The organism is Exiguobacterium sp. J17977, assembly GCF_018616375.1.
GTDB classification, from domain to species: Bacteria; Bacillota; Bacilli; order Exiguobacteriales; family Exiguobacteriaceae; genus Exiguobacterium; species Exiguobacterium mexicanum.
Genome location: NZ_JAEQBB010000004.1, coordinates 285,273 through 342,943, shown reverse-complemented (window position 1 = coordinate 342,943; position 57,671 = coordinate 285,273). Strand labels below are relative to the sequence as shown.

The 57,671-nt window shown below is 52.5% G+C and carries 56 protein-coding genes (1 of these 56 only partly in view); 44 read left to right on the top strand and 12 right to left on the bottom strand.

What is annotated here, in order from left to right; genetic code table 11:
* Positions 1-66 precede the first annotated feature (66 nt).
* Positions 67-693 carry a GTP pyrophosphokinase gene (locus tag KNO58_RS09770; protein WP_214753464.1) on the top strand — a complete coding sequence of 209 codons (627 nt, stop codon included), beginning with the start codon at positions 67-69 and terminating at the stop codon, positions 691-693.
* 43 nt (positions 694-736) lie between these two features.
* On the opposite strand, the gene rpsD is transcribed toward KNO58_RS09770, so the two are convergent.
* Both rpsD and KNO58_RS09760 read right to left on the bottom strand, forming a co-directional pair.
* Positions 737-1,336 carry a 30S ribosomal protein S4 gene (rpsD, locus tag KNO58_RS09765; protein ID WP_214753462.1) on the bottom strand — a complete coding sequence of 200 codons (600 nt, stop codon included), beginning with the start codon at positions 1,334-1,336 and terminating at the stop codon, positions 737-739.
* A 222-nt stretch (positions 1,337-1,558) separates the two neighbouring features.
* Entirely contained in the window at positions 1,559-2,041 is a 483-nt protein-coding gene (locus KNO58_RS09760) for a GAF domain-containing protein (RefSeq protein WP_214753460.1), read from the bottom strand.
* Positions 2,042-2,277: 236 nt separating this feature from the next.
* Between KNO58_RS09760 and ezrA the strand changes: the two genes are divergently transcribed.
* Together ezrA and KNO58_RS09750 are read left to right on the top strand one after the other, a co-directional pair.
* Positions 2,278-4,008 carry a septation ring formation regulator EzrA gene (ezrA, locus tag KNO58_RS09755; RefSeq protein ID WP_214753458.1) on the top strand — a complete coding sequence of 577 codons (1,731 nt, stop codon included), beginning with the start codon at positions 2,278-2,280 and terminating at the stop codon, positions 4,006-4,008.
* Between the two features lie 74 nt (positions 4,009-4,082).
* Entirely contained in the window at positions 4,083-5,654 is a 1,572-nt protein-coding gene (locus KNO58_RS09750; protein WP_214753456.1) for an amidohydrolase, read from the top strand.
* Positions 5,655-5,697: 43 nt separating this feature from the next.
* On the opposite strand, the gene KNO58_RS09745 is transcribed toward KNO58_RS09750, so the two are convergent.
* Complete coding sequence (locus KNO58_RS09745; protein ID WP_214753454.1) at positions 5,698-6,516, bottom strand: NAD kinase; 819 nt, start codon at positions 6,514-6,516, stop codon at positions 5,698-5,700.
* A 155-nt stretch (positions 6,517-6,671) separates the two neighbouring features.
* Here KNO58_RS09745 and tpx point away from each other — a divergent pair, with 155 nt between their 5' ends.
* The 5 genes from tpx to KNO58_RS09720 all read left to right on the top strand — a co-directional run bounded on the left by tpx (position 6,672) and on the right by KNO58_RS09720 (position 11,690).
* Positions 6,672-7,160, top strand: a complete 489-nt coding sequence (tpx, locus tag KNO58_RS09740; RefSeq protein ID WP_214753452.1) for a thiol peroxidase — start codon at positions 6,672-6,674, stop codon at positions 7,158-7,160.
* 99 nt (positions 7,161-7,259) lie between these two features.
* Positions 7,260-8,147 (top strand): class I SAM-dependent methyltransferase, encoded by an 888-nt coding sequence (locus tag KNO58_RS09735; RefSeq protein WP_214753450.1) that lies wholly within the window; start codon positions 7,260-7,262, stop codon positions 8,145-8,147.
* Between the two features lie 126 nt (positions 8,148-8,273).
* The gene (locus KNO58_RS09730) at positions 8,274-9,485 is read left to right on the top strand and encodes an acetate kinase (RefSeq protein WP_214753449.1); all 1,212 of its coding nucleotides are present in this window, start codon (positions 8,274-8,276) and stop codon (positions 9,483-9,485) included.
* A 432-nt stretch (positions 9,486-9,917) separates the two neighbouring features.
* On the top strand, positions 9,918-10,514 hold the full coding sequence (locus tag KNO58_RS09725; RefSeq protein WP_214753447.1) for a 3D domain-containing protein: 597 nt from the start codon (positions 9,918-9,920) through the stop codon (positions 10,512-10,514).
* A gap of 153 nt (positions 10,515-10,667) precedes the next feature.
* Positions 10,668-11,690, top strand: a complete 1,023-nt coding sequence (locus KNO58_RS09720) for a serine hydrolase domain-containing protein (RefSeq protein WP_214753445.1) — start codon at positions 10,668-10,670, stop codon at positions 11,688-11,690.
* A 48-nt stretch (positions 11,691-11,738) separates the two neighbouring features.
* Here KNO58_RS09720 and KNO58_RS09715 read toward each other — a convergent pair whose 3' ends face one another.
* Positions 11,739-12,176, bottom strand: coding sequence for a universal stress protein (locus KNO58_RS09715; protein ID WP_021065608.1), 438 nt, complete (start codon positions 12,174-12,176; stop codon positions 11,739-11,741).
* A 183-nt stretch (positions 12,177-12,359) separates the two neighbouring features.
* Here KNO58_RS09715 and KNO58_RS09710 point away from each other — a divergent pair, with 183 nt between their 5' ends.
* Both KNO58_RS09710 and KNO58_RS09705 read left to right on the top strand, forming a co-directional pair.
* Entirely contained in the window at positions 12,360-13,085 is a 726-nt protein-coding gene (locus KNO58_RS09710) for an SDR family oxidoreductase (RefSeq protein WP_214753443.1), read from the top strand.
* 13 nt (positions 13,086-13,098) lie between these two features.
* On the top strand, positions 13,099-13,821 hold the full coding sequence (locus KNO58_RS09705; protein ID WP_214753426.1) for a metallophosphoesterase family protein: 723 nt from the start codon (positions 13,099-13,101) through the stop codon (positions 13,819-13,821).
* Between the two features lie 43 nt (positions 13,822-13,864).
* Here the strand turns inward: KNO58_RS09705 and KNO58_RS09700 are convergent, their stop codons facing one another.
* On the bottom strand, positions 13,865-14,962 hold the full coding sequence (locus KNO58_RS09700) for a M24 family metallopeptidase (protein ID WP_214753424.1): 1,098 nt from the start codon (positions 14,960-14,962) through the stop codon (positions 13,865-13,867).
* 161 nt (positions 14,963-15,123) lie between these two features.
* On the opposite strand from KNO58_RS09700, the gene KNO58_RS09695 reads away from it, so the two are divergent.
* The gene (locus KNO58_RS09695; RefSeq protein ID WP_021065612.1) at positions 15,124-16,434 is read left to right on the top strand and encodes a DRTGG domain-containing protein; all 1,311 of its coding nucleotides are present in this window, start codon (positions 15,124-15,126) and stop codon (positions 16,432-16,434) included.
* Between the two features lie 45 nt (positions 16,435-16,479).
* Here the strand turns inward: KNO58_RS09695 and KNO58_RS09690 are convergent, their stop codons facing one another.
* Positions 16,480-16,794, bottom strand: coding sequence for a YtpI family protein (locus tag KNO58_RS09690; protein WP_251026169.1), 315 nt, complete (start codon positions 16,792-16,794; stop codon positions 16,480-16,482).
* 77 nt (positions 16,795-16,871) lie between these two features.
* On the opposite strand from KNO58_RS09690, the gene KNO58_RS09685 reads away from it, so the two are divergent.
* A complete protein-coding gene (locus KNO58_RS09685) occupies positions 16,872-17,837 on the top strand; it encodes a DHH family phosphoesterase (RefSeq protein ID WP_214753422.1) in 966 nt (321 codons plus the stop codon).
* Positions 17,838-17,855: 18 nt separating this feature from the next.
* On the opposite strand, the gene KNO58_RS09680 is transcribed toward KNO58_RS09685, so the two are convergent.
* On the bottom strand, positions 17,856-18,047 hold the full coding sequence (locus KNO58_RS09680; RefSeq protein WP_214753421.1) for a YtzJ family protein: 192 nt from the start codon (positions 18,045-18,047) through the stop codon (positions 17,856-17,858).
* A 103-nt stretch (positions 18,048-18,150) separates the two neighbouring features.
* Here KNO58_RS09680 and dnaE point away from each other — a divergent pair, with 103 nt between their 5' ends.
* The 15 genes from dnaE to coaE all read left to right on the top strand — a co-directional run bounded on the left by dnaE (position 18,151) and on the right by coaE (position 37,777).
* Positions 18,151-21,321, top strand: a complete 3,171-nt coding sequence (gene dnaE, locus KNO58_RS09675; RefSeq protein WP_214753420.1) for a DNA polymerase III subunit alpha — start codon at positions 18,151-18,153, stop codon at positions 21,319-21,321.
* 74 nt (positions 21,322-21,395) lie between these two features.
* Positions 21,396-21,950 carry a FadR/GntR family transcriptional regulator gene (locus tag KNO58_RS09670; protein ID WP_021065617.1) on the top strand — a complete coding sequence of 185 codons (555 nt, stop codon included), beginning with the start codon at positions 21,396-21,398 and terminating at the stop codon, positions 21,948-21,950.
* Positions 21,951-21,964: 14 nt separating this feature from the next.
* On the top strand, positions 21,965-22,819 hold the full coding sequence (accD, locus tag KNO58_RS09665) for an acetyl-CoA carboxylase, carboxyltransferase subunit beta (protein ID WP_214753419.1): 855 nt from the start codon (positions 21,965-21,967) through the stop codon (positions 22,817-22,819).
* Entirely contained in the window at positions 22,812-23,747 is a 936-nt protein-coding gene (locus tag KNO58_RS09660; RefSeq protein WP_214753416.1) for an acetyl-CoA carboxylase carboxyltransferase subunit alpha, read from the top strand. The genes accD and KNO58_RS09660 overlap by 8 nt, the downstream gene beginning before the upstream one ends.
* 160 nt (positions 23,748-23,907) lie before the next feature.
* Positions 23,908-24,876, top strand: coding sequence for a 6-phosphofructokinase (gene pfkA, locus KNO58_RS09655; RefSeq protein ID WP_214753413.1), 969 nt, complete (start codon positions 23,908-23,910; stop codon positions 24,874-24,876).
* 95 nt (positions 24,877-24,971) lie between these two features.
* Positions 24,972-26,714: a pyruvate kinase gene (gene pyk / locus KNO58_RS09650; RefSeq protein WP_021065621.1), complete on the top strand. Its 1,743-nt coding sequence runs from the start codon at positions 24,972-24,974 to the stop codon at positions 26,712-26,714.
* A gap of 67 nt (positions 26,715-26,781) precedes the next feature.
* Positions 26,782-27,246: a DUF441 domain-containing protein gene (locus KNO58_RS09645; RefSeq protein ID WP_021065622.1), complete on the top strand. Its 465-nt coding sequence runs from the start codon at positions 26,782-26,784 to the stop codon at positions 27,244-27,246.
* 183 nt (positions 27,247-27,429) lie between these two features.
* Positions 27,430-28,542 carry a citrate synthase gene (gene citZ, locus KNO58_RS09640; protein WP_214753411.1) on the top strand — a complete coding sequence of 371 codons (1,113 nt, stop codon included), beginning with the start codon at positions 27,430-27,432 and terminating at the stop codon, positions 28,540-28,542.
* Positions 28,543-28,660: 118 nt separating this feature from the next.
* On the top strand, positions 28,661-29,929 hold the full coding sequence (icd, locus tag KNO58_RS09635) for an NADP-dependent isocitrate dehydrogenase (protein ID WP_214753508.1): 1,269 nt from the start codon (positions 28,661-28,663) through the stop codon (positions 29,927-29,929).
* A 30-nt stretch (positions 29,930-29,959) separates the two neighbouring features.
* Positions 29,960-30,895: a malate dehydrogenase gene (mdh, locus tag KNO58_RS09630; protein WP_021065625.1), complete on the top strand. Its 936-nt coding sequence runs from the start codon at positions 29,960-29,962 to the stop codon at positions 30,893-30,895.
* Between the two features lie 185 nt (positions 30,896-31,080).
* Positions 31,081-31,785, top strand: coding sequence for a response regulator transcription factor (locus tag KNO58_RS09625; protein ID WP_214714578.1), 705 nt, complete (start codon positions 31,081-31,083; stop codon positions 31,783-31,785).
* Entirely contained in the window at positions 31,782-33,509 is a 1,728-nt protein-coding gene (gene pnpS / locus KNO58_RS09620) for a two-component system histidine kinase PnpS (protein ID WP_214753409.1), read from the top strand. Before KNO58_RS09625 ends, pnpS begins: the two co-directional genes overlap by 4 nt.
* Positions 33,510-33,716: 207 nt before the next feature.
* Positions 33,717-36,314 carry a DNA polymerase I gene (polA, locus tag KNO58_RS09615; protein ID WP_214753407.1) on the top strand — a complete coding sequence of 866 codons (2,598 nt, stop codon included), beginning with the start codon at positions 33,717-33,719 and terminating at the stop codon, positions 36,312-36,314.
* Between the two features lie 20 nt (positions 36,315-36,334).
* Positions 36,335-37,159 carry a DNA-formamidopyrimidine glycosylase gene (gene mutM, locus KNO58_RS09610; RefSeq protein WP_029595184.1) on the top strand — a complete coding sequence of 275 codons (825 nt, stop codon included), beginning with the start codon at positions 36,335-36,337 and terminating at the stop codon, positions 37,157-37,159.
* A 12-nt stretch (positions 37,160-37,171) separates the two neighbouring features.
* Entirely contained in the window at positions 37,172-37,777 is a 606-nt protein-coding gene (coaE, locus tag KNO58_RS09605; protein WP_214753405.1) for a dephospho-CoA kinase, read from the top strand.
* Between the two features lie 17 nt (positions 37,778-37,794).
* On the opposite strand, the gene KNO58_RS09600 is transcribed toward coaE, so the two are convergent.
* A complete protein-coding gene (locus tag KNO58_RS09600) occupies positions 37,795-38,277 on the bottom strand; it encodes a site-2 protease family protein (RefSeq protein ID WP_029595186.1) in 483 nt (160 codons plus the stop codon).
* Positions 38,278-38,432: 155 nt separating this feature from the next.
* Here KNO58_RS09600 and KNO58_RS09595 point away from each other — a divergent pair, with 155 nt between their 5' ends.
* From KNO58_RS09595 to KNO58_RS09560, 8 genes are all read left to right on the top strand, one after another.
* A complete protein-coding gene (locus KNO58_RS09595) occupies positions 38,433-39,464 on the top strand; it encodes a glyceraldehyde-3-phosphate dehydrogenase (protein WP_214753403.1) in 1,032 nt (343 codons plus the stop codon).
* Between the two features lie 231 nt (positions 39,465-39,695).
* Positions 39,696-40,082 carry an adenosylmethionine decarboxylase gene (gene speD / locus KNO58_RS09590; RefSeq protein WP_029595188.1) on the top strand — a complete coding sequence of 129 codons (387 nt, stop codon included), beginning with the start codon at positions 39,696-39,698 and terminating at the stop codon, positions 40,080-40,082.
* Between the two features lie 111 nt (positions 40,083-40,193).
* Positions 40,194-40,565 (top strand): hypothetical protein, encoded by a 372-nt coding sequence (locus tag KNO58_RS09585; protein ID WP_214753401.1) that lies wholly within the window; start codon positions 40,194-40,196, stop codon positions 40,563-40,565.
* A 12-nt stretch (positions 40,566-40,577) separates the two neighbouring features.
* Entirely contained in the window at positions 40,578-41,045 is a 468-nt protein-coding gene (nrdR, locus tag KNO58_RS09580; protein ID WP_021065634.1) for a transcriptional regulator NrdR, read from the top strand.
* Between the two features lie 42 nt (positions 41,046-41,087).
* Positions 41,088-42,440, top strand: coding sequence for a DnaD domain protein (locus tag KNO58_RS09575; RefSeq protein WP_214753399.1), 1,353 nt, complete (start codon positions 41,088-41,090; stop codon positions 42,438-42,440).
* Between the two features lie 5 nt (positions 42,441-42,445).
* On the top strand, positions 42,446-43,360 hold the full coding sequence (gene dnaI / locus KNO58_RS09570) for a primosomal protein DnaI (RefSeq protein ID WP_029595191.1): 915 nt from the start codon (positions 42,446-42,448) through the stop codon (positions 43,358-43,360).
* 312 nt (positions 43,361-43,672) lie between these two features.
* A complete protein-coding gene (thrS, locus tag KNO58_RS09565; RefSeq protein ID WP_214753397.1) occupies positions 43,673-45,610 on the top strand; it encodes a threonine--tRNA ligase in 1,938 nt (645 codons plus the stop codon).
* Positions 45,611-45,723: 113 nt separating this feature from the next.
* Positions 45,724-46,587 (top strand): DUF1002 domain-containing protein, encoded by an 864-nt coding sequence (locus tag KNO58_RS09560; protein WP_029595193.1) that lies wholly within the window; start codon positions 45,724-45,726, stop codon positions 46,585-46,587.
* Positions 46,588-46,638: 51 nt separating this feature from the next.
* On the opposite strand, the gene KNO58_RS09555 is transcribed toward KNO58_RS09560, so the two are convergent.
* The gene (locus tag KNO58_RS09555) at positions 46,639-46,848 is read right to left on the bottom strand and encodes a hypothetical protein (RefSeq protein WP_214753395.1); all 210 of its coding nucleotides are present in this window, start codon (positions 46,846-46,848) and stop codon (positions 46,639-46,641) included.
* A gap of 338 nt (positions 46,849-47,186) precedes the next feature.
* Here KNO58_RS09555 and infC point away from each other — a divergent pair, with 338 nt between their 5' ends.
* The 9 genes from infC to pheT all read left to right on the top strand — a co-directional run bounded on the left by infC (position 47,187) and on the right by pheT (position 54,741).
* On the top strand, positions 47,187-47,717 hold the full coding sequence (gene infC / locus KNO58_RS09550) for a translation initiation factor IF-3 (RefSeq protein WP_021065640.1): 531 nt from the start codon (positions 47,187-47,189) through the stop codon (positions 47,715-47,717).
* Between the two features lie 30 nt (positions 47,718-47,747).
* Positions 47,748-47,942, top strand: coding sequence for a 50S ribosomal protein L35 (rpmI, locus tag KNO58_RS09545; protein ID WP_021065641.1), 195 nt, complete (start codon positions 47,748-47,750; stop codon positions 47,940-47,942).
* Positions 47,943-47,970: 28 nt separating this feature from the next.
* The gene (gene rplT / locus KNO58_RS09540) at positions 47,971-48,330 is read left to right on the top strand and encodes a 50S ribosomal protein L20 (RefSeq protein ID WP_021065642.1); all 360 of its coding nucleotides are present in this window, start codon (positions 47,971-47,973) and stop codon (positions 48,328-48,330) included.
* An 86-nt stretch (positions 48,331-48,416) separates the two neighbouring features.
* On the top strand, positions 48,417-48,671 hold the full coding sequence (locus KNO58_RS09535) for a hypothetical protein (protein WP_214753393.1): 255 nt from the start codon (positions 48,417-48,419) through the stop codon (positions 48,669-48,671).
* Between the two features lie 23 nt (positions 48,672-48,694).
* Positions 48,695-49,177: a dUTP diphosphatase gene (locus KNO58_RS09530; RefSeq protein WP_214753391.1), complete on the top strand. Its 483-nt coding sequence runs from the start codon at positions 48,695-48,697 to the stop codon at positions 49,175-49,177.
* A gap of 23 nt (positions 49,178-49,200) precedes the next feature.
* On the top strand, positions 49,201-50,280 hold the full coding sequence (locus KNO58_RS09525; RefSeq protein WP_214753389.1) for a M42 family metallopeptidase: 1,080 nt from the start codon (positions 49,201-49,203) through the stop codon (positions 50,278-50,280).
* A 1-nt stretch (position 50,281) separates the two neighbouring features.
* The gene (locus KNO58_RS09520) at positions 50,282-51,028 is read left to right on the top strand and encodes a TrmH family RNA methyltransferase (RefSeq protein WP_214753387.1); all 747 of its coding nucleotides are present in this window, start codon (positions 50,282-50,284) and stop codon (positions 51,026-51,028) included.
* Positions 51,029-51,330: 302 nt separating this feature from the next.
* Entirely contained in the window at positions 51,331-52,353 is a 1,023-nt protein-coding gene (gene pheS, locus KNO58_RS09515; protein ID WP_214753385.1) for a phenylalanine--tRNA ligase subunit alpha, read from the top strand.
* A 12-nt stretch (positions 52,354-52,365) separates the two neighbouring features.
* Positions 52,366-54,741 (top strand): phenylalanine--tRNA ligase subunit beta, encoded by a 2,376-nt coding sequence (gene pheT / locus KNO58_RS09510; protein ID WP_214753382.1) that lies wholly within the window; start codon positions 52,366-52,368, stop codon positions 54,739-54,741.
* 42 nt (positions 54,742-54,783) lie between these two features.
* Here pheT and KNO58_RS09505 read toward each other — a convergent pair whose 3' ends face one another.
* From KNO58_RS09505 to rnhC, 3 genes are all read right to left on the bottom strand, one after another.
* The gene (locus KNO58_RS09505; protein WP_214753380.1) at positions 54,784-55,806 is read right to left on the bottom strand and encodes a PTS sugar transporter subunit IIC; all 1,023 of its coding nucleotides are present in this window, start codon (positions 55,804-55,806) and stop codon (positions 54,784-54,786) included.
* A gap of 328 nt (positions 55,807-56,134) precedes the next feature.
* Entirely contained in the window at positions 56,135-56,947 is an 813-nt protein-coding gene (locus tag KNO58_RS09500) for an alpha/beta fold hydrolase (RefSeq protein ID WP_214753378.1), read from the bottom strand.
* A gap of 72 nt (positions 56,948-57,019) precedes the next feature.
* Positions 57,020-57,671, bottom strand: partial view of a ribonuclease HIII gene (gene rnhC, locus KNO58_RS09495; RefSeq protein ID WP_214753376.1) — the 3' portion only. It continues 260 nt past the right edge of the window; the window shows 652 of its 912 coding nt (coding positions 261-912); its start codon lies off the right edge, out of view; the stop codon is at positions 57,020-57,022.

Genomic DNA, 57,671 nt, shown 5'->3' with positions numbered 1-57,671 from the left:
TTTTTCTGCCTCAACATCGGTTCGGTCTGCTACGATAGCAAGTATAGACGACAAGGAGGCTTTGTTATGGATATCGAAGAATTTTTTGGCGAACAGTTCCATCAATGGCGGGAGCGGTTTCGGTACTATGAGATGGCAATCACCGAACTCGAGAGCGACCTCGGCATCATCGACCTCGATTGGCAGACGCGGCTCGGTTATTCGCCGATTGAACACGTCAAGACGCGGATGAAGACGTTGCCGTCAATCATTCGGAAGATGAATCAAAAAGGGCTTCCCCTCGAAGTGGAAGCGCTGTGGGACAACATATCTGACGTCGCCGGGGTGCGAATCGTCACGAGTTTTCGCGATGACATTTACGCCATCCTTGATCATTTGAAGAAACGCGACGATTTACAGATTGACGAGATTAAGGATTATATCGAACATCCGAAACCGAGCGGCTATCGGAGCTTGCATCTCATCGTCCGGACGAAAGTGTATTTGGCGGAACGCGTCATCTGGGTGCCGGCCGAGATTCAAATTCGTACGCTCGCCATGGATTTTTGGGCGGCGACGGAACATAAGCTTCATTATAAATATCAGCACGTCGTCCCGGAGGCGTCGAAACTCGAGTTGATTGAGGCGGCGAAGATGGCGGACGCCCTTGATACCCAGATGGGCCGGATTCGTGAACAAATCTTAATGAAATAAAAAAATCCCCTTTCCTGTCGAGACAGGGAAGGGGATAAAAGCATTAACGTGAGTAGAACTCGACGATGAGTTGCTCTTTGATTTGGTCGTTCAATTCAGCGCGCTCAGGAAGACGTACGAATGTACCTTCGAGCTTCTCAGCGTCGAATGTGACGTAGTCTTTTGTAGCTGGTGCTACTTCGAGAGCTTCAGCGATCGCTTTGAAGTTTTTAGACTTCTCGCGAACTGAGATGACTTGACCTGGTTTTACACGGTAAGACGCGATGTCTACACGTGAACCGTCAACTTGGATGTGACCGTGGTTGACGAGTTGGCGCGCTCCGCGACGTGTGCGAGCGAGACCCATTCGGTAAACGAGGTTGTCAAGGCGTGACTCGAGCAAGAACATGAAGTTCTCACCGTGGATACCTTGCATTTTCCCAGCATCGTTGAAGATGCGACGGAATTGCTTCTCGTTGATTCCGTACATGTGACGGAGTGCTTGCTTCGCTTGAAGCTGAAGACCGTATTCAGAGATTTTACGACGACCATTTCCGTGTTGACCTGGTGCGTAAGGACGTTTTGCTAATTCTTTACCCGTTTCGCTAAGCGAGATGCCTAAGCGACGCGAGAGTTTCCAAGCTGGACCTGTGTAACGAGCCATGTTTGGACTCCTCCTTGTTGTTCATGTATTTTGCACAAAAGAACAACGGTGTCAAAGACGGGTGACGCCCCTTTCTAGGTTCAAGCACCTTCACTTGATAGCGAAGCTACGAGATGCTCCTCCGACTGAGTCGAGGCCCGAAAGGTGGATACGTCTGTCAATGACTGCTATCGTCATTTCATGCACAAAAATCAGTATACGACGAAACGATTCGCTTGTCAATCAGATGAAGCGAAGTAATGTCTGGCAAAATTGCTCGAGACCTTGACGGTCGACTTCTGAGAAGCGGTCGAACTCGGGGCTGTCGATATCGAGGACACCGATCGTCTTGCCGTCGCGCACGAGCGGGACGACGATTTCCGAGTTGGACGCCGCGTCACAAGCGATATGGCCCGGGAATTGATGGACGTCGGCAATGAGTTGTGTCTCTTGTGTCGAGGCTGCCGTCCCACAGACGCCTTTTCCAAACGCGATATGGACACAAGCCGGAAGGCCTTGGAACGGTCCGAGGATGAGGGCGTCTTCTCCCTCTGTCAAATAGAAGCCGACCCAGTTGATGCGATCGAGGAACTGGTTGAGCAAGGCGCTCGCGTTCGATAGGTTGGCGACACGGTTCGTCTCGCCTTCTAGAAGTGCTGCCAGTTGTTTATTGAGCAGGTCGTAACCAGCGGCCAAGTCGCCAGTGTAAGTCGTTGTTTGAAACATTTGATTCCCTCCTATGAATGAATGCAAGATGAATTAGCATTATGGTACACGCATTTTTTCGGTTTGTCTTCTCAAAAGATTCGCGTGAAAAATAACATTCTCTCCCTAAACCGTTGGAAAACCTATGCAAATCATTGGTTCTATAATATGATTAGTATTATCTATACTCATAAAATACTTCATTTATTCATTTAGATACATAAGTCCACGAAAGCGGCTTGGAGGTTGTGACAGAGATGGATTACGGAATCTACGGAATTTTAATTGGAATCATTGTCATCGCATTAGGGGCCATGCTGGGAAGCATGCTCGTGCGAAGGAATTTTTACCAGAAAATTGATGATTTAGACATGCGCAAACAAAGCGTGCTCAGCGCCAGCGTGCCGGCTGAACTGCAAAAGTTCAAACAGTGGCCGATGGAAGGTGAGACGAAAGAGAAGTTCGAACGATGGCACCAGTCGTGGGACGAACTCGTCAGCGTACATACGGGGCAAATCGATGAGGCACTCTATCATGCCGAAGAAGATTTGGACAAATATCGTTTCCTGAAAGTAAAGTCCGATTTGAACGCGACGGAACAGTTGATTGAAGAGCTCGAGTCGATGGTACACGCCATGCTCGATGAGATGGATGAATTCAATCAGCACCATTCGTCGCTTCTCGATATCGTCAAAAAAGACGAGAAAGAGTTGTATCAATTCCGGAAGACGCTCGTCGCCCAAAACAGTGCGTTCGGCCCGACGTATGAACTCGTCGAGTCTGAAATCGCGGCAGCGGAAGCGAAGCGGACCGAGATGATCACGTTGAAACAAGAAGGACAGGTGTCAGAGGCTTATATCGCTGGTCAAGTCTTGTCTGAGAAAGTGACGAAGATTCGTGAACTCGTCGGCGTCATCCCGCAGTTCGTACGTACGGTGCAAATCGACTTGAAACAACAGCTCAATCAGCTGCGCTCGGGTCATAAAGAGATGCAAATGGACGGCTACGCGCTTGAGCCGCTCGGTTTAATGGAAGAAATCGAGCAAGCGGAAGATCGTCGGGCCGCACTCATGGACCGCATCGAGCAACTCGACTTCGAACATTTCGAGATGGATATGCAACAGCTCAGCTCGGACATCGATCAGCTGTTCGAAGCATTCCGGACCGAGGTCGATGCACGCCAATACGTGAAAAAAGAATTTGCGACCGTGAAAGAACGTGACCGCCAGACGAGTGAAGTCATGGCTCGCCTCCATCAAGAGATGACACGCCTTGTCAGCAACTACGAGATTAACGCCCGTGTCGGCGAAGAGTTTGAACAGCTCGAACGAGAACGCGCCACACTCTCGGCGAACGTACTCGATATCGAACAGGCGCTCGTGGCCCAAATGATTCCTTACAGCATGATCAAATCGAAAGTGCAAGAAGCGAAGCGTTCGCTCGATCAGTTCAGCGCGATGCATGAACGGTTCATCGAGAACACGAACTCTCTTCGTAAAGAAGAGCTCGAAGTCCGCAACAAACTCGAGTCATGGAAGCGCGAACTGTCGGCCCATCGCCGTCTGCTCGCGAAGAGCGCCATGCCGGTCGTTCCGACTGATTTGACAAGCGATATGCGCCAGTTGCAAAAAGGCGTGCAATCGTTAGACGAACAGTTCGAGAAGGCACCGTTCAACATGACATATATCGTCGGCCTCAGCCACGACGTCGAAGAGACGATGGACAACTTCCGAGACCGGGTCAAAGCACTCTTACGCCAAGTCACGTACGCCGAACAACTCTTGCAGTATGCGAACCGCTATCGCCGTCGCGACAACGAGGTGCATATCGCCTTGACGCTCGCCGAGAACAAGTTCTTGCATGGGGAGTATGGGACGGCCGTCGAGATTGGTGAACGTGTCCTCGGACGCTTCGATGAAGGGGCGGCCCGTGAGATTCGCCAACGTGTCGAAAAAGGATTGGAACAGCAAGAGCTATTACGAAAATAATGATGCATGAAGATTGACGTAAACGGGAATTAACGTGTACGTCAATCTTTTTTGAATCGAGGAGGAATTTTGTGATGGGAACGCTTTGGGTTAACGGAAAGATTTATACGATGAATAAAGAGCATGAACAGGCGCGCGCCATGTATGTCGAGCACGGCCGGATTTTGAAGATGGGGGAAGAAGGCCGCCTTCGTCGTACATACGCCGGAAGAATCAAGCAAATTGTGAATCTCGAAGGGAAGAGCGTCTATCCAGCGTTCACCGATTCCCACATCCATTTGATTGGATATGGGGAAGCGCTCGACCGCATCGATGCGACCGAAACGACAGATTTGCAAGCGCTGCTCGAATCGATGAAGCAGAAGGGCGGGAACGATGACTGGATCGTTGCGGAAGGGTTCAATGACCGTCTGCTTGGCGAGATGCCGACGCGTGAGATGATTGATGCCGTCATTCCGGACCGGCCCGTCGTCTTGAAGCGGGTCTGTCGTCACGTCGCCGTCGTCAACTCTAAAGGGTTGGAACGGCTCGGCTTGATTCATCACACCGTCATCGAAGGCGGGAAGCTCGGACGCGATGCGGACGGCAAATTGAATGGGGTGCTATACGACGCGGCGCTCGACCTGCTCCATAAAGAGTTGGGCGGAAATCGCGAGAAGAACGTCGCCTCGCTCCACCGGGCCATCGACTCGCTGTTCGCCCACGGCATCGTCAATGCCCATACGGAAGACTTGTTCTATCATGGTGACCCGCTCGAGACGATTCAAGCATACGAAGACGTATTGGCGGACCTCCCGTTCCATGCGCATCTGCTCGTCCACGAACAAGTCGTCGATCCATTGATTCGTCACGATGCCCTCGCCAAGCGCCCGCGTTTTGATTTCGGGGCGATGAAACTGTTCGTCGACGGATCGTTCGGGGGACGGACGGCATTGTTGTCGGAACCATACACGGATGATCTGGCACAGCGGGGCATCGAGGTCCATCGTCCGGATCATCTCGAAGCCCTCGTCAAAAAGGCGCGGTCTTACGGGATGAACGTGGCAGCCCACGTGATCGGGGATGCGGCGGCCGAACAGTTTATCACGCTGCTCGAGAAATATCCGGCCAAGCGCGGGACGCGAGACCGGATCATTCACGCCTCGCTCTTGAACGACACGCTCTTGAAACGGATTCAAGCGCTACCGGTATTGATCGATGCCCAACCGATTTTCTTGTCGGATGACATGAACTTGCTGTTCGACCGCCTCGGCAACGACCGCGTCGATGACGCCTACCGCTTCAAATCGATGCTCGATACAGGTGCGCTCGTCCTCGGAGGCAGTGACGCCCCGATTTCTACCGTCGATGTGCGCAAAGGGCTGTATGCGGCGGTCACACGCCAGTCATTTGAGGAGTCGGGCGCACTCAACCCGTCGGAACGCCTATCGATGTACGAGGCGCTCCGCAGCTTCACGTATGCGCCGCGTGTGGCCACGGGTACGCATGGTCGCGATGGTTTATTGATTCAGAGCTATAACGCGACGTTCACGGTTTGGGAAGAAGACTTCTTCGACCTACGTGGACGCGACATCCTCGACAATCGACTCGTCATGACGGTCGTCGAGGGGACGCCGGTATACGAGGCCGACGTCGTCAACGCATAAGAAAAGGCTAGCCATCCACGAGGGACGGCTAGCCTTTCATCGTTTAGAAGAATGAACGCTGGACTTTGTGCCAGAACGAGTTGTTTTTCAGTTTGACCGTCTTGACGACCTGGTCGGACAGTTCGATATCGATGCGGTCCGTGTATTTCAAGCTGAGCGCTTCGTTGTCCATGCCGATAATTGGATAGTCGTTCCCGTCCTCGACGATGCGGAGCGAGAGTTTACGCGAGTCGTGCACGATGAAGGACGAGCCGAGCGTACGATAGCGGTTATTGTTCACCGAAGCGATCTCGCTCACTTGCATACATGGGATGAGCGGGTCAACGATGGCGCCGTCGAGTGATTTGTTATATGCTGTCGAACCGGTCGGTGTCGAGACGACCATGCCGTCGCCGCGGAACGTCTCGAAATGGAGGTCGTCGATATACACTTCGATGGCGAGCGATTTGATGATACTCGACTTGATCGAGGCTTCGTTCAAGCAAAGCATCGGAGTCGATTCATTGATGGACGCCGACAAGAGCGGGTATTTCCGCACCTCGAGGCCGGCTTCGATGCGGGCGCTGTTATCCGAGAACAAGCGATCGACTTCGTCGAGCTTATGTATATCGAAGTCGCAGTAAAACTCGTTCAAGCCGCGGCCGAACCCGACGTAGATGGCATCTTGACGGAATCCCGTATAGCGAACGGCCTGCAAGAACGCGCCATCTCCCCCGATGGCGACGATGATGTTGGCGTCTTCCGGACGATTGACGACGTTGAAGCCGTATTTCTCACCGATTTCGGTTAGTTTCTTTACTTCTTTAGTAAAGTCGTTGACGTTACGATGGTACAAATAAACGTTGTTTCTCATCCTAGTCATCCCCTTTGTCAATTGAGTCTCTTTCATTATACAGCGTTTTAGACGCTCGATATAGGGAAAATCACAATCAGGCCGTCTGAGGCAGGATGCTTGTCATCGAGACGGCGCCATCGCTATGATGAAGAAGTATAAATCATGTAAAAGGGGATGAAACGATGCCAACATTTAAAGGCAATACCGTTACACTGCAAGGGAACCCGGTCAAAGTCGGAGATTCGGCACCGGACTTTACAGCGCTCACGACGGCACTTGAAGAGGTGACGCTCGCGTCATACCCAGGTAAGAAATTGATTAGTGTCGTTCCATCAATCGACACAGGTGTCTGTGATACGCAAACGCGTGCCTTCAACGAGAAGGCGTCATCGCTCGGCGGTACCGTCTTGACGGTGTCAAACGACTTACCGTTCGCGCAACGTCGCTGGTGTGCGGCGTCAGGCCTGGATAATGTCGTCATGTTATCGGACCACCGCGACCAATCGTTCGCAAAATCATATGGCGTATTGATGGAAGAACTCCGTCTACTCGCACGCTCGGTGTTCGTCATCGACTCGGCAGGCACGGTCCAGTACGTCCAGTACATGGATGAGATGACAGAGGAAGTCGATTTTGATGCGGCACTCGAGGCGTTTGACGCTGCAAACTGATTCGCTTGGCGAAACGACCACGAATCGCTTACACTAATAGAAGTGAACCGACCGGCTCTCCACAAGAGGGCCGGTTTTGTATGGAAAGGATGATCGAAGATGGAACGATTTGAACAACTGTATCGCGATTGGAAGAAAGAAGCGAAGAAGCTGACGACAGACCTTGACTTGTTGCCGCTCGAGGCATTGATTGAAGTATTTGAGCGTGTCGATGTCGAACAGGAGAAAACGGATGATGTCCGCAAAGCCGTCAGTTTGCTCGTCCTCGAGGAGACGACGACGCTCCCGCCGAACCATCAGCCGACGCCGGACGCCGTCAGCCTGTTTATCGGATATTTGGCGACGAAGCTCGTCAAGGACGGGGCGAACGTGCTCGAGCTCGGCAGCGGGACGGGGACGCTCGTCCACGCCGTGTTGACGCAATTGAAAGACGCCACCGCGCAGGCGGTCGAAGTCGATGAGACGATGCTCCGTCTGTCGTATGCGATCAGCAACTTGCTCGGCAAACCGGTATCGTACTTCCATCAAGACGCACTCGCGCCGCTATTCGTCGAGCCGAGCGACTTGGCGCTCGTCGATTTACCGATCGGTTATTATCCGAACGACGACATGGCGTCAAGCTATGCCTTGAAACGGAACGAAGGCCATTCTTACTCGCACTTCTTGTTGATTGAGCAGGCGATGCGTCACTTGAAACCAGGTGGTCACGGGATATTTGTCATCCCGAACAATTTGTTTGAACAGGATGACGAAGGGAAATTAAAACAGTGGATGGACCGCGAGGCCGTCGTCAAAGGCGTTCTTCAATTGCCGACGACAATGTTCAAAGATGAGCGGTATGCGAAAAGCATCTTGATGTTACAAAAGCTTGGGGAAGGCGTCAAACGCCCGAAACAAGCACTCCTCGTCGAGTTGCCATCGTTCACGGACGTGCGCGCTGTTGCCAATATTGTGAAACAGATTGACGAATGGTTTAAAACAACATAATTTTTATTGGGCAAAAGACTTGAAAAACATATGCCATATCAAGTATCTTCATTATGATACAGTTATCGGTTTTTGAGAGAACAGATAAAGACTCGTGTTTAAATCGAAAGGTAAGAGGTGTATGACATGACAAAAATTATGGCAGTCAACGCAGGTAGTTCGTCATTAAAGTTCCAACTTCTCGAGATGCCATCTGAGAAGATGCTCGCCGTCGGGCTCGTCGAGCGTGTCGGAAAAGAAGATGCGATCTTCACGATTAAATATGGCGAAGGACAAAAGTTCCATATCGTCACGCCGCTTCATTCACATAAAGAAGCGGTCGAGCTCTCGCTCGAAAAATTGATCGACCTTGATATCATCCAGTCGTTCGATGAAATTGCTGGCGTCGGTCACCGTGTCCTTCACGGAAAAGAATTGTACGCGGATTCGGTCGTCATCGACGATGAAGTCATGAAGAACATCGAATCATTCGTCGAACTCGGACCGCTCCACATCCCGCCAAACTTGACGGGGATTCGTGCGTTCCAAACGATTTTACCGAACGTGCCGCAAGTCGCGGTCTTCGACACGGCGTTCCACCAGTCGATGCCGGAAGAGAACTTCTTGTATAGTCTTCCGTACGAGTACTACACGGAGCACGGCGTCCGGAAATACGGTTTCCACGGAACGAGCCACAAGTATGTCACACAACGTGCGTCAGAGCTTCTCGGCCGTCCGCTTGAAGACCTTCGTTTAATCTCGTGCCACCTCGGTAGCGGTGCGTCAATCGCAGCGGTTGCCGGCGGTCGTTCGATCGATACGACGATGGGCTTCACGCCACTCGAAGGGATTACGATGGGAACGCGCTCGGGATCACTTGACCCGGCCCTCATCCCGTTCTTGATGCAGAAGACTGGCAAGTCGGCTGAAGACGTATTGAACGTCATGAACAAAGAGTCGGGTGTTTACGGTCTCTCGGGTATCTCGAGTGACTTGCGTGACATCGAGCAAGCAGCGTCTGAAGGGAACCACCGTGCCGAAATCTCGCTCAAAATCTTCTCGAACCGCATCCACGGCTACATCGGTCAATATGCGGCAGAGATGAACGGTGTCGATGCGATCATCTTCACAGCTGGTGTCGGAGAAAACTCTGACGTCATCCGTGAGCGCATCCTTCGTGGCCTTGAGTTCATGGGCGTCTACTGGGACCCATCACTCAACAACGGAGCACGCGGTAAAGAGTTGTTCATCAACTATCCGCACTCACCGGTCAAAGTCATCATCATCCCGACGAACGAAGAATTGGTCATCGCGCGCGACACGGTCCGCATCGCCAACCTCGTCGAGTCACACGTTTAAGTTGTTACAGCGTCCGTCCCCGATTCATCTGGGATGGGCGTTTTTTAGTGCTTTTGGCTTACGGGCAGAGCCGTTTTTGTGACAATGGACTGAATCGAATGTGCTCGTTTGTAACATTAAGCGTTAGAAACCATCGTTTCAGTAACAATCGAGTCATATTAATCCCTTTAATTGGGAATTAATATGACGAAACATGAAGTTTTTTATGAAAGACGTCATCTTCCCTTAAAAGATGGCGTTTTTGTAATGTAATCGTAACTTTGCTGACACTCAAATGAATTTTAGTTGTAAACGCACGGTCATACGATTCGTCATATAGTTATCTGGACGAAACATTCCGTAATCGATACGACATGTTTCAACTGGAACAGCACCACAGATTCGACAACACGAACTTACAACACACACACCGACTAGGAGAGGACAAACCACATGCTCAAAAAAATTGGAACGGTCTTACTACTGACGGTCATGACACTCGCTATGCTCTTACCCCAACAACAACAAGTTGAGGCGTCTTCAAAAGTATACGTACAAAGCCAAGTCAATGGATTGAATGTCCGCTCGGCAGGGACGCTCAACGGTAAAGTGATTGGGAAAATCAATAAAGGACAACAACTTCAACGCACCGGCTCAAAAGGAGCTTGGATTCGCGTCAACTACAAAGGCAAGGCTGGTTGGATCGCTACAAAGTACTTACGCACCGTGAAAGCGCCGGTCGCGAAGGCTAGTGTGAAAACATATACGATGAACGCATCGGCTTACACACCATATTGCAAAGGATGTTCAGGAGTGACGGCATTAGGCTGGAACGTCCGGGCACAAAAACGTAACGTCGTCGCTGTCGACCCACGCGTCATCCCGCTCGGTAAGAAAGTACAAGTGTACGTCGGCGGGAAGTTGATGGGCACGTACACGGCGGCTGACACAGGCGGCGCCATTAAAGGAAACAAAATCGACATCTTGATGTACTCACAAAGTGCGGCCATCAACTTCGGTCGCAAGACGGTTACTGTCAAAGTATTATAATATGTGAACGAGGGGCTATCGCAGTTGCGATGGCCCTTTTTGATGTGTTGAAACGGATTGCACCGGATGGGAATCGGGGAGTGACGATTTGAGAAGAAGGAAATTGAATGTTAAGCGAGAAAATCGTATGCAGGTTGAAAGGGGGAAGGTGACGTGGAGACGACTTACGAAACGTTGATCTCATATGTTAAGGAGGTACAGCGCCTGAATCAAAGCAGTGCCGCCGCGTTGCTAGTCCTGCAAGACGATCGCATCGTGTTCGAACATTATGAAGGCTTCCATTCGAATCATGATGCAAAAGCGATTGACGTCAATTCGATGTTCAACGTCGCTTCGGCCCGTAAAAGCTATTTGGGACTGGCGATTGCCTATGCATTATTTGAAGGTAAGATTCGGCATCTCGACGATTTGGTCTCTGATTATTTTGAGCGGTATGACGTGGACACGTTTCGAGGGACGACGATTCGGCACTTGGTCACGCACTCGCACGGATTGAACCGGAATGAGACGGGTTTCATATTTCGGGAGTTTGATGCAGGTGAAGGATGGGCGTATCAGGGCGTGAACGTCGAAATCATGACGGAGTTGTTTAAACAGTTGTACGGATATGACTTCACTCAATTATTAAGAGAGCGTGTGTTTCAGCCGATGGGACTCACGCGAACAGAGTGGGCGACTCAAGCGGCATCAAGTCTCGTCAAAGTCGTGGACGACCCTGGTGAGGAAGCGTCGTATAAATTGTATCCTTTTGATGATGGGATGGGCTCGAACCTACATACGACTGCGCGAGAATTCGCGGCCTGGGGTAATCTTCATTTGAACAACGGACGTCATCATGGAGTTCAGATTGTGCCGACAGAAGTGATTCGTCTCGCGACCTCGATTCAAAGCCCTGAATATGCTAACGCGACGTTCCCGACAAACGGATTGTTCTGGTATGTCCAGGGCGAACCGAAAGCGTGGAGCGAACTAGGGGAGGTTGTACCAGCTGGGTCGTATCAAATTCTAGGGAACACCGGGCCGTTGTTATTGGTCATTCCCGCCTATCGAGCCGTCGTCGTCAGGATGTATAACAAGCGCTATAACTATGGTGGCGCCCGATATCTCGATTATCTTCGTGAGTTCGGCAATCTGGCGGCTGAGACGGTTCGGCCGACCGACGACTTGATGTCATAAGCGACTCCACACGAAAGGGCCAACGCATGCACGCTGGCCCTTGATTCGTTATTGGCGGACGATGAGAACGTCACACTTCGAGTAGCGGACGATGCTTTCAGAGACGCTACCGATGAAGAAGCGTTCGACGGCGTTCAATCCGGTCGCTCCACAGATAATAAGATCAATGTCGTGATTCGGTGCAATCTTTTTAGCGATCGTCACTTTCGGAGAACCATACTCGATGACCGTCTCCACTTCTTTGACGCCTCGTTCTTTCGCGCGATTGACGTAATCCTCGAGCAGTTCTTTCGCATACGTCTCGGCACGCTCGGTAATCGTCCGGTCATACGCTTCAACCGTGGCGAATGTCCGTGTATCGATGACGTGACCGATATACAGTTTGCCATCGTTTCGAAGGGCGACGTCGATTGCTGTTTCAAATGCGCGTTCGGCCTCTTTCGAGCCGTCGACGGCAGATAGAATATGTTTGTAGACAATTGCCATGTAAATCCCAACCTTTCGCTTGAAATGTACGTGCGGCTTACATGTATAGTATACCACTTCTGTCTAAATTCACGCCCGGTTCTTTCAGAAATGTGTGAAATTTTCACAACTTTCTGATGGAACAGGTTGAAGTTTGGAAATGGGCAGGCGGAACGGGTAAGATGATACAGAGGAGGGATGACGATGAAACATGTAGTCATCACGGCTGGTGCGAAAGGGATCGGCCGCATTGTGACGGAACGATTATTGGAGGAAGGTTGGCACGTCAGCGTCTTGCAGCGAAAGCCGATCGACTGGGAGCATGAACGGCTACATATGGTTGAGGCCCCGTTGACGGACCGCGAGGCTGTCCTAAATGGATATGAAGAGGCAGTGGCCAAATTCGGAGAGCCGGACGCGCTCATCTTGAATGCCGGGCCATACATCTTTGAACGGAAGTGTCTCGTCGACTTGACGGACGACGAATGGGACGAGGTCATCACAGGCAACTTGTCGGCCTCGTTTTGGTTGATGCGCCGGGCCATCCCGAGCATGCGGACGAAACGGTTCGGCCGCATCATCACGTACGGCTTCCCGGAGAGCGGGACGGCACCGGGTTGGATTCATCGGTCTGCGTTCGCAGCCGCTAAAACAGGGCTCGTCAGTTTGACGAAATCGGTCGCGCTCGAGGAAGCGGCGCACGGCATCACGGCCAATATGATCAATCCGGGTAATATCGTCGGCGCGCAAAAAGAGATGCGAATCGAAGCGGCCGAACCGGACGACCAGACGCCGGTCGGACGGCACGGGACGGGTGAAGACATCGCCCGCATGATTCTGTTCCTGCTCGCGCGCGACTCCGACATGGTCACAGGTGCTGTGATTGATGTGACCGGCGGTGTTAACGTCGTCCATCAATATCGAAAATAAGGGAGGGAACCACATGAAATTGGCCATGTTGACCGATATCCACGGGAACGTCCACGCACTCGATGCCGTGCTGGCCGAGCTCGACCGCCAGCAGGTCGACGAGATTTGGAGTTTGGGCGATATGATTGCGATGGGGCCTGACTCGAACGAAGTGATGGCACGTCTGCTCGACCGCGGCGTGCGCATGATCACCGGCAATCACGATGAGGCGGTTCTCTCCCTGTTGGCCGGGAACGGGCACCCCGAAAGCTATGCCCACACGAGACCACACCATGAGTGGGTGGCACGCACGCTAAAACCCGCCTATGCGGATGAGCTGTTCAAGTTGCCCCGCACAATCGAACGCGATGTCGAGGGTACGCGGGTGTTCGGTATCCATTATCATATCCCGACCGAGAGACGAGGCGTGCCGATCACCGAGGAACCGTTCCATGATATCGTCGAGGCGACGCTATCGAACATGCAGGCGCTGTACGGGGCGTATGAGGCGGACGTCATCTGTTTCGGGCATCATCATCCGGAGCACGTGTTCAAAGATGAGGCGAAACACTATTTCAACCCCGGTGCGCTCGGTGTTGCTCGCGACGACTTGGCCCGTTACGGCATCCTCGAGTGGGATGAGACAGGGTTATCCATCCATCCGCGGTCGGTCCGTTATGATAAGCGGGCGTTTCTTGAAACGATGGAACGGAATGATGTGCCACAACGTGACGTCATGTTCCGACTCTTTTATTGACCATGACAAAGACCAGCCGCGCGCGGCTGGTCTTTTTGTTGACTCAATTGATTTCTTGGAGCGTCTTCGGATAACTCGTCAACAAGATGGGACCGCTCTCGGTCATGACGATGTCGTCCTCGATGCGGACGCCGCCGACGCCAGGAAGATAAATGCCTGGTTCAACGGTGAACGTCATCCCGACTTGGGCCGTCATATCGTTGTTGGCAGCCATCGATGGGAATTCGTGCACTTCGATGCCGATTCCGTGTCCGACGCGATGCGTGAAGTATTCGCCGTAGCCGGCCGATGTGATGACTTGGCGGGCCGCGATATCGATCGAGCCGAGCGTCGTACCGACGTTTGCCATCTCGATGGCGGCTTCTTCGGCCTTGAGGACAGTTTCGTAAATCTCACGTTGTTTCGTACTCGCTTCGCCGTAAACGACGGTGCGTGTGATATCCGAGGCGTATCCTTGCCAGATGACGCCGAGGTCGAACAAGGCGAAATCGCCTTTCTTCAAGCGGTTGTTGCCGGGCACGCCATGCGGATCGGCACTGTTCTCGCCGAATAAGACGAGCGTGTCGAACGACATCTCGCGGACACCTTGTTTCTTCATCGCATATTCGATTTCGGCGATGACCTCGAGCTCGGTCACGCCTTCGCGCAAGGCGCGAATCCCGGCTTCAATCGCCATATCGGCGAGTTCGGCGGCGCGTTTCATCAAGCGGACCTCGTCCGGTGACTTAATCATGCGGAGCGCCTGTAGCTCGTCGGTCAAGTCGACGATCGACAGACCGGCAAAGCCGGCGCGAAGCTGTTCAACACGGTTATACGTCAAGTGCTCGCCTTCAATCCCGATACGCTCGGGAATAATCTGTTGGTCGAGGAACAGTTTGACGACTTTGTCCCATGGGTTTTCGTGGTCCATGTATGTGACGATATCACCATTCCAGTCGCTCGCCTCGACGATTCCTTTTTCAAGTGCCGGACAGACGAGAGCGGTCGTGCCGTTTTTCAAGACGAGAATGGCGATGAGCCGTTCATGCGCCTCGGCATATACTCCCGAAAAGTAAAAGACCGATGCTTTCGACGTGACGAAAGCGGCGTCTAATCCTTTAGTGGCCAAAGATTGTGCAATATGGTTGGTTCGTTGATTCAACTCGTTTCCCTTCCTTCTCGTTCGTTGGCGTTCTGTCTCATTATACCGTTTTCCAAAACGGAAAGGAAATGTCACAATTTCAGTAGTACAGTTTGAAGAAGAACGACTGATACAGTATACTGAGGATGACAGAAAATGTATTGAGGAAAGGGACTCGTGACATGACAACAAAACATGAACAGATCATAGCACATATCGAGTCGCTCGATGTCGGATCTAAAATTTCGGTCCGCCAAATCGCGAAAGAATTGGCGGTATCAGAGGGAACCGCGTATCGAGCCATCAAAGAAGCGGAGAATTTAGGCTTCGTCTCGACGATTGAACGGGTCGGCACCATTCGCATCAAGCGTAAACATAAAGAGAATATCGAGAAGCTGACGTTCGCGGAAGTCGTCAACATCGTCGACGGGCAAGTGCTCGGTGGCCGAGACGGGCTCCATAAGACGCTCTCGAAGTTCGTCATCGGGGCGATGAAGCTTGAGGCGATGATGCGGTATATCGACGTCGACTCACTCGTCATCATCGGGAACCGGGAAAAGGCGCATGAACTCGTGCTCCAGTCCGGCGGCGCCGTATTAATCACGGGCGGATTCGACACGACCGATGAAGTGAAACGGATGGCCGATAAGTATCACATGCCGGTCATCTCGACGTCGTATGACAGTTTCACCGTCGCGACGATGATTAACCGGGCCATCTATGACCGTTTGATTAAAAAAGAGATTCTACTCGTCTCGGATATCGTCATCCCGCTACACGACACGTTCTATTTGAAAGTGGACGATACGGTCAAACGGTGGCATGAACTGAACGAGCGGACGAAACATAACCGCTATCCCGTCATCGACGAGCAGATGAAAGTCGTCGGCGTCATCACGGCGAAAGACTTGCTCGACCGGCCGCATGACACCGAGATCGAGAAAGTGATGACGAAGAGCCCGATCACGGTCGGCGTTCAGACGAGTGTCACCAATGCGGCCCACCAAATGGTGTGGGAAGGCATCGAGATGCTGCCGGTCGTCGACAACTATGGCCGTCTGCTCGGCATCATCAGCCGCCAAGACGTGTTGAAGGCGCTCCAGCTTGCCAACCGTCAACCGCAAGTCGGTGAGACGTTCGACAACATGATCACGAACCAGTTGAAAGAAGACCCGGCTTCGAACGGGACGGCATTCACCGTCGAGGTTGCGCCACAGATGACGAGCCATATGGGGACGGCGTCGTCAGGGGTGTTGACGACGTTGCTCGTCGAAGGGGCGACCCGCAGTCTACGCCATATGAAAAAAGGCGACCTTGTCGTCGAGAATATCACGGTCTACTTCATGAAGCCGATTCAAATCGAGAGTCAAATCCGCGTCTCGGCCAACGTGTTCGACCTGGGCCGGAAGTTTGGGAAAGTCGATGTCGAGATGACGCAAGGGACGCAACTCGTCGCCAAGGCGCTCGTCACGGCACAACTGATCGACCGTTAACAAAAAAACGAGCTGATGCCATCATCAGCTCGTTTCTGTTTCTAATTAAGATTGGTTGATTGGCTCTTCGCTCGCGAGCGGATAGATTTTGCGGTAGCGGATGAACCCGACGATGGCGTTGCCGACGCCTAAGACGAGCATGACGATGCTGACAATCCAACCGATGGTCGAGCCGAGCCCGAGCCCGCCGATCATTTGGTTGATGGCGAAGAGTGCGAGAAACATACTCAGCCAGATGAGCGCTTGGGTGTTGAACAGCGCTTTCCGGTACGGTGTCTTCGTCAAATAGGCGCGTCGTTTAGAAACGAAGTAAGCACCTAACGAAAACAGAATGAGTCCGATCATAACTAATTGACCCAAGTGAAGAAACCCCTTTCAGACGTGTAATCTGTTATCATCATACCATAGAATAGTGTTCAAGAAAGCGAGGAATGGCAATGGCACATTGGCCAGAGGCAGCAACGATATTGAAACTGATTGAAGCGGCGGACACGATTATGATTCACCGACACGTCCGTCCCGACCCGGACGCGCTCGGGAGTCAGCTCGGATTAAAGCGGATTCTCGAAGTCGCCTATCCGGAGAAAAAAATCTATGTCGTCGGCGGTATCGTCCGTGATTTAGAGTTTTTAGGGAAGATGGAGCATGTCGAACCGGAGATGTATCAAGAGGCGCTCGTCATCGTGCTCGACACGGCCAACCATGAACGAATCGATGGGCCGCACGCCTTGGCCGGCAAAACGGTCGTCAAAATCGACCACCACCCGGACGAGGATGCGTATGCGACGCATCAAATCGTCGATACGACGGTCAGTTCAACCTCAGAGATGGTTGCTGAACTTGCGGGGATGTGGGGGCTTGAACTCGACGAGGCGTCTGCCTTCTTGTTGTTCGCCGGAATCGTCGGCGACACGGGACGCTTCCAGTTCCGCAACGCGACACCACGTACGTTCGAAGTCGCGGCCAAACTGATTAACTATGGCATCGATACGAATCGATTGTATCGTCAAATGTATAAGACGAATTTGGCGACGTTGCAACTCCAAGGTTATGTGTTGCAAAACGTCAACGTGACCGAGGCTGGCGTCGGATACGTCAAAATCGATGCCGACGTCTTGCGCACGTTCCACGCGACACCGGAAGCGGCATCGTTGCTCGTCAATAGTTTCTCCGGTCTCGAGGGTCTGAAGTGTTGGGTCATGTTCGTCGAGAACAAGGACGAGATTCGCGTCCGGATCCGTTCGAAAGGACCGGTCATCAACGAAGTCGCGAAACGCTATCGCGGCGGCGGCCATCCGATGGCGGCCGGTGCCACAATCGATAAATGGGAAGAGATGGACGAGGTGATCACGGCGCTCGATGAAGTCGCGGCCCCGTTCACATTCGAAACAGAAGAGAGCTGACCCGTTGGTCAGCTCTCTTCAGCGTTTATCCGTTTCTTGTGGAATGAACCACGTACCGCGGTCGGTCACGTCCTCGACGACATCGAGTTGATACTCGGTAATATAGCGACGGAGTCGTTCGATAATCTCCGGACTGTCGGCGAAGACGGTCTGGCCGTTCTGTAAATTCTCTAGCTTGTCACGTGCGATTTTACCCCGATTAATAATCATACGGTTTATACCCCCTTTTAGGAGAAGTTTTGTCTATAATTATTGTATCAGACAAGTGCCAAAATGAGTTTGACAATTGTGAAAAAAGAAAAGGGGGACTCTTGTGATCCACTTGAATGTACGATCGGCTTATAGCTTGATGCAAAGTACGATTCGGCTCGAACAGTACGTCGCCCAAATGGCCGAGCGGGGGAGCCGAGCGGTCGCCTTGGCCGACGATGCGTTATATGGCTTGCCGCAATTCGTCCGGTTATGTGAGCGTTACGCGGTTAAGCCCATCATCGGGTTGCGGACGACGCTACGGATGGATGGATTCGACGTCTCCGTCCTCGTCTATGCGTTGACCGATGAACAAGTACCCGAACTATATCGCATCGTCCAGGCCGACGGTTTGACCGAAGCGACCGAACTGGCAGTACTCATCTTACCGGAGAACTGGAAAGCGAACGACCCGGTTCACCGCCGGCGCCTCTATAACCATTTGCTCGGGTACGTGAATGAAGACCGACTATGGCTCGGGTTGCCGGCGCCGCAGACGACGGAACAGACGCTGATGCTCCGCCAATTGCGCGAGATGCGTGACGAACTGGGGACACGACTCGTACCGGCCCCGGACACGTGTTACATGAGACCGGAGGATTTCGAGGCGTATCGCGCCATCGTCGCCATCGGTGAAGGCGAACTCATCTCACAAGAAGATGTGCATCGGAAAGGAAAGTATGTAAGACTGCCGAGCGAGATGAACGATTGGTTCGACCCGATCGAGCTTGAGGCGTTGGACAAATTCGAATCCCTCGTCTCGATCAAGCGCTTGCCAGAGGCGACCTCGTCGATTCCGGAGATTGAACATGCGGTCGACCGACTGAAGCGTCTCGTCGCTGAACGATTGAAGGCGCTCGACTTGTTCCAGGAGGAATATATCGAACGGGCCCGCTATGAACTCGACGTCATCGCCCGGACCGGTTTCGCCTCCTATTTCCTCATTGTCGAGGATATCGTCCGCTTCGCTAGGGAGCAAGGCATCGAGGTCGGTCCAGGGCGTGGGTCCGCGGCCGGATCACTCGTTAGTTTCGCGCTTCATATCACCGAGGTCGACCCGGTCCGGTTCGAGCTGTTATTCGAACGCTTCTTGAACCCGGAACGAATCACGATGCCAGATATCGATTTAGACTTCGAAGATGAGCGGCGCGACGAGGTCGTCCGCTACGTCCTCGATAAATATGGGGCCAACCATGCCGCCCAAATCGGGACGCTCGCGACGTTCGGCGCGAAAGCGGCGCTGCGTGACGTTGCGCGGGCGCTCGGGCTGACACTCGAAGAAGGCCAGGCCGCCAGCAAACAAGTGAAAGACGACGGGTTGGCCGGGATTTTGGCCAATCCGACGAAGATGAAATGGTTCGCCGGCAGTCAGAAACGGTCGCAACTGTTGCACATCGCCGCCCAGCTCGAAGGGTTGCCGCGTCAAGCCTCGGTCCACGCGGCCGGACTCGTACTCAGTCGTGACGCGCTCGATGACGTCACCCCGTTACAGCCGACGGCAGGGGAGCAAGTGACCCAATATAATATGAAAGATCTCGAAGCGCTCGGTCTATTGAAAATCGATTTACTCGGCCTGCGCAACTTGACGAGACTCCGTCAGATGGAGACGCTCATTCGAGAGACGGACGAACTGTTCTCGCTGAAGACGATTCCATTGAATGACGCCAAGACGTTGCGGGTGCTCGCCCGCGGTGACACGGACGGGATTTTCCAGTTCGAATCGGAAGGGATGAAACAAGCGCTCCGGCAAGTGAAACCGACCACGTTCGAGGATATCGTCGTCACGATGTCGCTCTATCGTCCGGGCCCGATGCAGTTTATCGACACGTATGCGAAGCGGAAGCATGGCATGCCGCATCAGCCGGTCCATCCGGTCGTCGGTGAGATTATGCGGACGACGAACGGCGTGCTCGTCTATCAGGAGCAAGTCATGCGCCTGTTGCGAGAACTTGCGGGCTACTCCTATGCCGAGGCCGATTTGATTCGCCGAGCCATCGCCAAGAAAGATGTGGCGGCCATCGACGTCGAAAAGAGCCGCTTCTTGGAACGTTCGTCGGAGCGGTTCGACAGCGACTCGATGCGACAAGTGTTCTCGTGGATCGAGAAGTTCGCCGGCTACGGTTTCAACCGCTCGCACGCGGTGGCCTACAGTTTGATCAGTTATCGCTTGGCTTTCGTGAAGGCACACTTCGAGCGGATTTTTTATCTCGTCACGTACGACAAGACGAATCAGCTCGTGCGCATGTTGCGGAAGGGGAAAATCCCTGTCTATCCGCCTGACGTTCTGCATGGCCAAGCCGGGGCCTTTTTAGAAGGGCCGGGCGTACGACTCGGGTTGAAGGCCGTCCAAGGTTTGACGAAACGCGATGTCGAGCGGTTGATTGAACACCATACCGAGTTCACCGACGTGAAACGTCTGCTTGAACTGATGGAATGGGGCTCGAAAGACCAGCCGAAGTTGCGGCGTCTGCTCGGAGCCGGTGCCCTCGACCGGATGTATCACGGTGATCGCCGCCGTGCGTTCGAGGCCGTCGAACGGCTTCGCGAGGAGACGGAGACGCATCTGCTCCCGGATGAGCTGTCCGCACTCGGTTTGAAGCGCTCGGCGCCAATCGAGCCGAATTGGTCCGAGGAAGAGCGGGAAGCGCTCGGGACGTGGATTGTCCACTCGCCGTTGACGACGGTCGCCCCGCTCTCAATCGAGACGGTGACGATCGATGAAGTGTTGAACGGCGAACGCGGCTTCATCGTCGTCTACGTCGATGCGATTCGTACGTTCAAGACGAAAAAGAATGAAGAGATGGGCGTCGTCATGGTCGATGACGGCGTCTCACAAGACGAGGTCGTCATTTTCCCACGCGTGTACGCCCAATTTTCTCGTTCGCTGTACGTCGGGAACGTCCTCTTGCTCGAGGTCCATCCGAATGAACGCGATGGGCGTCGCCAACTCGTCGTCGAACGCGTCCGGCCGCTCCACGGCCAAGCGTTGTTCGTCCGATTGCGTCTGGAGTCGTTCGCTGACCTGGAAGAACTGTTGCGGACGGCACCAGGGGATGTCCCCGTCATCTGCCGGTTCTCTGATTCAAAAGACGTGAAACAACTCGCCTCGACGTATGCCATCAATCCGACAGAAGCATTGCTACACGGATTGAGGCAGCGCTTCGGCGATATGGATGTCGTGTTGAAACGGGTCGACTCGAAATTGCCCGGCACGAGAACTAGTACCAAGTCATAAAAAGTGGTATAATCTGTTTAATTGGTCTGACCACTTTAGAGATAATGCCATCCAAAAGGGAGTTGAACGGTCAGATGCATGGAAAACACGCATCCTCATTTCACGAAAACATTTCTAAAATCAGAACGTTAATCGTCCAGGCCGCACTCGAGCCGGGCGACCGTCTCCCGTCGGAACGGGAACTCGCTGAAACGCTGTCCATCAGCCGGGCCTCAGTCCGTGAAGCATTACGGGCGCTCAGCTTCCTAGGGATTGTTGAGACGAAACACGGCGGCGGCACGTTTTTGTGCGAACAGGATCGGCACCGTTACATCGAAATCTTGTCAGAGTTCATCGTCACGAAACAGACGAAGGCGTCGGACATCGTCGATATGTTGCGTTTGCTCGAGCGCTTGGCGTTGACGGAAGTCGAACCGACCCCGGAACGCATCGCGTTGCTCGAGTCGAGTGTTGAGACGGACCGCGCCTTCCGGCAAAACCTCATCTTCGGATTAAAGAATGAACTGTTCATTCGAATCTGGAGCGAAGTGAACCGGTTTTATGACGGCACGGACGCTGGCGACCTATATACGGAAGACGAACGTAGACGATTGTTGGAGATGTGGCGTGGGGCGGGGATGCCGGAATGAACGAGGGGGAAGCGATGACTGCTTTTTTCAAGAAACCTAAACGATATATGCCATTGCGTCAACGAGAACCAAAGATTGATGCACCACAAGGCTTGATGACGAAATGTCCATCTTGTAAATATATGCATTACACGAAACAGTTAAATGAGAACCATAAAGTGTGTGATTGCGGCTACCATTTCCCGCTCAGTGCAGATGAGCGGATTCATATGTTGGTCGATACTGAATCGTTTGAAAAATTCGCGGGACCGCTCGTCAAAGAGAACCCGCTTGATTTTCCAGATTATGAAGATAAATTGAAAAAAGACAGGGAACGAACTGGGATTGAAGAAGCGATTGTATGCGGTCGTGCCACAATCGACGGTCTGCCGGTCGTCGTCTGCGTCATGGATGCCCGCTTCCGTATGGGGTCGATGGGCGCCTACGTCGGGGAAGCGATTGCCTCGGCGGTCCGGACCGCAACGAAAGACGGATTGCCGGTCGTCCTGTTCACGGCCTCGGGCGGTGCCCGCATGCAAGAAGGTATGGTCAGCTTGATGCAGATGGCCAATACGTCAATCGCCTTGAAAGAACATGACGAGGCGGGTCTTCTCTATGTCGCCTACTTGACGCATCCGACAACAGGTGGCGTGTCGGCGAGTTTCGCGATGCTTGGTGACGTGAACGTCGCTGAACCGGGAGCATTGATCGGCTTTGCCGGTCGTCGCATCATCGAACAGACGATTCGTGAAAAATTGCCAGACAACTTCCAAACTGCCGAGTTTCTATTAGAAGCGGGTCAATTGGACGCCGTCGTTCATCGTGAACAGATGCGTTCGTTCTTGAAGCAGATGATCGAGTTACACGGCGGGGAGGTCCATCATGTTTGATCCAATCAAAGAAGTGAATGAACAGCTCGGGAAGTTGCGCGAGACGGCGGAGACGAAAGGAATCGATTTATCTCGTGAGATTCGTCACCTTGAAGCGAAGCTTCATCGATTAGAAAAAGACATTTATGGGAATATGAAACCGTGGGATCGCGTGCAGCTGGCACGAAATCCGAAACGACCGACGACGCTTGATTATATCGATCGTCTGTTCCCGGATTTCATCGAGTTGCACGGTGACCGTCACGGCTATGATGACGCTGCGATTGTAGCGGGGTTGGCCACACTCGACGGCGTCCCGGTGACGATTGTCGGCCACCAACGTGGACGGAACACGAAAGAGAACATGAAACGCAACTTTGGGATGCCACATCCAGAAGGCTATCGCAAAGCGCTTCGCTTCATGAAGCAAGCCGAGAAGTTCAATCGTCCGGTCATCACGTTCATCGATACAAAAGGCGCCTACCCTGGTAAAGCGGCGGAAGAGCGTGGACAAAGCGAGGCGATTGCCCGCAACCTGTTCGAAATGGCGACGTTGAAAGTTCCGATTATCTCGATTGTCATCGGGGAAGGCGGATCGGGCGGGGCGCTCGGAATTGGTGTTTGTGACCGCTTGCTCATGCTCGAGAACAGCACGTATTCGGTCATTTCACCGGAAGGCGCGGCTGCCCTGCTTTGGAAAGACGCGAAGCTTGCGGAACGTGCAGCGGAAACGATGAAGATTACGGCACAAGACTTGTTGAATTTAGGGATTGTCGATGAAGTCGTCACTGAGGTGTTCGGTGGGGCCCATATCGATGTGTCATTACAGTCATCACTCTTAAAGCCTGTATTAGCACAACACATGACCGAGTTGCGAGGGCGGACTCAAAATGAGTTGTTGCGAGGGCGCGCTGCCAAATATCATGAAATTGGCACAATTGGCTCGTGAAAACGTTAACAATCGCTTTGCGTTCACGTTAATTCACTCACGGGTTGACTGCTTTTGAGCACACCCTATGCTTTTTTTTCACATACTTGTGTTGTAAAACAAAGGTCAGACATGGTATTTTATTTTCAGATTTCGTTAAAACACATAAGAGGTGAGTGACGTGAATTTAAAACGTATTGCGGTATTGACAAGTGGGGGAGACGCCCCCGGTATGAACGCTGCAGTCCGTGCCGTGACCCGAAAAGCGATTTTCGAAGGTCTAGAAGTGTACGGTGTGTATAACGGCTATCAAGGTCTAATCGAAGGAGATCTCGTTGAATTGAACCTCGGTTCTGTCGGCGATATCATCCAACGCGGAGGAACATTCTTACGTTCTGCCCGTTGCCCTGAGTTTAGAACCGAAGAGGGCCGTGCCAAAGCGGTCGAACAGTTGAAGAAATTTAATATCGACGCGCTCGTAGTCGTCGGGGGCGACGGTTCTTACCGTGGCGCCCAAAAGTTGACGGAGCTTGGATTCCCGACAATCGGGCTTCCAGGAACAATCGACAACGATATCCCAGGAACGGACGCGACAATCGGATTCGATACGGCGCTCAATACGGCGCTTGACGCGATTGATAAAATCCGTGACACGGCGTCGTCGCATGAACGGACGTACGTCATCGAAGTGATGGGCCGTGATGCAGGTGACATCGCACTTTATGCCGGTCTTGCCGGTGGTGCCGAGTCAATTCTCGTCCCGGAACGTCCAGAAGATTTGAGTGCCATCGTCGACCGCATCAATCATGGTGTGGCGCGCGGTAAAAAACACTCGATCGTCGTTGTTGCCGAAGGCGCAGGCAGTGCCGAAGAAATCGGAAAAATGATCGCTGAGAAGACAAACTCAGAGACGCGTGTGACGATTCTTGGACATATCCAACGTGGCGGTTCCCCTACTGCTGCTGACCGTGTGCTTGCGAGCCGCATGGGTGCATATGCCGTAGAGATTTTACTCGAAGGCAAAGCCGGACGTGTCGTCGGTATTCGTGGCGGTAAGATGATGGATCTAGATATCGATGAAGCGCTCGATCATAACAAACATACGATCGATATGCAGTTGATTGATCTTTCGAACCAACTTTCGATTTAACGAGTAGCAGTGAATTCCACAGAGACGGGATCAGGTCGGTCGACCCCCCGTTTTCTGTGTGTAAATGCAATACATCCCCTAGGAGGTTTTTATTTATGCGTAGAACGAAAATTGTATGTACGATTGGACCAGCTTCAGAGAAACGTCTTCCGGAAATGATTGAAGCCGGAATGAACGTCGCTCGTCTCAACTTCTCACACGGTGACTATGAAGAGCACGGAGCACGTATCCGCGACATCCGTGAAGCATCAAAAGCTGCCGGTAAAGTTGTGACGGTTCTTCTTGACACGAAAGGTCCTGAAATCCGTACACATACGTTTGAAGAAGGAAAAGCACTCCTCGAAAAAGGCAAAGAAGTCATCATCGTCTCGACAGAAGAAATCGTCGGAACGAAAGATCGCTTCTCAGTCACGTACGAAGGCTTGTACGAAGACGTTGAAGTCGGTTCACGCATCATGCTCGACGACGGACTTATCGGTCTCCTTGTCGTTGAGAAGCTCCCGAACCGTGACCTTCGTTGCGTCATCGAAAACGAAGGCGTCATCAAGACGAAGAAAGGTGTCAACTTGCCTAACGTCAAAGTGAACCTTCCTGCCCTTACAGACAAAGACATCGCCGACATCGAGTTCGGTATCTCACAAGACATCGATGTCATCGCGGCATCATTCGTCCGCCGTGCGTCTGACGTCGTTGAGATTCGTCAACTTCTCGAGCGCAACAACGCGTCACACATCAAAATCTATCCGAAAATCGAGAACCAAGAAGGTGTCGACAACATCGACGAAATCTTGGCGATTTCAGACGGTTTGATGGTCGCTCGTGGTGACCTCGGGATCGAGATTCCAACTGAAGAAGTCACACCAGTCCAAAAAGAATTAATCAAGAAGTGTAACGACCTCGGGAAACCGGTCATCACAGCTACACAGATGCTTGACTCAATGCAACGCAACCCGCGTCCAACACGTGCGGAAGCATCTGACGTTGCCAACGCCATCCTCGATGGTACGGATGCGGTCATGCTTTCTGGTGAGACGGCAGCAGGGGACTACCCAATCGAGTCAGTTCAAATGCAAGCAGCGATCGCTGTTCGTACTGAGCAAATGCTCGACTATAAAAACTTGCTCAAAGATCGTCAGAAGCGCAGTGAGCATACGGTAACGGATGCGATCTCACAAGCGGTTGCCCACACGGCAATCAACTTGAACGCGAAAGCAATCTTGACACCGACACAATCAGGTTACACGGCTGCTCGTACAGCGAAGTATCGCCCAGAGGCGAACATCATCGCGGTCACAGAGTCAGAGCGTGTGGCGCGTCAATTGAACCTCGTTTGGGGCGTGTACCCGATCGTGGCTGACACGATGCCGAACAACACGGATGAGATGTTGGTACAAGCTTCAGAAGCAGCTCGTCACGCTGGATTCGTCACAGACGGTGACCTCGTCGTCATCTCGGCTGGTATCCCGGCTGCGACTGCGGGTACGACGAACATGATGAAAGTTCATATCGTCGGTCACGCCCTCGCAAACGGACGCGGCATCGGTGAGCGTGGTCTCGTCGGTGAAGTCGTCGTTGCGAACAATGCAGACGAAGCGAATGCGAAAGCGAAAGAGGGCATGATCCTCGTCGCACCATTCACAGATAAAGAAATGATGCCAGCAATTGAAAAAGCGGCTGGAATCATCACAGAAGACGGTGGATTGACGAGCCATGCCGGTATCGTTGGACCATCACTCCGCAAGCCGGTTATCGTCGGTGTCGAATCAGCGACATCAACGTTCCGCGATGGACAGATGATTTCAATCGACCCACTTACTGGTAAAATCTACAACGCGTAATCGAATGCCAATCGAACCGACCTTTTTATGAGGTCGGTTCTTTTTCCATTCAGAAAGAGAGTGTGTCATGAGTGCCTATTTATTCTTGCTGTTGCTCGTATTGATTGGGGTTATCTCCCATAACCAGTCGGTCATCATCGCCAGCAGCGTCCTCTTGATTATTAAAGCGGTAGGATTCGGTGACCAACTGTTCCCGACGCTCGCGTCAAAAGGAATCCATTGGGGCGTAACGATTATTACGATTGCCGTCCTGGTGCCGATTGCGACCGGCGACATTGGATTCCGGGAATTGTGGAATAGTATTAAAGGTCCAGTCGGCATCATCGCGTTCGCCTCTGGAATCTTCGTCGCGCTCGCTGCCGGCCAAGGCGTCCAACTGATGCGGGTCGATCCCGTCGTCACGACGGCATTGCTCGCTGGAACCATCCTGGCCGTCGGTTTCATGAAAGGTGTACCGGTCGGACCGCTCGTCGGTGCCGGCATCGCCGCCTTGATTTTAGGTGGATTTAGCCTGTTACAAAAATGGTTCTGACATTTTTTGACGGCTGGATACGCTTACATTTCTTTTTTTCAGTAAATTGTTTATACTAGATAAAGGACAGGGCGGAGCGAGCTCGAAACGGATTGGGGAGAGTCTTCGACTCCTCGCCCTTATTCCCTACACACAGACTGTATATGCGGTCGATCACTTTTAAAGACTGAGGGGGAGTTATTGATGTCAACGACAAAAGGTTTAGAAGGAATTGTGGCAGCGGCCTCAAAAGTCAGTTCGATTATCGACGGACAATTGACTTACGGAGGATACACGATTGATGATTTGGCAGACCATGCCACATTCGAAGAGGTTGTTTTCCTATTGTGGAACGACCGCCTTCCGAAAGCAGATGAATTAACTGAGCTCTCAGCAGCGCTCGTGAAAGAAGCCAAATTGCCAGAAGACGTCATCGCGACGCTCGAGCGGGCGCCGAAATCGGCCAATGCGATGGCGACGATTCGGACTGCACTTTCACAGCTCGCGCTTTATGATGAAGAGTCTGAAGATATGAGTCCGGAAGCGAACATGCGCAAAGCGATTCGTCTCCAAGCGCAAATCGCCACGATCGTGACGGCATTCGCTCGTCTTCGTAAAGGCGAACAACCGGTTGCACCAAAACAGGGCTTGTCTTATGCGGGCAACTTCTTGTACATGTTGAACGGAGAAGAGCCGAGCGAGGTCGCCGAGAAGACGATTGACAAGGCACTCATCCTTCATGCCGACCATGAATTGAACGCTTCGACGTTCACGGCCCGCGTCTGCGTCGCCACATTGTCGGATATTTATTCTGGTGTGACGGCGGCGATGGGCGCCCTTAAAGGCCCGCTCCACGGCGGTGCGAACGAGGCGGTCATGAAAATGCTTCACGAAATCGGCTCGGTCGACAAAGTCGAAGACTACGTCCGCGGCAAGTTCGAACGCCGTGAGAAAATCATGGGCTTCGGCCACCGTGTCTATAAGGACGGCGACCCGCGCGCGAAACACTTGAAAGAGATGAGCCGCCAATTGACGGCCCAAATCGGCGAACCGGAATGGTACGAGATGTCTGAGAAAATCGACCATCTCGTCGAGACGGAAAAAGGCTTGAAACCGAACGTCGATTTCTATTCGGCATCAACGTATTATGCACTCGGCCTCGACGAAGAGTTGTTCACGCCCATCTTTGCGGTCTCACGCATGTCGGGCTGGATTGCCCACATCCTCGAGCAGTATGCGGATAACCGTTTGATCCGTCCTCGCGCTGAATACATCGGCGAGACGAACCGGTCATACGTCCCGGTGAACGAGCGTTAATTGACGCCGGACGAGAAGTTCGAGTCACAATTTAGACATAAACTTTGGTAAACTAACAATTGACGTAGGTCGGCGCTCGCGTCGGCCTACATAAATGTACTTAGGGGGATTCATTATGTTGACACAAAACGAAAAGATTACAGTTGAAAACGGTGTATTAAACGTACCGAACGTACCGACGATTCCATTTATCATCGGCGACGGCACAGGACCAGATATTTGGAACGCTTCCGTGCGTGTCTTTGATGCGGCTGTCGAAAAAGCATACGGCGGCGAGAAGAAAATCGAATGGATGGAAGTGTACGCTGGGGAGAAAGCCTACAACCAAAAAGGCGAATGGCTTCCAAACGAGACACTCGATGAAATCCGTGAATATTTGATTGCCATCAAAGGTCCATTGACGACACCAGTCGGCGGCGGTATCCGTTCACTCAACGTAGCACTCCGTCAAGAACTTGACTTGTACACGTGCTTGCGCCCGGTCCGTTACTTCACAGGCGTCCCTTCACCGGTCAAACGCCCAGAGGATACAGACATGGTCATCTTCCGTGAGAACACAGAAGATATCTACGTAGGAATCGAATACGCGTCAGGTAGCGACGAAGTGAAGAAGTTGATCTCATTCTTGAAAGAAGAGATGAACGTCAACAAAATCCGTTTCCCAGAAACGTCTGGAATCGGGATCAAGCCAATCTCGTCTGAAGGAACGAAACGCCTTGTTCGTGCGGCTCTCGAGTACGCCATTGCGAACAACCGTAAATCGCTCACGCTCGTCCACAAAGGGAACATCATGAAGTTCACAGAAGGCGCCTTCAAAAACTGGGGCTATGAGCTCGCAGAAGAAGAGTACGGCGACAAAGTCTTCACATGGGCACAGTATGACCGCATCAAAGAAGAGTCAGGTGAAGCGGCTGCGAACGAAGCGCAATCGAAAGCTGAAGCAGAAGGCAAAATCATCGTAAAAGATTCAATCGCTGATATCTTCTTGCAACAGATTTTGACACGTCCGCGTGAGTTCGATGTCGTGGCAACGATGAACTTGAACGGCGACTACATCTCGGATGCGCTCGCTGCCCAAGTCGGTGGAATCGGGATCGCACCTGGAGCGAACATCAACTACGTGACGGGCCATGCCATCTTCGAAGCGACACACGGTACGGCACCGAAGTATGCCGGCCTCGATAAGGTCAACCCGTCATCGGTCATCTTGTCAGGTGAAATGATGCTTCGTCATATGAACTGGAACGAAGCGGCTGACCTCATCATCAACTCGATGGAGAAGACAATCGCCTCGAAAGTCGTCACATACGATTTCGCTCGTCTCATGGACGGCGCGACAGAAGTGAAGTGTTCAGAGTTTGCGGATGAATTAATCAAAAACATGTAAGACATCAGCTAAACCAAGGGGGAGAGCACAATGATTCGTCGCAATAAGATCTCGGTTATCGGTAGCGGATTCACGGGGGCCACGACGGCACTGTATTTGGCTCAAAAAGAACTCGGTAACGTCGTGCTGCTCGATATCAAAGAGAACGAGAACCCGACGAAAGGAAAAGCGCTCGATATGCAAGAGACGGCGCCGATTCAAGGGTTTGACTCGTGGATTACAGGGACGTCGGACTATGCGGAAACGGCGGACTCGGATATCGTCGTCATCACAGCCGGAATCGCACGCAAGCCAGGTATGAGCCGGGACGACCTTGTCTCGACGAACGCCAAAGTGATGCGGGCGGTCACGAAAGAAGTGGCCCGTTACTCACCGGATGCGATTATCATCGTCTTGACGAACCCGGTCGACGCGATGACGTACGCCGCCTTCAAAGAGTCGGGTTTCCCGAAAGAGCGTGTCATCGGTCAATCCGGTGTACTCGATACGGCCCGGTTCCGGACGTTCGTCGCTGCGGAGTTGAATATCTCTGTGAAGGACGTCTCTGGATTCGTGCTCGGCGGGCACGGGGATGACATGGTCCCGCTCATCCGCTATTCGTACGCGGGAGGAATCCCGCTCGAGAAATTATTGCCGACCGACCGCATCGAAGCGATCGTCAATCGGACCCGTAAAGGTGGCGGTGAGATCGTTCAGCTACTCGGGAACGGATCGGCCTATTATGCGCCGGCTGCGGCCATCGTCGAGATGGTCGAAGCGATCCTCAAAGATCAACGGCGGATTTTACCGGCCATCGCGTATCTCGACGGCGAATACGGGTTCCACGACTTGTATCTCGGTGTCCCGACGATTCTTGGTGCGAACGGGATTGAACGTGTGCTCGAACTTGAATTGACGGAAGCCGAAACGGCGGCGCTACAACGCTCAGCCGATTCGGTCCGCTCCGTCTTGAACGTCCTCAATTGAGGGCTTACCTCGTCTGCTTTGGCAGACGAGGTTTTTTGTATGCGTGGCGCATGCTACACTAAAAGCAGAACGTGGATTTGTTTTGTTTTTGTAAAGATTTGCTTTGAGGTTGGTCGTACGTGGCATTGATTTGTAAAATAGGTAGTGTACATGACTGAACAGATAGATTAGAGGAGGAACTAAGCGTGGCTGATAAAGTAATTGTTGTCGATGACGAGGTGTCGATTGCGACGTTATTGAAGTTTAATTTAGAGCAGGCCGGATTCGAGGTCGAGACGGCGCACGACGGGAAGACCGGACTTGAGCTGGCCGAGAAGCAAGATGCCGTTTTGATCGTCCTCGACTTGATGTTGCCTGAGATGGACGGGCTCGAAGTTTGCAAACGGCTCCGCCAACAAAAAGTGAACACGCCGATTCTCATGTTGACGGCGAAAGACGATGAGTTCGATAAAGTGCTCGGCCTCGAACTCGGTGCCGATGACTATTTGACGAAGCCGTTCAGCCCACGGGAAGTCGTAGCCCGGGTCAAAGCCATCCTGCGCCGTTCGGCCCCACAAGAAGCGCCGGCGACGGACACGGACGTCATCGAGATTGGCGACGTGAAAATCATCGCGTCGAACTATGAAGTGTTCAAGAACGGCGAACGCCTCGAATTGACACCGAAGGAGTTCGAACTGTTGGCCTACCTGGCCAAGAACAAAGGACGCGTCTTGACGCGCGACCAGCTCTTGTCGGCGATTTGGAATTACGACTTCGTCGGAGATACGCGTATCGTGGACGTCCACATCAGCCACCTCCGGGAGAAGATTGAGCCGGTGACGAAAAAACCGACCTATATCAAGACGATTCGCGGCCTCGGTTATAAGATGGAAGAGCCGATGGCCGAATGAAGACGTACCGCTCGCGGTTTTTGACGACGCTCATCCTGCTCGTGACGGGCGTCTTATTGACCCTCGGAATCGTGCTCGGTCAATTGTTCAAAGACTTTTATTTGGATTCTGAACGCGACCGGTTGAAAGAAGACGCTGAGTTGGCTGCGCTCTATTTAGATGGAGGCGACCTTGCGGACATCCAAGACTACGTCGGCCAAATCGATGATGAGAGCAGTTTCGATATCTTGCTCCTCAATCGTCGGATGGAAGTCATCGCTGGGACGCCGTTTCGGGTCGGCTCATTTGATTTCCGGATGGATGCCGCGTCGATTCCGGAAGGTGGGACGTTCGGAAACGAGACACGGGATGACTTGATTCAGTTCACGAAGCCAATCGAACTGTCATCCGGTGACACGGTGTACTTGAGCTTTATCCGTTACGTCTCCGATTTGGAAGGGGTATATGACCGAATTTGGCTGACCATCGCCTTGGCCTTGATTTTCTCGTTCTTCTTAATCCTTTTTGTTTTACACAACCTGACGAACCAATTCATCCGACCGATCGACGAGGCGACCATCGTCTTGCGGGAACTGGCGGACGGGAACTATCGGGCCCGCGTCTATGAGTTGCGAAACGATGAAGAGACAGGCAGTCTGGCCGGATCGATTAACGTGCTCGCCCGCAATTTAGAGACGATCTCACTCGGCGAATCGGTTCAACGGGCAAGGCTAGAGTCGCTCATCGAGTATATGGGGGCAGGGTTGCTCTTGGTCGACGAACGTGGCATCGTGACACTCGTCAACCGCTCGTATCGCGACATGTTCCAATATGATGAATTGATGATCGGCCAGTTTTATCACGGCATCTTGCCGAGCCCGGACGTCGAGACGTTGATTGAAGACGTTTATTTGACAGAGGAGCCGCACCGCCGACAACTGTCAATCCGATCCGGTTTCAATCAAAAGACGTATATGGTGTCGGCCGCGCCGATTTTCAGTGATACAGGCATGTTGCGCGGGACGACGCTTCTCTTTAACGACATCACCGAGTTAAAGCGTCTCGAGAAGATGCGCAAAGATTTCGTCGCGAACGTCAGCCATGAGTTGAAGACACCACTCACATCGATTCGCGGCTTCAGCGAGACGCTGCTCGACGGGGCGAAAGAAGTACCGGAACTGCGCGATCAATTCTTGGATATCATTCAAAAAGAAGCGACGCGCATGCAGATGCTCGTCGAGGACTTGCTCGAACTGTCGCGGCTCGAACGGGAGGATTTCCATTTGGAGTTCACCCCGGTCCAGCTCAATCAGCTCGTCGAGGAAGTCTGCCTCGTGCTCAGTCAAAAAGCAGAACAGAAATCGATTCATTTGGAATCGCGCCACGATGGGGAAGTCGTCTTACAGGCGGACATGAACCGAATCAAACAAGTCATCTTGAATCTCGTCGCCAATGCGATCAACTACTCGCCGGAAGGCAGCCAAGTCGAGATTGCGGTCGAGAAGAGACCGGACGGCTCTTATTTGATCGTCAAAGACAATGGCATCGGCATCGCGCCGAAAGAAGTGGGCCGAATCTTTGAACGGTTCTACCGGGTCGATAAGGCGCGGAGCCGAAATTCCGGTGGGACCGGACTCGGCCTCGCCATCGTCAAGCATATTGTCGATCTCCATCACGCGACGATTCAAGTCGACAGCGTCGAAGGTGAAGGGACGACGTTCACCATCAAATTCCCGAGTGCTTAACAAGGAATTCATGGCGAATTCATACCGGCTTTACAAAGCGATGCTACTCTATGGATGAGACCTCTTCATCATCTCGTGTCCCGATTGGTGCTCATCTCCACTCGATCGGGAAGATTGACCCTTTTCTAGTTTCTAGAAAAGGGTCTTTTTTTTCGAACGCATGTACCCGTATGATATGATGGAACCAGATAGAATGGAGGTTGTCCAATGAATAAACTACTACTCCTTGACGGAAACTCACTCACGTATCGTGCCTTTTTCGCGTTGCCTCCGATGACGGATGCGAGCGGTCGGAACACGAACGCCGTGTACGGGTTCACGATGATGTTATTGAAGCTGATGGAAGACGAACAGCCGACACATTTCGCGGTCGCGTTCGATGCGTCGAAAAAGACGTTCCGCCACGACACGTATGCCGACTATAAAGGCGGACGGCAAAAAACACCGGGTGAGCTTCGCGAGCAATTCCCGATCGTCCGTGAGATTTGCGAGGCGTTCGGCATCAAAGTGCTTGAGCTCGACCAGTACGAGGCCGATGACATCATCGGGACGCTTTCAAAAAATACCGCGTTCGACCAAGTGACGGTCGTCACCGGTGATAAGGATTTACTGCAGTTGATTGACGACCGTGTCACCGTCTATTTGACGAAGCGCGGTATCACCGACGTCGAGGCGATGGACGCGGCGGCATTCCACGAGCGGTATGAGGGACTGAGCCCGCTTCAAATGATTGATTTGAAGGGGCTGATGGGCGATAAATCCGATAACATCCCGGGCATCCCCGGTGTCGGTGAGAAGACGGCCCTCAAATTGCTCACGGCCTACGGTTCCGTAGAAGGCCTGTATGAACATACGCACGAACTAAAAGGGAAACAAAAAGAGAAAGTCGAGGCGAACGAGCGAGAAGCGCTCATGTCGAAACAATTGGCGACGATTTATACCGACGTGCCGATTGACGTCACCATGGACGAGCTCACGTTCCATCCGTATGACGCTGGAAGAGTGAAGCCGCTGTTCATGAGCCTGCAGTTCAAGTCGCTTCTCGGGAAACTGAGTCTCGACGCGTCGAGCGAGGAAGCCGTGGAAGTGCGTGACGTGAACCACATCGGGATTGACGAGCAAGATTTGACAGAGGCGGTCCTCTTCCTCGAACAACTTCGCGACGATTATTTCGAAGAACCGGTCATCGGCGTAGCCATCGCTTCAAAAGCCGGAGTGACCGTCGGCGACGTGTCGCTCTTAGACGTCTCGACTGTCCGCGAGTGGCTGGCGGATGAAGACCGGGCCACGATTTGTCTCGATGCGAAACAGACAATCATTCAACTGAAGCGCCACGGCGTGTCGCTTCGAGGCTACGAGGACTTGCTCGTCGCCGGCTATTTGCTCAACTTATCGGGCGGGACGACGCTCGACTCGATTGCCGCCCATTTCGAATACGCGTTGCCGGAAGACGAGGCCGTATACGGAAAAGGTGCCAAACTGCACGTGCCGGATCAAGACGTCCTCGACCAGCACCTCGGGGAGAAGGTGATGGCCATCTTGACGTTGTTCGTCAACGTCAGTAACGAACTCGTCAAAAACGAGCAGACATCGCTGTATGAGGATTTGGAACGACCGCTCGCCTCGGTGCTCGCTGAGATGGAGTGGGCCGGGATTCATGTCGATGTGGCGACGTTGAAGGTGATGGAAGACGATCTTCGCGAACGCCTGCTTCAGCTCGAGACCGAAATTCACAGCCTCGCCGGTGAAGCGTTCAATATCAATTCACCGAAGCAACTCGGCGTCATCTTGTTCGAGAAGCTGGCGTTGCCGCCGGTCAAGAAGACAAAGACGGGGTACTCGACGGCGGCGGACGTGCTTGAGAAGCTTGCACCACTCCACCCGATCGTCGAACATATCATGCATTACCGCGAACTTGGGAAGTTGCAGTCGACGTACGTCGAGGGGTTACAGAAAGTCATCAAGGACGACGGGAAAATCCATACCCGTTACACGCAGACGTTGACGCAGACGGGACGATTATCGTCGGTCAACCCGAACTTGCAAAACATCCCGATTCGCTTGGAAGAAGGGCGCCGGATTCGTAAGGCGTTCACGGCGAGCGAATCCGATTGGGTGCTCTATGCGGTCGACTACTCACAAATCGAACTCCGCATCATGGCCCACATGTCGCAGGATGAAAAGATGCTCGAGGCGTTCCTGCATGACGAGGATATCCATACGTCGACGGCAGCCAACGTGTTCCGGGTCGCCAAAGAAGAAGTGACGTCGCTCATGCGACGCCAAGCGAAAGCGGTCAACTTCGGAATCATCTATGGCATTAGTGATTACGGGCTGTCGCAAAACCTCGGCATTAGCCGAAAAGAAGCGCAGACGTTCATCGATACGTACTTCGAGCAGTTCCCAGGAGTGAAACGATTCATGGATGCCGCCATCGAACGGGCCCGGGAACACGGCTACGTCGAGACGATGTTGAAACGCCGCCGCAATATCCCGGACATCCATTCCCGCAACTTCAACTTGCGCGGTTTCGCCGAACGGACGGCCATCAATACGCCGATTCAAGGGACGGCAGCCGATATTATCAAGAAAGCGATGATTGACGTCGATGTGGCGCTCCGCGAATCGGGCTTACGCTCGAAATTATTGCTTCAAGTCCACGATGAACTCATCTTCGAAGGACCGAAAGCAGAGACGGAAGCGCTCGAAAAAATCGTCAAGCAAGCGATGGAGCACACAATCACCTTGGATGTCCCGCTCCGCGCGGACGGTTCGTTTGGTGAGACGTGGTTCGACACGAAATAAGAGCGAGAAAGGAAATCAATATGCCTGAATTACCAGAAGTGGAGACGGTCTGTCGCCGATTGCGACCGTTCGTCTCCGGAAAAACGATTGCAAATGTCGAAGTGCTCGACGCGAAAATCATTCGGGGACACGAACCGGAGATTTGGAAACAACAGTTGCTCGACGAGACGATACAAGACGTCGAGCGACGGGGGAAATTTATTTTGTTCAAATTGACGAACGGATATCTCGTTTCGCATCTCCGAATGGAAGGGAAATTCTTCCCACATGACGAAATGGTCAATCCGGTCAAACATACGCACGTCGTCTTCACGTTCACGGACGGGACGACGCTTCATTACAACGATGTCAGAAAGTTCGGCACGATGGAACTGAAGACGAATGACGAGTTGTATGTGACACCGCCGCTGTCGCTACTCGCACTTGAACCGTTCGATTCGGGAGTGACGGCGGAGACGCTCCACACCCGCTTGAAGCGGATGAATGTCCGTGCCATCAAGACGGCACTCCTCGACCAGTCGATTTTCGTCGGTCTCGGCAACATTTACGTCGATGAGACGTTGTTCCGGGCCGGGGTCCATCCGACGCGCCCGGCGGCCTCGCTCTCGCTTGACGAGGTGCGCTTGGTGCATCAAGAAGCTGTGGCCGTGTTGACTGAAGCGATTGAGCGCGGCGGGAGCACAATCCGAAGCTACACGAATCCGGATGGGGCGAGCGGAACGTATCAAGAGACGCTCTACGTATATGGTCAGACCGGTGAGCCGTGTAAACGATGCGGCCGACCGATTGAAAAGATGAAATTGGGCGGACGGGGCACGCACTACTGTCCGCACTGCCAACAGTAAGAGGTGGACACGATGTTGAAGATTGGTTTGACAGGTGGAATTGCGACAGGGAAGTCGACCGTATCCCGTCTGTTTCGAAAACAAGGAATCCCGATTATCGATGCCGATAAAATGGCGCGGATCGTCATCGAGCCGGGAGGCAAGGCGTTCGCGGCCGTTCGTGAGGCGTTCCCACAATGCTTCTCGGGCGACGCATTGAACCGTCAGGCGCTCGGGCGTGAGATTTTCCATGATGATGCCAAACGTCACTTGCTGAATCAACTCATGCATCCGGCCATCCGCGAGGAGATGCTCGAGGAGATGCGTGGCTATGAGGCGGCGGGCGAGAAGGTCGTCATCTTCGACATCCCGCTCTTGTTCGAAGGGACGATGCGGGACCTCGTCGATTATACGGTCGTCGTCTATTGTCGGGAGGAGATTCAGCTGATGCGCCTCATGGAGCGGAACGGCTTGACGAAAGCTGAAGCGCTCGCGCGCATCCATGCCCAGATGCCGATTGAAGAGAAGAAGCAACAGGCTGATTTTTTAATCAACAACAACGGTGCCTTAGGCGATTTGTCGGCCCAAGTGGCCCGCCTCGTCGAACAATTTGAAGACATGAAAAAAGAAGGCGACTGAGCGCCTTCTTTTTTTGTTCAGTTCAATGGGTCTGAGTCCGGTCGGCCTTTCTTCCATGTGTCGAAGATGGCTCGGCCGTCACTTGGATGACCGTTCGAATAATAAATCGGATAGAGCGAGAAGAACACGTAATAAAACGAGAAGTACGCGAATTGATACGTATAGAGCGTCGGTTCAATCTCACGCATCAAGATGAAGGCGTTCACGATCAAGATGCTCGATAGGTTGAAGATGGATCCGCCCGCGTATACGAGACTCCTGGTCAAGCGGTTACTATATTTCAAGTCGCTGAACTGACACCACGCGTCATAGAAGTAGACACGGTTGAATTGAAGGCGCCCGACTTTGAATAATTTCTTACCGGTCCCAATCTCCATATCGAGCGAACCCCCAAATAGTTTCGCGAAGAAGAAATGGCCGAATTGATGGATAATCGTCACTATCGGCAAAATGATGAAAAACGAGATGATAAATTTGTCTAAATCGGTCCAATCGAACATGCTGTCCTAGCTCCTTTCCAAGCTCTTCACCAAATTTCCCTCTTTTTCAAATCTGAAACTGTAAAAAAGTGAAAGAAATGTGACGATTCATAGTGAAAACGCTTCCATTTTTCCGTTATAATGGTGTCGTAACGCAGAAAAAAGGGGGACTTTACATGGGGACGAAAGTTGCAATCAATGGATTTGGTCGAATCGGGAGAATGGTGTTCCGAAAATTGATGCTTGAAGGGCGTCACGACGTGGTCGCCATCAATGCGAGTTATCCGGCGGAGACGCTCGCCCACTTGATTAAGCACGACACGGTCCACGGACCGTTCACACTCACGGTCCGGGCGCATGGGGATGCGCTTGAAGTTGATGGGAAGCGAATCATGCTCGTCTCCGAGCGTGATCCGGAGCGGTTGCCGTGGAACGAGCTCGGGGTTGAAATCGTCATCGAGGCGACCGGTAAATTCAATTCAGATGTCGGGGCGAAAAAACATTTGACGGCCGGTGCGAAGAAAGTTATTTTGACGGCACCAGGAAAAGGGGAGCTGCGGACGATTGTCATGGGGGTCAACGATCGTGACTATTTACCGGAACACGATCACGTCATTTCGAACGCCTCGTGCACGACGAACTGTCTCGGCCCGGTCGTGAAAGTATTGGACTCGACGTTCGGAATCGAGACGGGACTCGTCACGACCGTGCATGCCTATACGAATGATCAAAACAATATCGACAATCCGCATAAAGACCTACGGCGCGCCCGTGCTTGTGGTAGTTCCATTATACCGACTTCGACCGGGGCTGCCAAAGCCATCGGACTCGTCTTGCCTGAATTGCAAGGTAAGTTGAACGGGATGGCACTTCGCGTCCCGACACCGAACGTCTCGCTCGTTGACCTCGTCGTCGAGTTGCGCCGGGACGTGACGGTCGATGAAGTAAATGAGGCGTTCGAGCGCGCCGCTCACGGAGAGATGACGGGCATCCTCGGTGTCTCGAACGAACCGCTCGTCTCGATCGACTTCAACGGTGATGAGCGTTCGTCGATTATCGATGCTGATTCGACAATGGTTCTCGGTGGAAACCATGTTAAAGTACTTGCTTGGTACGATAACGAGTGGGGCTATTCGTGCCGTGTTGTTGACCTATTGGACATGGTCGCGAGCTACTTGCAAATCGGGCAACAAGAAACCCACGTTTGAAAAAATATATTTACACAAAAATATTTTTAATGAATTGAAACAAATGTCTTGTATCGACGTCCCAAACACGATACACTCTAACTCGTGAACTTCAATTGGTCTGACAAACGCAACTTAAAGGGTTAGGACCTCTTAGGACTAACTTGCCCCCGTGGTTGTGGGCGATTCAGGCACAAAGTGAGTGAACATCAACTACTTTGAGACCATTGATGTAAAGGGGGATCCACTAATATGGATACTATGGGACGTCACATTATTACAGAACTTTGGGAATGCAATCCCGACAAATTGAACGATATCGACTACATCGAGCGCTTGTTCGTCGATGCAGCACTTCGTTCGGGCGCTGAAGTCCGCGAAGTCGCTTTCCACAAATTTGCGCCACACGGTGTAAGTGGAGTTGTTATCATCTCAGAATCACACTTAACGATTCACAGTTTCCCAGAGCATGGCTACGCATCAGTCGATGTGTTCACATGTGGGGACCGAATCGATCCGGCCACAGCTTCGCAGTACATCGCGGAAGGCTTGGAAGCAAAAGTTCGTGAGGACGTGAAACTTGATCGCGGAATGGGACCGATTCGTGTTCCGGAAGCGCAAGTTGCAATCAGCAAATAATCAGATTGACCTTTTGAGGCTGGCCGAATTTCGGTCAGCCCTTTTAATTGTTTTGTTAACCGCTTAATTTTGATATGCTTAACCTATATAAATAAGGTGTCGAGGTGGATAATGGGATTATTGGATAAGTTTCAAACACATGTCCAGACGGACGATTCGCATAAAAATGAGGCGCTGCGCACACGTTACGTGGCAGCATCGCCGACCGCCGTGCTCACGTGGCTCCGCGAACGAATTGAGGCACAAGGACAAACGGTTCGCCGTGTCGATACAGACCGGGGCGAAGTGGCGTTTAACGGCAACGGCTGGGACGCGCTGGCGACAGTCATTCAAGTGGATGGCGGACGTACGGCTGTCGACTTCACGTTGAACCGGGATCAGATGCTCGGGCCGGACCTTGGTCAAATCGTCACCACATATTATGAGGCGCTGCAAGTGAAATTCCCGCTCCGCGCCATCGGGAATCAATCTGTCGAACGATAAGGAGGGCTGAGCATGCGTTGTCCTAAATGCGATCATAATGGAACGAGAGTGCTCGACTCCCGACCAGTACAAGATTTCTATTCGATTCGTCGCCGTCGCGAATGCGAGGAGTGCGGCTATCGCTTCACCACGTTTGAAACGGTCGAACAGACCCCGCTCATCATCGTCAAAAAAGACGGGAATCGGGAAGAGTTCAGCCGGGAGAAAGTGCTTCGCGGCATTATTCGGGCGTGCGAGAAACGTCCGGTCACGTTGGAACAACTCGAAGGCGTGGTCACGAAAGTCGAACAGCAGCTACGGGCCCTTGGCCAATCGGAGATTCCGAGTGAACAAGTCGGTGAGCTCGTGATGAATGAATTGGCACGCGTTGATGAAGTGGCCTACGTCCGCTTCGCGTCCGTCTATCGCCAGTTCAAAGATATCTCTGTGTTCTTTAAAGAACTTGAAGATTTAATGAAGCAAGAAAAATCGACCAACTAGAGGGGCGGCCTGCTGGTCGCCTTTTTTCAGGGGAGACCTATCATGGAAAAAGAACGAATCCTGTACGGGACTGACGAACTGTTGATTATGAGCACCGGGCTCATCGATCGCGAGTCGTATCAGTCGTTGTATCACTTATATCAGCCGGTCATCGGCGTGAAGGCGCTCGCGATGTATCAGACGCTTTGGAGCGAGCTGAAACCCGGAAAGATGAAATCGAACTATATGTCGCACAGCGCGCTCTGTGAGATGCTCGACTACTCGATTAACGAGCTGACGGACTGTCTGTTCCGGCTCGAGGCGATTGGTCTCGTCCGGACATATAAGACGAAAGACGAGCGCTTGACCCAGTACGTGTATCAACTGCGTGTCCCGCTCGCACCCCATACGTTCTTGAACGACGGACTGTTGTCGAGTTTTCTCTTCTATAAAGTCGGGGAAGTCCGCTTCAAACAGTTGCAAGGACGATTCACGATCGATCCATTGCCGGCCGGGATTATCGAGGTGACGAAAGACTTTAATGAAGTGTTCGACGTCAAAGGTGTGAATCACATGGCGTTCACCCAAAAGAACTACGAGAAACCCGACCGCGCCAAAATCGAGATCAACTATACGTTCGATATGGAAATCGTCAAAAAACTGACGAACTTCCCCGTCGGTTTCTTCACGAAGAAGCTCGATGAGACGATTACGAAACTCGCCTATGTCTCCCAAATCGATGAAGAGACGATGGCCGAGATGTTGAAGGAGTATTTCGTCCACGAGGCGTATCTCCCGCTCAGCGAGCAAGAGAAGCGCGACGGCTGCCGCCAGATGGTGCTGCAGTTGAAGAAGAAACAGACACGGCATCGGAAAGTAAAGTCAGATGAAATCGAAAAGGCGGAAATTGGTGATTTGCATGACGTGACGGTCATGGAAGAAGCGCATCCGCATCAGTACGTGTCGACGTTACGGAAGACGCCGCAGTTGTCGAAGAGTGACGAGCAACTCATCATCGATCTCGTCGATACGCTCGGGCTCGCGCCTAGTGTCATCAACGCGTTGTTCTATTACTGTATCGAAGTGAAAAAGCAGACACGGCTCAGTGAGAACTACGTCATGCGGATTGCGACGAGTTGGAAGACGGCGGGCTATTTGAACGCCAAGGACGCGTTGGAGCAAGAAGCGACACAAGACGCGCTCATCGAGAAGAAACAGCAGAAACGAGAGAACGTGCAACAGCGGACGACCGTCGGCTCGAGACGCAAAGACAACACCGAGATGCCGAAATGGCTCGAGAACGAGGCGAAAGAGCAACGGACGTACGATCAAAAACGAAAACAAGAGCTCGAGGCATCGGTCCCAGACGACGCGGAACTCGTCAAGCTGTTGAATGAATTGAAAGAGAAAGGATGAGGGACATGGAACGCATCAATCAAACGCTCGCCCAAATGATGAACCGAAAAGAAGTGCGGGAAGCGTACGAATCGATTCGCCGACGCACCCTCGAACATCCAGAAGTCGTCGCCTTTTTAAAGGCGCATCCGGAGTTAGACGAGACGGCGGTCGAGGTCGGCTTCACGAAGCTCAGTGAATATGCGGAACAGATGGACGGCAAGAAACTCATCGAGGAGCAGGCCGTCATCCCGGGTCATCAGCCGGTACTTTATGTCGACCTTGGTCAAATCGCAATCCGTTATGAAGAGACGGTGAAGCATCGTCAAGCACGGCGCCAAAAAGAGATGGACCGGAAGTTCAAAAGCCTCTTCTTGCCGGAAGAAGTGCGAGAGGCGAGCTTTGAATCGTTCGACTGGTCCGATGACGCCCGTAAAATCGCACTCCGTGAATCGATGCGGTTCGTCTCAGGGATGAAGACCCGCCAAAAAGTGAACGGCTTATACCTTCACGGCAGCTTCGGCGTCGGGAAGACATACTTGCTCGCGGCGATTGCCAATGAGTTGAAAGTGGCGGACATCGAGACGATCCTTGTCCACGCCCCAGGATTCGTCTCGGAAGCAAAACGGAAAATCCGGACCGATTCGTTCGATTCGTTTTTGACGTCGTTCCAACATGTGCCCGTCCTGTTGATTGATGACATCGGGGCCGAGGCGATCAGTCCGTGGGTACGGGATGAACTGTTCGGCATCATCTTGCAATATCGCATGATGCATCGCTTGCCGACGCTTTACAGCTCGAACTTCAGCGGGGAAGAGCTCGAGACCCACTTCTCGATTGATGGTTCGCCACAGAACAAAATGAAGGCGCAGCGGCTCATGCAGCGCATCTCGACGACGACGACGCAAATCGAGTTAAAAGGTGAGAATCGTCGGCGGTAAAGGGATTGTATTTCTGGAACGAGTTGACTATACTAATAAGCATATAACCGATGCATTGAAGAGGACATGAGACGTCGTAACGGGTTTCAAAGCGAGGGAAGGCTGGTGAGAGCTTCCTAAACACGCCGATCGCCTTACTCCCTCAGAGCACCGTACGGGTCAATCGTGCGGCGATTCACACTCGTTATCGTGTGTTCGAGCCAAGCGAATCGCTTGGGAACGAGGGTGGTACCACGAGAATCAAAGCTCGTCCCTTTCATAGGGATGGGCTTTTTTTATTTTCTTTTAAATGTAGAGAGGGGAAGTTGACACATGATTCAATTGACATTTCCAGATGGGGCCGTCAAAGAGTTTGAGGCCGGAATCACAGCAGAAGAAGTAGCAGGTTCGATCAGTCCGGGACTTCGTAAAAAAGCGATCGCCGCAAAAATCGACGGTGAGATGATCGATTATCGCCGCCCAATCGAACACGACGGCAACATCGAGCTCGTCATGCCCGACTCAGAGGACGGCATCGATTTGATGCGCCACTCGTCAGCCCACTTGATGGCCCAAGCCATCAAACGGTTGTACGGTGAAGAAGGTAGCATCTATCTCGGGATCGGACCGACAATCGAGAACGGCTTCTATTATGACATCGAGATGGACCGTCGTATCAACGAGGAAGACCTTCCAGAAATCGAGAAGATGATGAAACGGATCGTCGACGAGAACTTAGATATCACGCGCGAAGTCGTCTCACGCGACGAGGCGCTCGAGCGCTACAAACAGCTCGGGGACCCGCTCAAAATCGAGTTGATTGAAGATATCCCGGCGAGCGAGACGCTCACGATTTACCATCAAGGTGAATTCTTCGACTTGTGCCGCGGGCCACACGTCCCATCGACATCGAAGTTGAAAGTGTTCAAGTTGATGAGCGTGGCCGGCGCATACTGGCGCGGCGACTCGGACAATAAGATGCTGCAACGGATTTACGGGACGGCGTTCGCGACGAAAGAACAACTCGCGGAACACTTGCGTCTGTTAGAAGAAGCGAAAGAGCGCGACCACCGCAAGCTCGGGAAAGAGCTCGACCTCTTCTTCGTATCACAAGAAGTCGGTCAAGGCTTGCCGATGTGGCTCCCGAAAGGTGCCTCGATTCGTCGTACGGTCGAGCGTTATATCGTCGACAAAGAACTCGAGCTCGGTTACCAACACGTCTATACACCGGTCCTCGGTTCGGTTGACCTGTATAAGACATCAGGGCACTGGGATCACTATCAAGACGACATGTTCCCAAAAATGGAGATGGACAACGAAGAACTCGTCCTTCGCCCGATGAACTGTCCGCACCACATGACGATTTACAAACATGAGCCGCGCTCATACCGTGAGCTCCCGCTCCGTATCGCCGAGCTCGGTGGCATGCACCGTTACGAGATGTCAGGGGCACTCACAGGCCTTCAGCGCGTCCGTTACATGGTGTTGAACGACGGACACACGTTCGTCACGCCAGAGCAGATGAAGCAAGAGTTCAAAGATATCGTCCACTTGATTCAAGAAGTGTACGCCGACTTTGGTATCAAGGATTATCGTTTCCGCTTGTCGTACCGTGACCCGGCTGACAAAGAGAAGTACTTCGACAACGATGCGATTTGGGAAACAGCGCAACGTCAATTGAAAGAGACGATGGACGAGCTCGGCCTCCCGTATTTCGAAGCCGAAGGCGAAGCGGCGTTCTACGGACCGAAGCTTGACGTTCAAGTCCGGACGGCGCTCGGAAAAGAAGAGACGTTGTCGACAGTCCAACTCGACTTCTTGCTCCCTGAGCGGTTCGATTTGACATACACAGGGCCAGACGGCAAAGATCATCGTCCGATCGTCCTTCACCGTGGTGTCGTCTCGACGATGGAGCGTTTCGTCGCTTACTTGATTGAAGAGTATAAAGGGGCGTTCCCGACATGGCTCGCACCAGTTCAAGTCAAATTGATTCCTGTTTCGCACGTCCACGACGAATATGTCGCAGAAGTGAAGGCAGAGCTCGTCAAGCGCGGCGTCCGTGTCGAAACGGACCTCCGTGACGAAAAACTCGGCTATAAGATCCGCGAAGCCCAGATGAAGAAAATTCCGATGACACTTGTCCTCGGTGATAAAGAACGCGATGAGCGTGCGGTCAACATCCGTCGCTACGGACAGCAAGAACAAGTATCGGCCACACTCGATGCCTTCTTGTCATCCCTCACAGACGAAATCGCGAACCGTTCACGTTAATCGGTCGACCATCCTTCACCGGAAGGGTGGTCGTTTTTTTCGGTCTCAAGACGGATGCGGAACAAGGGATGGAGACGTAAGGTAGAAGAAAGGAGTGATTCATTTTGAATTATATGAAACCATTAGTGGCGCTCACGATCGGTTCGGTCGTCGCGACAAGCATGATTCCAAAAGTAAACGCAGAAGCCATCGTCGATGATACAATCGTCACACTCGGCGAATCATTATCGGCCAGCCAACGAGACTGGGTGCTCGAACGAGTCGAGGCGCCGGCCGGGATTGAGCCGATTATCACAACCGTGGCCGATGAAGAAAAATATTTAGGGGATGCCGTCCCACAAGCACAGCGCGGCGGGGGCATGTACTCATCAGCCCGCATCAAACTGACTGACGGGACAGGTCTCGATATTAAAACGGAAAACGTGACATGGGTCACCGAAGATATGTATGCGAACGCACTCGTGACCGCCGGTGTCACCGATGCCGACATTTATATCACGTCACCGATTCGCGTCACCGGGACGTCGGCGCTCACGGGCATTATGAAAGCGTACGATCAGACGGCGGCCGAGACGGGCATTCAATTGTCCGAGGAGCGGAAAGACTTGGCGCAGGAAGAACTGGCCGTCACGTCTGAAATCGGGAAGACGGTCGGTCAAGAAGACGTAGCCGGTCTCATGAACGAGATTAAAGCTGAGATTGCGAACAAGGCACCGGAGACGAACATCGAGATTCGCGATATCGTCATCCAAGTGTTGAATCAAAACAACGTCCAATTGTCCGATACGCAGTTGACGCAATTGACGACGCTGTTCGAGAACATGCAACAAGCGAATCTGGATTGGGGAGCGATTAGCAACGGGCTACAAGGGGCCGGTCAAGACGTCCAGGCGTTCCTCGAGACCGAGGAAGTCCAAGGCTTCTTCGCTCGTTTGTTCGAGGCGCTCAGCAATTTCTTCAAGTCGTTGACGAATTGATTGATGTTGACCACATGACAGATGGTATTAAAAAAGGGCGAGCGCCCTTTTTTAATACCATCGTTTATGGATATAGTCGCGAGCGGACTCATGGTCGTCGACGATCTTCAACGTGATGCGGTTCATTTCTTCTAATAAGTCCGTCAACACCGCTTCAAGCTTGGCATCACTCACCTCATGGTGGTGCATCGTCTCTTGTACGATGTGTTTGATTTGGTCGTGATAGTCATGGTCGTCCTTCACGTGCTTTCTCCAAGACACGGTCCATCCCTCCTTTTTTATTTTATTCCCTCGCAAAAGGTATTGCGAAACAGCGAAATGACTGTTATCATCATAAAAGTGTGAGCTACCAATTATTCATGCGCGAATTCTTGACATCTTAATCCTATTGGTGTTAAGATGACATAGTGATTAAATACAACAAAGCAGAAGCGCCCGCTTCTCACCTCGTCCGAACAGATTCGGTCAGGTCCATCATGTACGTGAAGCAGTCGAGCTTTGGTCTCTGCTGTCTCCGAAATGATGTGTGGGCGGGAAACTGCCGACGCTTTTTTTATTGCCATGTTGTCTTATCAATCTAAAACTCGTGCAACCGCACGATGGAGGTGCTAACCATTAGCAAAGAGCTCTTTATCAACGAAAACATTCGTGCCCGTGAAGTTCGCTTAATTGGAGCGGACGGTGCACAACTCGGTGTGCAATCGCGTAATGAAGCATTACGTTTAGCAGAAGAGGCTGAACTCGATCTCGTCTTGGTCGCCGACAAAGCTAACCCACCGGTCGCTAAAATCATGGACTATGGAAAATACCGTTTCGAACTCCAGAAAAAGGAGAAAGAAGCGCGTAAAAACCAAAAGGTCATCCAATTGAAAGAAGTGCGCCTCAGCCCGACAATCGAGGAAAACGATTTCCAAACGAAATTGCGTAACGCTCGCAAATTCCTTGAAAATGGTAACAAAGTGAAAGCGTCAATCCGTTTCCGCGGACGCGCCATCACACACTCGGAAATCGGCCGACGCGTCATGGAAAAATTGGCGGCGGAATGTGCCGACTTGGCAACAGTTGAGCAAAAGCCGAAGATGGAAGGACGCAGCATGTTCTTAGTGCTGGCTCCGAAGAAAGAAGATTAATCATCGAGTCATAGTGGGGAGGAAATACTCATGCCGAAAATGAAATCGCACCGTGGTGCTTCTAAACGTTTCAAACGTACTGCATCAGGTAAACTCAAGCGTTCACACGCTTACACAAGTCACTTGTTTGGTAACAAATCGACTAAAGCGAAACGTAAGCTCCGTAAAGGTGCTATCGTCTCAGCTGGAGACTTCAAACGCATTCGCAACATGATCGCGAAGTAATACAGAAAGAATTTAGGAGGGAAACCATATGCCACGCGTAAAAGGCGGTTATACGACTCGTCAACGTCGTAAAAAGCAAATCAAGCTTGCCAAAGGTTATTTTGGCTCGAAACACATTCTATTTAAAGTAGCAAAACAACAAGTCATGAAGTCACTCATGTACGCTTACCGTGACCGTCGTCAAAAGAAACGTGATTTCCGTCGTCTTTGGATCACACGTATCAATGCGGCAGCACGCACAAACGGTCTTTCATACAGCCGTATGATGCACGGCCTCAAGCTTGCAGGAATCGACATCAACCGTAAGATGCTTGCTGAGCTTGCTGTGACAGATGCACAGGCATTCGCGTCACTTGCTGATACAGCTAAATCAAAATTGAACGCGTAATCGTTCAATCGACAGCGCCGAGACCTTATCTCGGCGCTTTCTTTTTTCTGATTAATTCCTTAAACTTAAGATAAGGAGGGCGGACTATGAATCAATCTGTCTTGGCCATCGTCGCGTTGGCACTCATCGTCTTGAACGTCTATACGTACGTGCAAGCGAAACGGTACACGCTCGGCGAAGGTGATTTCAACGTCTTATATGCTTATGCCGGCGGTGCGATTGGTGCTCTGTTCGGGCTTCATTTGACGCGTAAAAAGGCGGTTCATGCCCCAAAAAGCGTTCAAATACAAGTATTGATTTTGGCAGTCGGCTGGTCTTTAATGATTTTAGTACTGCTTTGAATGCAGAATAGGAGGAGCAACCGGTGAACTGGACAACATTATTTGATCGGCAGCGTGAATTAGATGAGCGGATCAAAGAAGAACATCAACTATCCGGGAACCAATTTGATGAGCGGCTGCTCGCTTTGCTCGTCGAACTTGGTGAACTCGCCAATGAGACCCGTAGTTTTAAATTTTGGTCAACGAAGGGCCCGTCGCCTCAAGACGTGATCTTAGAAGAGTATGTCGACGGCATTCATTTCTTATTGTCGCTCGGTCTTGCCCTCGGGTATGAACGCGATTCGTTCCCGGCAGGTAGCTCGTATCTTGATGCGACTGACGCTTTTTTAGACGTGTTCCGCAAAGTGACGAACTTTGGTTTGTCGAAGACGGAACCGATGTACGAGACGCTGATGGCGGCTTATCTCGAACTTGGCTATACGCTCGGCATCAACGAAGAGTTGATGGAGATGGCGTATATGGCGAAAAATGAAAAGAACCATGAGCGACAAAATCAAGGTTACTAATCGAAACGAAGGAGCGATGTCCCATGAACGAATCATTACATATGCTGAAACGCTTGACGGATGCCACCGGTGTCCCGGGAAATGAAGGAGAAGTCCGCTCATTGATGCGCGAATACTTGGAGCCTCACGTGGAAGCGTTCGAACAAGACGGACTAGGCAGTCTGTTTGGACGGGTGACGGGCAAGGCGGATGGTCCGCGTGTCATGATTGCCGGCCATATGGATGAAGTCGGCTTCATGGTGACACGAATCGAAGAAGGCGGCTTCTTACGTTTCCAAGCGCTCGGTGGCTGGTGGAACCAAGTATTGCTCGCGCAACGCATGGACGTCGTCACACGCTCAGGCGAAAAAATCCCTGGGGTCATCGGTGCGAAACCGCCGCACGTGCTTCCGCTCGAAGCGCGCAAGAAACCTGTCGAGATTAAAGACATGTTCCTTGATATCGGCGCGACGTCGAAAGACCAAGTCGCGGAGTGGGGCATTCGCCCGGGCGATACGGTCGTCCCGCACTGTGAGTTCACGGTCATGAAAAATGAAGACTTCTTGATGGCCAAAGCGTGGGATAACCGAATCGGTTGTGCCATCGCCATCGAGGCGGCGAAACGATTGAAAGACGACGAAGTTCCGGGTGTCGTCTTTACAGGAGCGACGGTCCAAGAAGAAGTCGGGTTGCGCGGTGCCGTCACGGCCGCCAACTTGGTCAAACCGGATGTCGCCATCGCCGTCGATACGGGAATTCCAGGAGATACACCAGGGATGACACCGGCAGAAGGCTTGTCGAAACTCGGGGAAGGCGTTCAAGTCATCTTCTTTGATGCGACGACCATCACGAACCCACGCCTCATCGATTTAATCGTCGAAGTGGCGAAAGAGAACGACATCAAGTACCAATTGGATTTGACGCCGGGCGGTGGAACGGACGCTGGACGCTTCCATTTGGCAGGTGTCGGGATGCCGGCCGTCGCGCTCACGGTACCGGTCCGTTATTTGCATACGAATGTCTCGATCATTCACAAAGCAGATTATGAAGCAGCCGTCGATTTGGTCGTAGCGCTCACGAAACGACTCGACCACGAAACGGTTCAATGGTTGAAAGAGGGATAATATGACGAAAATCACGTCTACGAAAAGTGAGACGATTAAGCGCTTAAAGCGTTTGATGACGAAAAAAGGCAGACAAGAGTCCGGACAATTTTTGGTCGAAGGCGAGCATTTGGTCGACGAGGCCATCCGTGCCGGACGTCTCGTGCAGCTGATTATGGGGGAGTCGTATACCCCGAAAGGATCATGGCGCCTCGATGAGATGCCTGTTCTCGAACTATCTGACCATGTGGCTGACTTATTGTCAGAGACAGAGAAAACGCAAGGGGTGTTCGCTGTCGTCAAGATGGCCCCGGTCGAACGAAAGATGAAGCATGTGCTCGTCCTCGATCGAATCCAAGACCCAGGTAATCTCGGGACAATGATTCGAACGGCGGACGCGGCCGGCTTCGACACGGTCCTGCTCGGAAAAGGGACGGTCGACCCGTTCAATGCCAAAGTCGTGCGCGCGACACAAGGCTCTCTGTTTCACGTCAACGTGAGCTCGGTCGATTTACTCGAGACGTTGCCTGAATTGAAGAGCGAAGGGTTCCAGATTTACGGCACGGCGCTCGCGAAAGCGACATCGTATGAGCAAGTCAAGTTCAGTGAGAAGGTCGCGCTCGTCATCGGCAACGAGGCACAAGGCGTGCATCACGACGTGCTCGAATTATGTGATACCCGTGTCCATATCCCGGTTCTCGGCGATGCCGAATCGTTGAACGCGGCCGTCGCGGCCGGTATTCTCATGTATCGGATCGCGCTACAATAACCTTGTCAGCACTGACGAATCGTGATAGGTTAATTACATCGAACAAAATAACGAATAGACGTTGAAAGAGCATAGTACGCGAACTACCGAACGAGTACAGGGAGCATGGGCCGAGACTGCGAGCCGATGCCTTGGTCGGCGCCGAATTCACTCTCGAGTCGTGTTGGAGACAACACCGGGGTAGCATCCCGATACCGATGCTCTCAAGTGGGCCGATTTCGGCCAAGTAGGGTGGTACCGCGATTATTCGTCCCTTCAGTCATCGACTGAAGGGACTTTTTTTGTAGAGGAGGAAATAAATTATGAAAGAACAGTTGGAACAATTACAGCAAGAGGCGTTGCAGGAGATTCAAGCGGCGTCGTCACAAAAAGAGTTGAACGATGTCCGCATCAAATATTTAGGAAAAAAGGGGCCGATGACCGAGGTGCTCCGCGGGATGGGGAAACTCTCACCTGAAGAACGACCTGCCGTCGGTGAACTCGTCAACACGGTCCGGACGACAATCCAAGACACGTTAGAGGCACGAATCGAGGAAGTGAAGGCAGTCGAACTCGAAGCGAAACTTGCGGCGGAAACGATTGATGTCACGCTCCCGGGTCGGACGTCTCTGCCAGGACACACCCACTTGCTTCAACAGATCGTCGATGAGATGGAAGACTTATTCGTCGGTCTCGGCTATACGATTGCTGAAGGTCCGGAAGTCGAGACGGACTTGTACAATTTCGAGATGCTCAACCTCCCGAAAGATCATCCGGCCCGCGATATGCAGGATTCGTTCTATGTCACAGACGAGACGCTCCTCCGGACGCATACGTCCCCGGTTCAAGCACGGACGATGCTCCAAGCAGAAGGGAAGCCGATTCGTATCATCTGTCCGGGTAAAGTGTACCGTCGCGATGAGGATGACGCGACGCACTCGCATCAGTTCATGCAAATCGAAGGGCTCGTCATCGATGAGCATATCTCGATGGCTGATTTGAAAGGGACACTCGAATCGTTCGTCAAGCAGTTGTTCGGTGAGACGCGTGAGATTCGTCTCCGTCCGAGTTTCTTCCCGTTCACGGAGCCGTCGGTCGAAGTTGATATCTCTTGTTTCAAGTGCGGCGGCAAAGGCTGCAACGTCTGTAAGAAGACAGGCTGGATTGAGATTCTTGGTAGCGGGATGGTGCATCCACGTGTGCTCGAGATGGCAGGTTATGATTCGACGAAGATGTCTGGATTCGCATTCGGAATCGGTGTCGAACGGATGGCGATGCTAAAACATGGGGTGGATGATATCCGCCACTTCTATACAAACGACTTACGCTTCATCGAGCAATTCTAAGGGGGATCACACATGTTATTATCAAAAAAATGGTTGAATCAATATATTGATGTATCCGATTTGAGCGGACAAACGCTCGGCGACTTAATCACGAAAAACGGGATTGAAGTCGAGAGCGTCGTCAGTCGGTCGGAAGGCTTGTCGGGACTCGTCGTCGGGCATGTCCTCGCTTGTGAGAAGCATCCGGAGGCAGACAAGTTGAACGTAACGACGGTCAATATCGGTGCGGACAGCCCGGTTCAAATCGTCTGTGGCGCACCGAACGTCGCCGCCGGTCAACACGTCATCGTGGCGACGGTCGGAGCTCGTCTCCCAGGACTTAAAATCAAGAAAGCGAAGCTGCGCGGCGTCGAGTCGCAAGGAATGATTTGCTCGCTCGAGGAACTCGGATTCGAGAAAAAACAAATTCGCGAAGACGAGCAGGATGGGATTCATACGTTCCGAGAACCGGTCGAAGTCGGTGCGGACGTCATCCGCCTGTTAGACCTCGACGATGAAGTGATCGAGCTCGGATTGACACCGAACCGCTCGGATTGCTTGAGCCTTTACGGAATCATTCATGAAGTCGCGGCCATCCTCGAGCGTCCATACACATTACCGACTGCCGACGTGACGACAGATGTCGCGAACACGGTCAGCGTTCGTCTCGAGACAGACAACTGTCAGTACTATGCGACACGCCGTGTCGACGGCGTCGTTATCGGTGACTCGCCACAATGGTTAAAAAACATCTTGATTGCAGAGGGCGTTCGCCCGATCAACAACGTCGTCGATGTGACGAACTATGTCATGCTCGAGCTCGGTCAACCGCTTCATGCGTTCGATACGGCGAAACTCGGAACGACGATTGCGGTTCGTCAAGCACATGACGGGGAAGAAATCGTCACGCTCGATGATGTGACGCGCACGCTCGATGCCTCGATGATGGTCATCACGGACGGCGAGCAGCCTGTCGCCATCGCCGGCGTCATGGGTGGAGCGAACACCGAAGTCGATGCGACGACGTCGAGTATCATCCTCGAGTCAGCTTACTTCGCACCGGCATCGGTCCGTAAGACGAGCCGTACGCTCGGTTTACGCTCGGATTCGAGTGCCCGCTTTGAAAAAGGCGTCGACCCGGAACGGTTACAATTGGCGCTTGACCGCGCGGCCGAACTCATCGTCGAAGTGAGCGGTGGCACAATCAGCGACATCGTCGTCGCTGGGGACAAAGACTCGGCGGCACGGACGATTGACGTCTCGGTCGCTTATATCAACCATCGACTCGGAATGGACCTCGAGCAAGCGACGATCGTCCGCATCTTGGAACGTCTCGGTCTCGATGTGACCGGGGACGAGACGTTGACGGTCCACGTACCGTCGCGTCGCCCTGACTTGGAGTTGCCGGCTGACATCACGGAAGAAGTGGCACGCCTCTATGGCTATGACAGTCTACCGTCGAGCCTTCCGGCGTCACACTCGAAAGGGTACCTCCCGAAAGAGAACGTGTTGCGTCGTCGCGTCCGTCGTGTCCTCCAAGGCGCAGGACTGTCGCAAGCCATCACGTACTCGCTTACGAGCGTCGGGAATGCCTCGCGCTTCAGTGGGGCCGACTTGGCACAAGTGAACTTGGCAATGCCGATGAGCGAAGAGCGTTCGGTACTCCGGACATCGCTTATTCCAGGGTTGCTCGAGGCGGCTCGTTACAATACGTCGCGTCAACAAGCGAACGTGCGATTGTATGAGACAGGGCGCGTCTATGTCGAACAAGGCGAGACGTTGCCACGTGAAACGGAGCGCGTCGCCGGCGTATTGACGGGACTTTGGTACGATCACCGTTCACAAGGTACGCGTGTCCCGGTCGACTATTTCGTAGCCAAAGGAGCCGTCGAGACGCTCTTGGCTGCGCTACGTGTCGAAGCGACGTATGAGGCGGCCGTGATTGCGGATATGCACCCAGGTCGTACCGCCAACGTGCTCATCGACGGACGTGTCATCGGTTACGTCGGACAAGTCCACCCAGGCGTATCGAAAGACGTGTATGGATTGAAAGAAGTGTACGTGTTCGAACTCGACTTGGACGTATTGCAACAGTCAGCCGAGCTTATCTATGAAGACGTCCCACGTTTCCCATCGATCACACGTGATTTGGCGCTCGTGTTGAAACGGGATATCCCGGCCGGTCAAGTCGAAGCGACCATCAAACAGGCGGCAGGACCACTGTTGATTGACCTCGCTTTGTTCGATGTCTATATCGGGGAGAACGTAGGAGACGATGAGAAATCAATCGCCTTCTCGCTCAAGTATCAAGATCCGACCCGCACCCTTCAAGATGAAGAAGTGACGGCGTCGTATGAAGCGATTCTCACTGCCGTTCAAACGGCGCACGGTGCGGAAGTTCGCGCATAACGTAAAAATGGTGTCCACATGAGGTGGGCACCATTTTTTTGGTTATTGAACTTCGAGCGCCAAGTCGCCGAACTTTGTCCAACCGACGAGGCATGTCACTTTATACAAGGCGAACGTGATGACGGCCGGAAGGACGACTCCCGTTCCAACGAAGATGAGGAACGCATCCATTCCTTGCGCGGCAAGGATATTGAGCGGCGCAATCAATGAGTTGAGCCCAAGTCCCGCAATTTCATAAGGGACTTCGAGTGAGAAGACGAGCGTCGCAATCGGCGCGCTGATCATTGCTGCGATGAACGGCGGCATGACGACGCGAGGGTTTTTGACGACGTTCGGGAACTGGACTTTCGGTGTGACGAAGAACGAGGCGACCAAACCGCCCGGATCTGTTTGGCGATATGCCATGAGCGTGAAGCCGACGAACTGGGCCGTACACCCGATCAACGCGGCGGCACTGGCGACCGGGTCGAGTTGAAGCGCGATGGCGAGTGCGGCTGATGAAGCAGGTGACATGAGCATGGCACTGAAGACGAGCGCGATGACGAGCGATGTCGCGATCGGTGACGTATTGACCGAAGCGGTGATGCTGGCGCTGATTGAGTTGATGAGCGGTGTCGTGACGGCTGCTGCGCCGACGCCGACGATGCCGCCGCCGAGGACGGCTGTGACCGGGACGACCATCATATCGAATTTCGTTTTGCCGAGGACACGTTTGCCTAACCAGACCGCAGCCGCTGCTGCAATCAAGGCGCTGATCGGTTGACCGGGCACGAGGACGAGCCCGCTCTCGGTCGCTTGGAGCGCCGCACCACCGACGGTTGCCGCAATCATCGAGCTGAACAAAATGAGCGTATTGCCACCGAGCTGATAGGCGACACCGGCACCGAGTGCCGGGGCGAGCAATGATTTCGCGACTTGCCCAATCAAGACGAGTGTCTCGATTCCGGCCATCTTCCCAATCGTTTCAATCAAGAGTCCGACCCCGAGCGTGACGAGGACGGCGCTTGCCATTCCTGCTGATATTTTGATCATGCGATCCATTGCGTACTGTTTCACTTCCATCATCTCCTCTATGTGTGTCAATCCAATAAAAAAACCTATCCGGATGGGATAGGCGCGTCGGTCATACCATGAGCGCCTCGTCCGAAACCATCGAAACAAGGGCCCAAAAATTCGTCTCGGTCATCGAGTCGATTTTCAGTCCCTCAGTCGAATAATAATCAGTAGGCCGTGTTGCGCATGGGTTTTCATCATTGCCAGCTCCTCCGTTTGTTAAGATTTGTCTAAGAGTAACATGATATTTTTCAATAATCAATATTTTCTGAAAATTTATTTGAAAAAAATTGAAACCCGCTCAAAAAAGAAAGACGACCCGATGAAAGGTCGTCTCGTTTTAAGACGTGCTGGCTGCCAGTGAGCCAACTTGTTGATCGATGAATGCCATCGAGATCGAATTGAAATGATCGGGTTGGTCGACATTGACGACGTGCCCTGAGTCAGAGACGACTTGGACGCGTGCCGTCGGCTGATGTTTCGCGGTCCGTTCGACGGCTTCGAGGAACATGTAGTCTTCGTCACCCATAATATAGAGAATCGGTACGTTCGTCTCGATTGAAGAGAAATGACGAAGCAACGGATTCATATTCTCGGTCATCTTGAACCAGCGGATGAACTCACGCTGGCACAGATTGGCCGCATCGCGGACGAACATCATACGTGATTTCTTGTGACGCTTCTTCGGTAACAAAATCCACGCGAACAGCTGATATAGCCACATGTACGGCACGAAACTCTGCACGAGACTGCCGAGGCGAATCAACAACGTCGAGCGGACGTTGAACTTGACGATGGCCCCGCCGAGCACGACTGAAGCGATTCGTTCCGGATGGTGCTCGAACATCGCTTGAATGACGATTGTCCCGAGCGATAGGCCGACCATGTGACCTTTTTCAATCTGTAAGTGGTCCATGACCTCAACGACGTCTTCGACGACGACATCGAGCGTATACGCGTTCAGCGGTTGATTCAACGACTGTTCTGCGTTGTAAGAGCCGCCGTGTCCACGCAAGTCGAGCAGGAGCACGTTATATTTTTTTTTGAACGGCCGAATTTGACGATACCAATGCGACAGACTTCCACCCGCGCCATGGATGAAGATGACCCAAGGATGGTCGTCGCTTAATGTGTACGTTTTATAATGCAACATGAACGCTATCCTCCAAAAATTTTTAAGTTCATTAAACCCTAAAAACAATATACCATATCTTCAAATATAGGACTATCGTTTCAACTCGCTCAACCGGATCGCTTTTTTCGTGTTGGCGAAGTGAACTTTCGCGACCTCGTTCAAACGGGATTGACCGTAACGAACAATCAAATCGGCCGCGACTTGGTCGACTTTGGCGCCGGCGCCTTTCGGTAACGTGACCCCGAGTGTCGCACTCAACTTGTCCATTTCTTTTAAGAACAAGGCGCGGGCGAGAATCGAGGCGGCGGCCACGGCGACATGCAGTCCTTCCGCTTTCGTCGAGAAATAGACGTCGTCTTTGACGACTGCTTTTTCGGAACGAAGGTGGTTGTAGTAGACGTTCTTTTCAGCGAACTGATCGATTAAAATGGCGTCTGGTGTCGCATCGAGCTTCTGCAATAAGGCCGACAAGGCGGCGTTGTGGGCGATGGCCGTCATTTTTCCTTGCGTCATCGTCCGTTGCATCTTATTATACGCCGGATTGTGCAACGTCGCTTTCTGATAGGTGATGGTGACGTGCAAGTCTTTGGCGATTCGAACGATTTCTGTGTCCGACAACAGTTTGGAGTCTTTGACCCCGAGCTCTTTGACGAGCGCGATTTTCTCTTTTGGCACGTAGGCGGCGACAACGACGAGCGGTCCGAAATAATCACCTTTGCCGACTTCGTCGCTCCCGATGACA

Coding starts and splice junctions, on each gene's coding strand:
- KNO58_RS09770 (WP_214753464.1), top strand. CDS start 67: ATGGATATCGAAGAATTTTTTGGCGAACAGTTCCATCAATGGCGGGAG.
- rpsD (WP_214753462.1), bottom strand. CDS start 1,336: ATGGCTCGTTACACAGGTCCAGCTTGGAAACTCTCGCGTCGCTTAGGC.
- KNO58_RS09760 (WP_214753460.1), bottom strand. CDS start 2,041: ATGTTTCAAACAACGACTTACACTGGCGACTTGGCCGCTGGTTACGAC.
- ezrA (WP_214753458.1), top strand. CDS start 2,278: ATGGATTACGGAATCTACGGAATTTTAATTGGAATCATTGTCATCGCA.
- KNO58_RS09750 (WP_214753456.1), top strand. CDS start 4,083: ATGGGAACGCTTTGGGTTAACGGAAAGATTTATACGATGAATAAAGAG.
- KNO58_RS09745 (WP_214753454.1), bottom strand. CDS start 6,516: ATGACTAGGATGAGAAACAACGTTTATTTGTACCATCGTAACGTCAAC.
- tpx (WP_214753452.1), top strand. CDS start 6,672: ATGCCAACATTTAAAGGCAATACCGTTACACTGCAAGGGAACCCGGTC.
- KNO58_RS09735 (WP_214753450.1), top strand. CDS start 7,260: ATGGAACGATTTGAACAACTGTATCGCGATTGGAAGAAAGAAGCGAAG.
- KNO58_RS09730 (WP_214753449.1), top strand. CDS start 8,274: ATGACAAAAATTATGGCAGTCAACGCAGGTAGTTCGTCATTAAAGTTC.
- KNO58_RS09725 (WP_214753447.1), top strand. CDS start 9,918: ATGCTCAAAAAAATTGGAACGGTCTTACTACTGACGGTCATGACACTC.
- KNO58_RS09715 (WP_021065608.1), bottom strand. CDS start 12,176: ATGGCAATTGTCTACAAACATATTCTATCTGCCGTCGACGGCTCGAAA.
- KNO58_RS09710 (WP_214753443.1), top strand. CDS start 12,360: ATGAAACATGTAGTCATCACGGCTGGTGCGAAAGGGATCGGCCGCATT.
- KNO58_RS09705 (WP_214753426.1), top strand. CDS start 13,099: ATGAAATTGGCCATGTTGACCGATATCCACGGGAACGTCCACGCACTC.
- KNO58_RS09695 (WP_021065612.1), top strand. CDS start 15,124: ATGACAACAAAACATGAACAGATCATAGCACATATCGAGTCGCTCGAT.
- KNO58_RS09685 (WP_214753422.1), top strand. CDS start 16,872: ATGGCACATTGGCCAGAGGCAGCAACGATATTGAAACTGATTGAAGCG.
- KNO58_RS09680 (WP_214753421.1), bottom strand. CDS start 18,047: ATGATTATTAATCGGGGTAAAATCGCACGTGACAAGCTAGAGAATTTA.
- KNO58_RS09670 (WP_021065617.1), top strand. CDS start 21,396: ATGCATGGAAAACACGCATCCTCATTTCACGAAAACATTTCTAAAATC.
- accD (WP_214753419.1), top strand. CDS start 21,965: ATGACTGCTTTTTTCAAGAAACCTAAACGATATATGCCATTGCGTCAA.
- KNO58_RS09660 (WP_214753416.1), top strand. CDS start 22,812: ATGTTTGATCCAATCAAAGAAGTGAATGAACAGCTCGGGAAGTTGCGC.
- pyk (WP_021065621.1), top strand. CDS start 24,972: ATGCGTAGAACGAAAATTGTATGTACGATTGGACCAGCTTCAGAGAAA.
- KNO58_RS09645 (WP_021065622.1), top strand. CDS start 26,782: ATGAGTGCCTATTTATTCTTGCTGTTGCTCGTATTGATTGGGGTTATC.
- citZ (WP_214753411.1), top strand. CDS start 27,430: ATGTCAACGACAAAAGGTTTAGAAGGAATTGTGGCAGCGGCCTCAAAA.
- mdh (WP_021065625.1), top strand. CDS start 29,960: ATGATTCGTCGCAATAAGATCTCGGTTATCGGTAGCGGATTCACGGGG.
- pnpS (WP_214753409.1), top strand. CDS start 31,782: ATGAAGACGTACCGCTCGCGGTTTTTGACGACGCTCATCCTGCTCGTG.
- polA (WP_214753407.1), top strand. CDS start 33,717: ATGAATAAACTACTACTCCTTGACGGAAACTCACTCACGTATCGTGCC.
- mutM (WP_029595184.1), top strand. CDS start 36,335: ATGCCTGAATTACCAGAAGTGGAGACGGTCTGTCGCCGATTGCGACCG.
- coaE (WP_214753405.1), top strand. CDS start 37,172: ATGTTGAAGATTGGTTTGACAGGTGGAATTGCGACAGGGAAGTCGACC.
- KNO58_RS09600 (WP_029595186.1), bottom strand. CDS start 38,277: ATGTTCGATTGGACCGATTTAGACAAATTTATCATCTCGTTTTTCATC.
- KNO58_RS09595 (WP_214753403.1), top strand. CDS start 38,433: ATGGGGACGAAAGTTGCAATCAATGGATTTGGTCGAATCGGGAGAATG.
- speD (WP_029595188.1), top strand. CDS start 39,696: ATGGATACTATGGGACGTCACATTATTACAGAACTTTGGGAATGCAAT.
- KNO58_RS09585 (WP_214753401.1), top strand. CDS start 40,194: ATGGGATTATTGGATAAGTTTCAAACACATGTCCAGACGGACGATTCG.
- nrdR (WP_021065634.1), top strand. CDS start 40,578: ATGCGTTGTCCTAAATGCGATCATAATGGAACGAGAGTGCTCGACTCC.
- KNO58_RS09575 (WP_214753399.1), top strand. CDS start 41,088: ATGGAAAAAGAACGAATCCTGTACGGGACTGACGAACTGTTGATTATG.
- dnaI (WP_029595191.1), top strand. CDS start 42,446: ATGGAACGCATCAATCAAACGCTCGCCCAAATGATGAACCGAAAAGAA.
- thrS (WP_214753397.1), top strand. CDS start 43,673: ATGATTCAATTGACATTTCCAGATGGGGCCGTCAAAGAGTTTGAGGCC.
- KNO58_RS09560 (WP_029595193.1), top strand. CDS start 45,724: ATGAAACCATTAGTGGCGCTCACGATCGGTTCGGTCGTCGCGACAAGC.
- infC (WP_021065640.1), top strand. CDS start 47,187: ATGGAGGTGCTAACCATTAGCAAAGAGCTCTTTATCAACGAAAACATT.
- rpmI (WP_021065641.1), top strand. CDS start 47,748: ATGCCGAAAATGAAATCGCACCGTGGTGCTTCTAAACGTTTCAAACGT.
- rplT (WP_021065642.1), top strand. CDS start 47,971: ATGCCACGCGTAAAAGGCGGTTATACGACTCGTCAACGTCGTAAAAAG.
- KNO58_RS09535 (WP_214753393.1), top strand. CDS start 48,417: ATGAATCAATCTGTCTTGGCCATCGTCGCGTTGGCACTCATCGTCTTG.
- KNO58_RS09525 (WP_214753389.1), top strand. CDS start 49,201: ATGAACGAATCATTACATATGCTGAAACGCTTGACGGATGCCACCGGT.
- KNO58_RS09520 (WP_214753387.1), top strand. CDS start 50,282: ATGACGAAAATCACGTCTACGAAAAGTGAGACGATTAAGCGCTTAAAG.
- pheS (WP_214753385.1), top strand. CDS start 51,331: ATGAAAGAACAGTTGGAACAATTACAGCAAGAGGCGTTGCAGGAGATT.
- pheT (WP_214753382.1), top strand. CDS start 52,366: ATGTTATTATCAAAAAAATGGTTGAATCAATATATTGATGTATCCGAT.
- KNO58_RS09505 (WP_214753380.1), bottom strand. CDS start 55,806: ATGATGGAAGTGAAACAGTACGCAATGGATCGCATGATCAAAATATCA.
- KNO58_RS09500 (WP_214753378.1), bottom strand. CDS start 56,947: ATGTTGCATTATAAAACGTACACATTAAGCGACGACCATCCTTGGGTC.